Consider the following 56,329-nt stretch of genomic DNA (forward strand, 5'->3'; position numbering starts at 1 on the left):
GGGCTGGAGCACAATCTACGTCACAGGCATAAAGCCTAAGGAGCTGCACGGCTTCCAGAACCCTCCCTCGATGATCAGTCGAGAACTATCGCTCCTGATGGAGCGATAGTCGAGATACAAGGAGCTGCCGAAGGCTGCGATCTTGGCGATTTCGTTTTTGTTTAACGGTTATATAAATAATCTTATCAATGCTATTTGGAGATAAGAGAGCCCATTTATGGCTTGCCATTACGCTCGTATCCAATGCATTCGAAGAATATTTTTAATGCCGGTTACGCATACCTGGTCGAGAGGCCCGGAAGCATTGATATAGATCGTAATGATCTAAAAATGTGAATTATTAGTATTTTAGTGTGTGGTTCATATCAGCCTAGTTTCAGCTCCTCAACGCCCGTTGCCCCAAGGAGCTGCACCCATGAACCTTCCTTTCAAACGCGTTATCAGCCTTTTCGCCGCACCGGCCCTGGCGGGTTTACTGGCCTTCACGGCCAATGCCGGCGAACTCAAGGAAATCCGCATCGCCGTGCCGGACCTCAGCGCCGGTACCCAGCACAGCGGGGGTGGAGTCGTGGACGTTTTGCGAGATCAACAGATCTTCGAAAAGGCCTTCGCCGAACAGGGCATCAAGATTCAATGGAGCTTCTTCAAAGGCGCGGGACCGGTGATCAACGAGGCGTTCGCCAACGGCCAGGTGGATCTGGCGTACCTCGGTGATCTGGCGGCCATCATCGGCAAGTCCAATGGTCTGGACACCCGGTTGCTCAGTGCGACCGCTCGGGACGTGAAGCACTATCTGGGCGTGGTGCCGGGGTCGGGGATCAAGACCCTGCAAGACCTCAAAGGCAAACGTGTGGCGATTTTTCGTGGCACCGCCAGCCAGCTGTCGTTTGATGCGGCGCTGGCCAGTCAGGGCTTGAGCGAGAAAGACGTGAAAGTCATCAACCTCGATTTCAATGCAGCAGTCGCGGCACTGGCGGCGAAGCAGATCGATGCGTCCTGGAGCGGTTCGGGCCTGACGGCGCTGCAAGCCAAAGGCCTGGCGGAACTGCCGCTGAACACCAAGGACCTCGGCGGTGCCGGCAGTGTGCAGGCGGTTTTGTTGGGCACCGGGAAGTTTGTCGATGCACATCCTGAGGTCGTGGCGAAACTGCTCAAGGCTCAACAGCAAGCGGTGGAGTGGCTGACCCAGGACAGCAACAAGGATGCCTACATTCAGTTGGTCTCGGGATTGGCGAGTTATCCACCGGTCATTCTTTCTCAGGACTTGAAGGATCAGAAACTGAGCGAGGTTTTCCAGTCGTCGCTCGATCCGGTGTTCCTCGGCAAATTGCAGGATTCGGTGGATTTGGCTTCGCAGCAGAAGTTGATTCGCAAGCCGTTCAAGGTCAGTGATTGGGTGGCGCCGGAGCTGGCGGCGGCCAAGCTCTGAATCTTTAGCGCCCATTCGGCCGCTTTCGCTGGCAAGCCAGCTCCCACAGGTGTTTCTGGTGTTCACAAAATTTGCGCTCACTGGAGCTCCCTGTAGGAGCTGGCTTGCCAGCGATGAGGCCCTAAACCGCAACAGCCATCTGCTGCCGATCCACCGCCACCAACGTCTCAATCATCGCCCGCGCCGCCGGCGACAACCGGAACCCGGAGCGGCTGACGATCCCGCAACGCGCATTCATGCTCTCAATGTTCTGCGGCAGATTGCGCCAGTGCAGCAACACCAGTGAACCCTGGGCAATGTCCTCGACAAACGCCTCTTCGGTGCCCACGCCAATCGCATTCGATTGCAGCACGATTTTCACCAGTGCCGGGAAATGCTCGGTCTCGATGCTCGGGGAAAAATCCACCCGCCCACTGAGGTTCGCCAGCAACTTGCGAATGCCCGGCGGGATCATCGTGGCCGCCAGCGGATAGTCGAACATGTCGTTGGTCGACAGGCTCTCCTTGGCCAGCAGCGGATGCCCCGGCCGGCAGAAAAACACCCCGCGCTTGGGCGTCAGTGCCTGGGTCTGGAAGTTCGGGTCGGACTCGAAATGGCGGATGTCGGCGATGAAGAATTCGATCTCCTCGCGGCTTAGGGCACGGCTGAGTTTTTCCCAGTTATCCACCTCAAAACAGGTGCGCACTTTCGGGTGTGCATTGATGAACTGCGCCACGGCATCCGGTACCAGTTTGACTGCCGGCGCCGGGCCGCAACCGAAGCGCAGTTCGCCGGCATCGAGCTTGGTCATCTGCGTCACTTCAGCGCTGAGCAGCGCCGCGCCTTGCACCAGGCTGCGGGCGTGTTGCAGCACCATCAAGCCTTCGGGCGTGGGTCGCAAATCCTTGTTGCCACGGTCCACCAGGACGCAGCCGAATTCGTGTTCAAGCCCTTGAATGGCGCGGCTGAAAGCGGGCTGTGTAATGCCCATGGCCTCGGCGGCCCGAACAAAACTGCGGTGTTCGTCGAGGGCGATGAAGTAACGCAACTGGCGAAGATCCATATGCTTTTCCGGCATCCTAAAAATAGCTCGAAGGCATTTGCGACGAGGGTTGACTGAGGTTTTAAATGCAACCTCTTATTCCGTCAACGAAGCATGTAGTTATCTATTAGATCTAAATAGAATATAGATAGAGCAGTGTTTCGCGGCCGGTCAACCGCAAGCAGTCCGATGAGGGTCTACCCATGAGCAATGCCGCTTTAGCTGTAAAACCCGCTGTTCACGCGCTGGAAATCCATCCGGTGGCCGGCCGCATCGGCGCCGAAATTCGTGGCGTACACCTGTCGGGCGAACTGGATGCCGCCACGGTAGAAGCCATTCAACAGGCGCTGCAGCAATACAAAGTGATCTTCTTCCGCGAGCAGACCCAGCTCGACGATCAGCGCCAGGAGGCGTTCGCCCACTTGCTCGGCGAGCCGGTGGCGCATCCGACCGTACCGGTGCGTGAAGGCACGCGTTTTCTGCTCGAGTTGGACGGCGCTGAAGGCCAGCGCGCCAGCTCCTGGCACACCGACGTGACCTTCGTCGAGGCCTACCCGAAAGCGTCGATCCTGCGCTCGGTGGTCGCCCCGGCTTTCGGCGGCGACACCCTGTGGGCCAACACCGCCACCGCCTATGACGGGTTGTCGGCGGAGCTGCGGGAGCTGGCCGACAAACTGGTCGCCGTGCACAGCAACGAATACGACTACGCGGGGGGCAAGCCAGACGTCTCGGCCGAGAAGCTGGAGCGCTATCGCAAGGTCTTCACCTCGACCGTCTACGAGACCGAGCACCCGGTGGTCCGCGTGCACCCGATCAGCGGCGAGAAAAGCCTGTTGCTGGGGCATTTCGTCAAACGCATCAAGGGTTATTCACAAGCCGATTCGGCGCACCTGTTCGGGCTGCTGCAAAGCCATGTGATCCGCCAGGAAAACATCGTGCGCTGGCGCTGGCAGGCCGGTGATGTGGCGATCTGGGACAACCGCTCCACCCAGCATTACGCGGTGGATGACTACGGGACCCAGGCGCGCATCGTGCGCCGCGTAACGCTCAAGGGTGAAGTGGCGGTGGGAGTGAATGGGCAGGTCAGCCAGACCGTGAAAGGGCCGGATATCGGCGGCGTCTGAGCTGACGCTATCGCCAGCGGGCTGGCTCCCACAGGGGATTTGTGGCGTACACAAAAACAATGTGGGAGCCAGCCTGGCAAGCAATACAGAATTTCTTTTGATCGGGAACCCCGCCTTATGAGTCCGTTGCACTTCGCCTCAACCTCGTCACCCCAACGGCTCAAACGCCTGCCACTCGCACTGTTGCTGGCTGGCAGCGCCAGTTGGACCCAAGGCTACGCAGCCGACAGCGCCACCCCTGAAACCACCCCGAAAAAATCCGCCACGGCTGACAGCGCACAACTGGAAACCGTGACGGTCACCACTCGCCGCCGTGAGGAAAGCTCGCAGGATGTACCAACGCCAATGAGCGTGGTCAGCGGCCAGAATCTGGAAGCCCAGCGGGTCTATCGCATCCAGGATTTGCAGCAACTGGTGCCCAGCGTCAACGTCGCCTACATGCATGCGCGTCAGTCCAGCGTGTCGATCCGCGGGTTGGGCAATAACCCGGCCAGCGATGGCCTGGAAGGCAGTGTCGGCCTGTACATCGACAACGTTTATCTCGGTCGGCCAGGCATGGCCGTGTTCGACCTGATGGACATCGAACAGCTCGAAGTGCTGCGCGGTCCGCAAGGCACTTTGTTCGGTAAAAACACCACGGCCGGCGTGATCAACATCAGCACCCGCGCACCGACGTTCACCCCGGAGCGCAGCATCGAAACGTCGGTGGGCGAAGACGGCTACTTCCAGACCAAGGGCACGATTTCCGGCCCGTTGAATGACGAACTGGCGGGACGTTTTTCCGCGTATCGCACCCGCAGCGACGGCGACATCAAGAACGAATACGACGGCAACGAGTTGAACGGTGGCTCGCGCGAAGGCTTCCGAGGGCAGTTGCTGTTCAAGCCCAACGAGGCGTTCAACCTGCGTTGGATCGGTGACTACAACGAGGAAGATTCCAGTGCTGGCACCCGCGTGTTGTACAACACCGGCCCGACCATCAATGGCACCAACCTTTATCAGGCGCGGGCCAACGCAGCGGGCGCGACACTGGTCGATGGCACGCACCGCAAGGTCAACCTGAACAACGAACAGCACGTCACCGTGCATCAGGGCGGCACGTCGGTCGAGGCCAACTGGGCGTTGCCAAGTGACTTCACCCTGACCTCGATCAGCTCCTATCGCTGGTGGAATTTCACCCCGCGCAATGACGACGGCCTGAACGTATCCGCCTTCTACAACGCCGGCGTTTCGGTGGAGGATAAGCAGTACTCCCAGGAGTTTCGCCTGGCATCGCCCTCGGGCGGTTTCTTCGACTACGTGGTCGGTGCCTACTACTTCGGCTCCGACCTGGACAATAAATCCTTCACCTATTACGGACCGCAAGCGGACATCTGGAGCGGCACGCCCAATGGCGCGCTCAACAACATCAACAGTGTCGGCAACGGGCACATCAAAACCGACAGCTTTGCGCTGTTCGCCCAAGGCACCTGGCATCTCACCGAACGTCTGGATTTCACCGCCGGGGTACGCGGTACCTATGAAGAGAAAAATGCCTGGGTCACCCGTGATGCACCTGTGGGGGGCGTGGCCGTCGCAGGCGCGGCGGCCGCAGCCAGACGTGGTCGTGCCGGTGTTTACGATTCCGGCGATCTGAATCAGTACAGCTCCAGCCCTTCGGGTTTGTTGAACCTCAGCTACCGACTCACCGACGACCTGCTGACCTACGCCACGCTGTCCCACGGCGAGAAATCCGGCGGGGTCAACCTGGCCGTGGGCACGGCGCCGGTGGCCGGTGCGGACTCGTTGCTGATCGGCACCGAGCGCGCCAACAACGCCGAGCTCGGTTTCAAGAGCACGCTCTGGGACCGTCGCCTGCAACTCAACGCCAACGTGTTCTGGACCCAGGTCAACGGCTACCAGACCAACGCCTACGACGACGCCAACCGCGTGCAATACCTGACCAACGCCGGTTCCGTGCGCTCGCGTGGTGTGGAATTCGAAAGCACCCTGATTCCGTTGCGCGGCCTGACGTTGAACTTCAACGGTTCGTACAACGACGTCAGCTACCTCTCGTACAAGGACGCACCGTGCCCGCCGGAAGTCAGCCTGGCGCCAGGGGCTCCAGCGTCTTGCGATCTCACCGGGCATCAAGTGGTCGGCGCTTCGAAATGGATCGGCAACGCCAACGGCGAATACAAATGGAACCTGAGCAACGGCTTCGAAGAGTACGTCACCGGCAGTTACGCCTTCCGCTCCAAAGCGGTGGGCACGGTGGAGGATTCCGACTACGGGCAGATCCCGAGTTATGCGGTGGTCAACCTGTCCACAGGCCTGCGCGGTGACTTCAAACAGGGTCAATGGGACGTGTCGCTGTGGCTGAAAAACGCCTTCGACAAAACCTACTACACGACGCTGTGGACGGCTGCCAACGGTGGTTACGAAGGCCTGCTGGGCACGCCGCGCACGTTGGGTGTGACCGGTCGATACGACTTCTGACGGCGAAACACCATGCCTTGGAGGAATACTTTTAATGCAGACAAGGCATTGGTTTTTCGCCTTCGGGCCAGAGCCCTTGAACGACGGGGGCTGGCGCTGGAACGACATTCTCAATATTCGATATCGATCTAACCATAACTTTAAAGATTACTTTAAGAGCTAAGCGATCCGGCCAATGATGGGTTCACCGAGGCGTCGTCGGGGGATGTACAGCACGACGTTTCGGTGATTCGCAAAGAGACCGCAGGGAGTCAAGCAATGGGCAATGTTCAGACCGCCGCCAGTGCACACGAAGTGTTGTGGCGCCAGGCACAGGGTGGCGAGTTGGTCGACCTCGGTCGGCCGCACCGTGTGCCCCTGGGTCAGTTGCGTTTGCAACGTGCACCGAAGGGAATCCTGAGTCGTCGGGAAACGATCCTGCTGGGCGTGCTGGCGTTGCTGGTGCATGGCGCGGTGATCTATTGGGTCAATCAGCAGCCGACCCCGGCATTGCCGATCGTGCCGCCGGAAATTCCGCCGATGACCATTGAGTTCTCGCGTCCGGCGCCGCCCGTGGTCGAGCCACCGCCGCCGCAACCGGTTCAGCCAGTGGTCGAACCGCCGCCACCCGTGCAGGACGAACTGGCCGTAAAACCGCCACCGCCCAAACCGGTGCCCAAACCGAAACCTGTTGCCAAACCGATCGCAAAACCGGCCCCGAAAGCCGCAGAGCAACCTCCGGCGCCGCCGCAACCGGCAGCACCCGTTGCGGCCCCGGCGCCACCGGCTCCGCCCGCACCGGCGCCCGTGACACCGGCCTCCGCGAGCGCGGGCTACCTGAAAAATCCGGCGCCGGAATATCCGTCGCTGGCCCAGCGTCGCGGTTGGGAAGGCACGGTGTTGCTGCGGGTGCATGTACTGGCCAGCGGTAAACCTGGCGAGATCCAGATTCAGAAAAGCAGCGGCCGCGATGCCCTCGACGAAGCGGCCTTGAGCGCGGTGAAACGCTGGAGTTTTGTGCCGGCCAAGCAGGGTGATGTTGCTCAGGACGGCTGGGTCAGCGTGCCCATCGATTTCAAGATTCATTAAACCGAAACCAAATTCGCGCGAAACGTTTACACGAGGACTTCACCATGACGTTACTGGCATCTCCACTTGAATCCATCGAAAGCGCGGTGATCTGGCTGCTGGTGGTTTTTTCCGTCGCGACCTGGGGCTTGGCATTGCTCAAGGGTGTGCAGTTCGGTCGCCTCAAGGCGCAGGATCGCAGGTTTCATAAACAGTTCTGGGCGGCGTCGAGTCTCGATTCGGCCGCCGAGTTGAGCGAGACCCATCCCGGCGCTGCGGCGCGGGTGGCTCAGGCCGGTTATGCCGCGATCCAGGTCGGCGAGGCGCCGCAAGCAGCGGATCTGAGCCAGGCGATCAATCACCAGGACCGTCTGGAGCGAGCGTTGCGTCAGCAGATCGTGCGTGAGCGCCGGTCACTGGAAACCGGGCTGGCGGTGGTCGCGAGTATTGGCAGTACCTCGCCGTTCATTGGTTTGTTCGGCACGGTGTGGGGAATCATGGAGGCGTTGAAAGGCATCAGTGCAGCGGGTTCGGCGAGCCTGGAAACGGTGGCCGGACCGATTGGTGCGGCGCTGGTTGCTACGGGCGTAGGGATCGCCGTCGCAGTGCCCGCAGTGCTGGTTTACAACTACTTTTTACGGCGTCTGAAACTGACGGCGGCGGACCTGGATGACTTTGCCCATGACTTCTACAGCCTGGCGCAGAAGAGTTCGTTCCGCGTGTTGATTCACCCGACGGCGCACAAGGTTGTGGCCCAGGGCGGCGCGCAGAAAGTGAAGGAGGCGTCCTGATATGGCCTTCTCCACGCAAGACAGTGATGAGGTGCTGAGTGAGATCAACGTAACGCCGTTGGTGGATGTGATGCTGGTGCTGCTGGTGGTGTTCATCGTCACCGCGCCGCTGCTGACCAACGCGATACCGATCAACCTGCCCAAGACCGAGGCGGTGGCACCGGTCGAACAGAAGGATCCGTTGGTGGTGAGCATCGACGGCGCCGGCAAGCTGTTTATCAACAAGGATGAAATCCAGCCCGACTTGCTGGAGTTCAACCTCCAGGCGGCCAAGGCCAAAGACCCGGACGTGCGCGTGCAATTGCAGGCCGATGATGGGGTGAATTACGGCGAAGTGGCGCGGGCCATGGCGTCGATCGAGCGGGCAGGGATTACCAAGCTGTCGGTGATTACCGCGCGTTAACAGAATTTTGCTTTCCGGGGCCGTCTCCTTGGCAGGGTGCGGCCCCTTTTTTATGTCCGGCAAACTCTGTAGGCGCTGGCTTGCCGGCGCTGGCGTCCTTCCAGCCGGTAAATTGCTGCCTGACCTACCGCATTCGCTAGCAAGCCAGCTCCTACAAATCATTAATCTAATATTCCTTTAAGATCTTAATAAATAGCTTCTTATTCCTTAACGAATATAACTCTCCTCCCTATACTCGACCGGGAACAGACACGCAGCAGGAGAGCTCCCCCATGCGCAACGAATCCATTCGCTACCTGATTGTGCCGGGCTGGCAAGGATCGCCAGACGATCATTGGCAAAGCCACTGGCAAAACAGCCTGCCGAACAGTGCGCGGGTGGAGCAGGCCGACTGGCTGACGCCGCGTCGTGAAGACTGGGTGGCGGCTTTGGCCGAGGCGATTGCTGCCGACAGCACGCCGGTGATTCTGATCGCCCACAGCCTGGGTTGCATCACCGTCGCGCACTGGGCGGCGACAGCGCCAGTGCAATTTCTGCGTCAGGTACGTGGGGCGTTACTGGTTGCACCGGCGGACGTCGAACGCCCGGCCTGCGCACCGGCCTTGCGCAATTTCGCGCCGATTCCAACCGATCTGCTGCCCTTCCCGAGCCAGGTCGTCAGCTCCGACAACGACAGCGCCGTCAGCGCGCCGCGCGCGCTGGAACTGGCACGCAACTGGGGCGCCGAGGCGGGGATTCTGGCAGGGGCGGGGCACATCAACGTCAAGTCCGGCCACCAGCGTTGGGAGCAGGGGTTTGCCTATCTGTATCGCCTGCAAAACCGCATGGAACATCACGCTCTGCGCCGCGCTTGAGTCTTTCTTTTCATTGAATCGCCCCCGTCTCCCGGCGGTTTTGGGCGGGAGTCTGCCATGAGTTTTGAAACGTTCGGTCAGCCCTTGCTGACCTTTCCCGATGCAGAAAAAAGTCCCCTGAGCATTCGCGCCAAGGCGCTGGTGTTCGTCGATCCACGTTCCCGCCAACTGCGCGAGGACCTGGAGCAATTGGCACCACGCTCGATCTCGGTACTTATCCGTGGCGAAACCGGTACCGGCAAAGAGTTGCTCGCACGGCATATCCATCGCGCCAGCGATCGCGGCGGTTTGTTCGTGTCGGTCAATTGCGGCGCCATCAGCCCGACGTACGCCGACGCCGAACTGTTTGGCTACGCCGGGGGCAGCTTCAGCGGTTCGGCGAGCAGCCGCGCCGGGTGGTTTGGCTCGGCCAATGGCGGCACGCTGTACCTGGACGAAATCGGTGACTTGCCGCTGCCGATCCAGATCAAGTTGCTCGCAGCCCTGGAAAACCACGAGGTCACCCGCGTCGGCGCCCATCAGCCGAGCCCGGTGGACGTGCGCCTGGTCGCGGCCACCAGCATCGATCTGGCCCAGGCCGTCGCTGCCGGAAAATTCCACGAGCGGCTTTTTCACTACCTCGGCGAAGGCCAACTCGAACTGCCGGCGCTGCGCGAACGCACCGGCGATATCCTGTCGCTGGCCGAGTATTTCCTCGGCATCTACAGCCAGCGCCTCGACTTGCCGGTGCCGCTGATCAGCGAGGCGGCGCAACGGGTGCTGGAGCGCCACAGTTGGCCGGGCAACACCCGGGAACTGGAAAACATCATTCACTTTGCGCTGCTGGTAAGCACCGGGGATGAGATTTTGCCGGAGCATTTGAATTTGCCGGAGCTCTCGATTTCTCTGGAGCAGATCGAGAGTCAGATCCGGCAGATTCTCGACAATGGCTCTGTCGCTGACCAGGCAGCCTTGAAACAGTCACTCAAAAACATCGGGCTTTCGTAGGAGCAAGCTTGCTCGCGATCGCGGCGACGCGGTTTTTCTGAACTGACGCCATCGCCAGCAAGCCGGCTCCTACAAAGGAAGATGTGCGAGTTAGAGTTGCATGAACAAAATGGAATAAGAAGCTGAATAAACGTTATTGTTCGGGAATAAAAAATCCCGGTATTGTCCGCATCACGCCAGCGATAGCACTTCACTGGCACTCTCATCTTCAAGCCGTCGCCACAAGCGACTGTGATTTTCGATAAGGACACTGCATGAAAAAGGTTCTGTTGTTCACCGCACTGGCGGCCGCCCTGACCTCGGGCCTGGCACAGGCCGGCGAGAAACTGGTGGTTGCCGCGACCCCGGTGCCACACGCCGAGATCCTCGAGCTGATCAAGCCAGCCCTCGCCAAAGAAGGCGTGGACCTGGAAATCAAAGTCTTCACCGACTACGTCCAACCGAACGTGCAAGTCGATCAGAAGCGTCTGGACGCCAACTACTTCCAGACCCTGCCGTACCTGAAAAGCTTCAACGAAGGCAAAGGCACTCACTTGGAAACCGTGATCGGTGTTCACGTGGAACCATTCGGTGGCTACTCGAAGAAAGTCAAAAGCCTGGCTGAGCTGAAGGACGGCGCCACCATCGCCATCCCGAACGAAGGCAGCAACAGCGGCCGCGCCCTGATCCTGCTGCAGAAGGCTGGCCTGATCGAGTTGAAAGACCCGAAAAATGCCCTGGCCACGCCGAAAGACATCGCCAAGAACCCGCACAACTTCAAGTTCAAGGAACTCGAATCGGCCATGCTGCCGCGCGTGCTGGATCAGGTCGACCTGGACATGATCAACACCAACTACGCGCTGGAAGCGGGTCTGAACCCGGCTAAAGACGCTCTGGTGATCGAAGGTGCCGATTCGCCTTACGTGAACTTCCTGGTGGCCCGTCCGGACAACAAGGACAGCGTTGCCATCCAGAAACTGGCCAAGGCCCTGACCAGCCCGGAAGTGAAAGCCTTCATCGAGAAGAAGTACAGCGGCGCGGTTCTGCCGGCGTTCTGATTCGCGAAGCAAACCCCTTCAAGGTTTCAAACGCCGACGGCTGATTTAGCGTCGGCGTTTTTTATGGGTGTTTGATTTAATGGTGGCGTGAAGCTTTTGTGGCAAGGGAGCAAGCTCCCTTGCCACAAAAAACAAACATCAGATACTGCGACAAATCCTTCAGGTCACCCTGACCTTCAACGCCCTGCGCAACGCCATCAATAATTTAACAACGTCCTGCGGATCCAGCCGTTGCGGCACGGTTGCCTCTGCCATTTCTCTCATCCTTGTGATTGCCCGGCCGGGGAGTCTGGCCAAAAGCGGTCCGTCCTTGGAGTGGGATCTCGAAAAAAAGATCCTTCCTACGGTGCCAGGGAAAATAGTCGTCTTCCATCGTTCCGGCAAATCGCTCAGGCCGGCGACACCTAGCAGTTCTGCTAGGTGTCGACATGGCTGTGAGGGTGCAACCTCTGCTCAAAGACAGGAGGACTCATCCGATGAACGCTACGGAAAAGACCACATACCGCTACGACGCTCTGGATCGTCTGGTTGAACTGGCACCGTTTGGGCTGGATAACGTGACCCGTTTCTACCGCGGTGAACATTTGGCAACGCAACTGCAAGGGAACGGCGGGCATAGTGTTTTTCAACACGGCACGCAGTTGCTGGCAGTGCAATCGCGTGAGGGGCCCAGCATCAACAGCCAGTTGTTGGCCACGGATCAGCAGCGTTCCGTACTGCGGGCAGGTCCCGAGTCTCAAACCTTTGCGCCTTACGGTCATCGTCGGGTCGAGGGTGGTCCAGGCAGTCTTCTGGGCTTTACTGGCGAAGTGATCGACCCGATCACTGGCGATTACTTGCTGGGCAACGGGCTCCGAGCGTTCAACCCGGTACTGATGAGGTTCAACAGCCCGGACAGCTTGAGCCCGTTTGGGCGGGGCGGGTTGAATCCGTATGCGTATTGCTTGGGGGATCCGGTGAATTTCAGTGATCCGACGGGGCGGTTTGCCGATATTTTTCGCTTGCTCACAAGCTTCATCGGTTTCTCGAACACAAGGTTGGGTATGTCCCGCACAATCCCCGCCTTTAACTTGGCCAAGGATGCCTTGAGATTGGGGGCCGCCAAGAAGCTACCCTTCAGGCAGGCCTTTGCGGCAGGAAGCACGGTCTCGGCCAGTAGATTGCTACTTGCTGCAAGTCTGGTTGGGGTTGCCGGTGGCGTTGCGAAACTCGCCGGTGAACCTGAGGTTGCCGATGTACTGTGGTATGTAGGTGGAGGGCTCTCAGGGTTGGCGTTTATGTCGAGAGTAGGTACTTTCTGGGCGGCGAGTAAGCCCGGGACTGAGGCTGCCTTGGTGAGTTTTGTGAAGAACAAGGGGCGGGTAGTATCCGCGACACCGCTTGCTATACCCCGTCCTTCTCTGGTGCCTCCGCACCGTTCGATCCAAAGTCGAACCCCTTCTGCGTCGGACATATCACAGCTCACACCAAGTACTACTGCACCGTCATCGGGGGACTTTGATGGCGTACGTTACAGCTGGATGACACCAGAAATCGACGCTGCGTTGAACAAACGAGGAAGTGCGTCCCCTCGTAGCTCCATAAGCAGTATTCGTAGCACCTAACCCTGTTGAGCGCCCCGCAGGATTGCCTGACTTCAATCCGGCCAATTCCACGCCGGCTCATCCAACATCCGTTGCCCCACAATCCCGGTCTGCCCAAGGTTCTTCTCCAGCACGATGCAGTTGCAGTCCGGGTCTTCCTGCAACGCCGAAATCAACCGTCGGGCATGGGACACCACCCACACCTGGCACTGCTCGGACGCGCGAATGATCAAGCGCGCCAACGCCGGCAGCAGGTCCGGATGCAGGCTGGTTTCCGGTTCGTTCAGCACCATCAGCGTCGGCGGGCGTGGCGTCAGCAAAGCTGCGACCAGCAGCAGATAACGCAACGTCCCGTCCGACAATTCTGCCGCCGACAACGGGCGCAACAACCCCTCCTGATAAAACTCGATAGCGAAGCGCCCGCCCGGCAGAGGTTCGATGGCCAGCCGTGCACCGGGAAACGCATCACTGATCGCCACCCACAACGCCTCCGGATCGCCGATTTCAATAATGGTCTGCAAGGCCGCCGCCAGATCACGCCCGTCGTGGTGCAGCACCGGTGTGCGCGTGCCCAACTGAGGTTGTCGCGCGGGCGCATCGGCATCGCTGCGAAAGTGATCGTAAAAGCGCCAGCGGCGGATGAACTCGCGCATCTCCAGCACTTCCGGCGAAGTCCGCAGGCTGCCGACCTGATCGAACAGGCTGTCGAACGCCGGCGTGTGTTGCGCCAGCACGTCCCAACTGCGATTGGCGCGGGCGCGGATCATCGGGCCGTCGCGATCCACCAGCAGGCTCGCAGGGCGATAGAACGCTCCGGCCCACAGGCATTCGCGCTTGATTTGCGGGTCGAGGCTGAAGCGTGACGGGATGGGTAACGTGTGGTTGGGCAGCATGAAATGCCCATTGGAATCGGGTAGGCCCAGGCTGATCGAATAGCCAAAGTCTTCACCGGCAAAACCCAGGCGCAGGCGTTTCACACCTTGGCGCACCGAGGCTTCGATCGGTACTTCGCCATTGCGCATGCGTCGGGTGATGGTTTCCGGCCCGGCCCAGAACGTCGAATCCAGGCCACCTTCGCGGGCCAGCGCATTGACCACGCCGCCCTGAGCGGTTTCCGCCAGCAGTCGCAAGGCGCGGTAAAGGTTGGACTTGCCGCTGCCGTTGGGGCCGGTGATCAGATTCAGCCGGCCCAACGGGATCACCAGTTTGTTGATCGAGCGGTAATTGGCCACGGCGAGCGTCTGGAGCATGTGGATTCCTGAAACGGTATCAAACGAGGCGTTCATTGTCGGGTAGGCGCAGGCGTCTATGGCAAGTGTTTTCGGCAGAACCTGCTTCGAACTTTTTCTTAATAAGACGCTCGTGCAAGGTCCATAGTCTGTTCTAAGCTCTGTGTCGTGTTGTATCTGAAAAGGCCAAGGAGTGTGCATGGTGGTTCCCGGATTGAAAGTGGTAATGGCCTTGAGTGTCGTCATGCTGCTGACGGCTTGCGAAGAGAAAAAACCGGTGCAGGAGTACCTGCCACGGGTGTTCGTGCAAGTCGTCAAGCCGGAAGATTTTGCGGCCTCGGTCACCCTCACCGGTGACATTCAGGCGCGTGTCCAGACTGAGCTGTCGTTTCGCGTGGGTGGCAAGATCATCCAGCGCTCGGTCGATGTGGGTGACCGGGTGACCGCCAAGCAAGTGCTGGCACGGCTCGACCCCAAGGATTTGCAGACCAGTGTCGATTCGGCCCAGGCGCAAGTCGTCGCCGAACAGGCGCGGGTGACGCAAAGCGCGGCGGCGTTCGTGCGTCAGCAAAAGCTCCTGCCCAAGGGCTACACCAGCCAAAGCGAATACGACTCGGCCCAGGCCGCCTTGCGCAGCAGTCAGAGCGCATTGAGCGCAGCGCAGGCGCAACTGGCCAATGCCAAGGATCAGTTGAGCTACACGGCGCTGATCGCCGATGCGCCGGGTGTGATTACCGAGCGCCAGGCCGAAGTCGGCCAAGTCGTCCAAGCGACCATGCCGATCTTCAGCCTGGCCACTGACGGCGACCGCGATGCGGTGTTCAATGTCTATGAATCACTGCTGGCCGAGAAGCCGAAGGACCAGACCATTGTCCTCAGCCTGCTCGACAACCCGGCCATCAAAACCACCGGTACCGTGCGTGAAATCACGCCGGCGGTGTCGGCGCAGTCCGGTACCGTGCAGGTGAAAGTCGGCCTCGATAAATTGCCCGAGGGTATGCAATTGGGTTCGGTGGTCAGCGCCACGGCCCGGGGATCAGGCAAGTCGGTCGTGGAATTGCCGTGGTCTGCATTGACCAAGAACATCAGTGAACCGGCCGTCTGGATTGTCGACGACAAGGGTCAGGCACAGTTGCACTCGGTCACCGTCAGCCGCTATCTGACCGGCAAGGTCATCATCGGTGATGGTTTGAAGGGCGGTGAAAAAGTCATTGTGGCGGGTGGGCAATTGTTGCACCCAGGCATGGAAGTCGAGATTGCCGAAAACACTTACAAGGATTTGAGCTGGGAGGCCAAGCCATGAAGCCTTTATGGGCGTTGTCCATCGGGCTGCTGCTGAGCGCCTGTTCCGAAAGCAAGCCGCCACCGGAGCCTGTGCGCCCGGTGCTGTCGATCAAGATCAAGGCGTTGAACGAAGAGGATCTGGGGCGCTTCGCCGGCAGCATTCAGGCGCGCTACGAAAGCAACACCGGGTTCCGCGTGGGCGGTCGGATCGCCAGTCGTAATGTCGATGTGGGAGCCGAGGTCGAGAAGGGCACGCTGCTCGCCACCCTCGATCCATCCGACCAGCAGAATCAGTTGCGTTCGGCCCAGGGCGACCTGGCGAAAATCCAGGCGCAACTGATCAATGCCAAGGCCAGTGCCATGCGCCAGCAAGCCCTGTTTGATCGTGGCGTTGGCGCACAGGCGCAGCTGGATGACGCCATGACCAACCTGAAAACCACCCAGGCGTCGCTCGATCAGGCCCGCGCGGCCGTCAATCAAAGCAAGGACCAATTGAGCTACACCGAGCTGCGTGCCGACCATAAAGCCGTGGTCACGGCGTGGAGCGCCGAGGCCGGGCAAGTCGTCTCAGCCGGGCAACAAGTGGTCACCCTGGCACAACCGGATATCAAAGAGGCGGTGATCGACCTGCCGGATACGCTGGTCGATCAGCTGCCCAGTGATGTGGTGTTTCTGGTCGCGGCACAACTCAATCCAGGCATCAACACCACCGCGACCATTCGCGAAATCGAACCCCAGGCGCAAAGCGCCACGCGCACCCGGCGTGCCCGTCTGACCCTGGCCGAAACGCCAGAAGGCTTTCGCCTGGGCACGGCGATCAGCGTCACCTTGAGCACGGCGATCAAGCCGCGCATCGAACTGCCCGCTTCCGCGTTGCAGGAGGTCGATGGCAAACAGCGCATCTGGGTGATCGATGCACAGAACAAAACCGTCTCCCCCCGGGATGTCAGCGTGATCAGCCGCACCGCCAGCACTGTAGTGCTGGCCGGCGGGGTGAAGAACGGTGAACGGGTGGTGAGTGCCGGTGTACACAGCCTCAAACCAGGGCAGGCAGTTAAAATCGACGAGGACAGTCAATGAAAGGGCCTTTCAACCTCTCCGAATGGGCTCTCAAGCATCAGTCGTTCATCTGGTATCTGATGTTCGTCGCATTGCTGATGGGTGTGTTCTCTTACTTCAACCTGGGGCGTGAGGAAGATCCTTCATTCACCATCAAGACCATGGTGATCCAGAGCAAATGGCCGGGGGCGACACAGGAGGAAACCCTCAAGCAGGTCACCGACCGAATCGAGAAAAAGCTCGAAGAGCTCGACTCGCTCGATTACGTGAAAAGCTACACGCGCCCCGGCGAATCGACGGTGTATGTGTACCTGCGCGACACCACCAGTTCCAAGGACATTCCGGAGATCTGGTACCAGGTACGCAAGAAGATCAACGACATCAAGTACCAGTTCCCGCAAGGCATACAGGGGCCGTCGTTCAACGACGAGTTCGGTGATGTCTTCGGTTCGATCTACGCCTTTACCGCCGACGGCCTGACCCAGCGTCAGTTGCGCGACTACGTCGAACAGGCGCGCATGGAAATTCGCGGCGTGCCGGGGCTGGGCAAGATCGAAATGGTCGGCCAACAGGACGAAGTGCTGTACCTGAACTTCTCCACGCGCAAACTTGCAGCGCTGGGCATCGATCAGCTTCAAGTCGTGCAGAGCCTGCAAACCCAGAACGCCGTAACGCCGGCGGGGGTCATCGAGGCCGGGCCGGAGCGGATCTCGGTGCGCACTACAGGGAAGTTCGCTTCGGAGAAAGACCTGGCCGAGGTCAACCTCAAGCTCAACGACCGCTACTATCGACTGGCGGACATTGCTGAAATCAAACGCGGCTACGTTGATCCCGCCGCGCCGGAATTCCGCTTCAACGGCAAACCGGCCATCGGGCTGGCCATTGCCATGCAGAAGGGCGGCAACGTCCAGGCGTTCGGCAAGGCCTTGCACGCCCGTATCGACCAGCTGACCGCCGACCTGCCTGTGGGTGTCGGCATCCACAACGTTTCCGATCAGGCCGTGGTGGTGGAAGAAGCCGTCGGCGGCTTTACCAGCGCGTTGTTCGAAGCGGTGGTGATCGTGCTGTTGGTCAGCTTCGTCAGCCTTGGCGTGCGCGCCGGGCTGGTGGTGGCGTGCTCGATCCCGCTGGTGTTGGCGATGGTGTTTGTGTTCATGGAATACAGCGGCATCACCATGCAGCGGATCTCCCTCGGTGCACTGATCATCGCCCTCGGCCTGCTGGTGGACGATGCGATGATCACCGTGGAAATGATGGTCACGCGCCTGGAAATGGGCGAGACCAAGGAGCAGGCTGCGACGTTCGCCTACACCTCCACGGCGTTCCCGATGCTCACCGGTACGCTGGTGACGGTGGCGGGTTTCGTGCCGATCGGCTTGAACGCCAGCTCGGCGGGCGAGTACACCTACACGCTGTTTGCGGTGATTGCCTGCGCGATGCTGGTGTCGTGGGTGGTGGCGGTCTTGTTTGCGCCGGTCATCGGCGTGCACATCCTCAGCACCAAGGTCAAATCCCACGAAGGCGAACCGGGACGCATCGGCAAGGCCTTCAACGGCGGGCTGCTGTGGTGCATGCGCAATCGCTGGTGGGCCATCGGCTTTACCTTGCTGTTGTTCGCGTTGTCGGTGTTCAGCATGCGTTTTGTGCAGAACCAGTTCTTCCCGTCCTCGGACCGCCCGGAAATCCTGGTGGACCTGAACCTGCCGCAAAACGCCTCGATCGACGAAACCCGCCGGGCTGTCGATCGCCTCGAAGCCACGCTCAAGGACGATCCGGACATCGTGCGCTGGAGCACCTACATCGGTCAGGGCGCGATCCGTTTCTACCTGCCACTGGACCAACAACTGCAAAACCCGTTCTACGCGCAGTTGGTGATCGTCAGCAAAGGCGAGAGCCGCGAGGCCATGATGCAGAAGCTGCGTGAGCGTCTGCGCAACGACTTCGTCGGCATCGGCGGTTACGTGCAGGCACTGGAAATGGGCCCGCCGGTCGGGCGTCCGATCCAGTACCGAGTCAGCGGCAAGGACATCGACCAGGTGCGTCGACATGCCATCGACCTCGCCACTGAGCTGGACAAGAACCCGCACGTTGGCGAGATCATCTACGACTGGAACGAACCGGGCAAAGTCCTGCGCATCGACATCGCACAGGACAAGGCGCGGCAGTTGGGGTTGTCTTCCGAAGACGTGGCCAACCTGATGAACGGCATCGTCAGCGGCCATGCGGTGACTCAGGTCGACGACGACATCTACCTGATCAACGTGGTCGGTCGTGCGGTGGATTCCGAACGCGGTACGCCGGAAACCCTGCAGAACCTGCAAATCGTCACGCCGAGCGGCACGTCGATTCCATTGCTGGCGTTTGCCACTGTGCGTTACGAGCTGGAGCAGCCGTTGGTATGGCGACGTGATCGCTTGCCGACCATCACCATCAAGGCGGCGATACGCGACGAGATCCAGCCGACGGACCTGGTGAAAATCCTCAAGCCGTCGATCGATGCCTTCGCCGAAAAACTGCCGGCGGGCTACAAAGTCGCCACGGGCGGTACGGTGGAGGAAAGCGGCAAGGCCCAGGGCCCGATTGCCAAGGTCGTGCCGTTGATGCTGTTCATGATGGCGACCTTCCTGATGATCCAGTTGCACAGCGTGCAGAAGCTGTTCCTGGTGGCCAGCGTCGCGCCGCTGGGGCTGATCGGCGTGGTGATTGCGCTGGTGCCGACCGGTACGCCGATGGGCTTCGTGGCGATCCTCGGGATCCTGGCGCTGATCGGTATCATCATCCGTAACTCGGTGATTCTGGTGACCCAGATCGATGAGTACGAGAAGAAGGGCTATGCACCGTGGGATGCGGTGGTGCAGGCCACCGAGCACCGACGTCGGCCGATTTTGCTGACCGCTGCGGCGGCGAGCCTGGGGATGATCCCGATTGCCCGGGAAGTGTTCTGGGGGCCGATGGCCTACGCGATGATCGGCGGGATCGTCATCGCCACCTTGCTGACGCTGCTGTTTTTGCCGGCGCTGTATGTGGCCTGGTACAAGATTCGCGAGCCGAAGAAAGAGGTGCAGTAAAGGCGAGCGCTTCGCGCTCATCGCGAGCAGGCTCGCTCCCACAGGTTGACCGCGTCGCTACAGACAACGCGATCCACTGTGGGAGCGAGCCTGCTCGCGATGGCGTCCGAACTGACTACACAGCTTTACGCCAGACACTCGCCAACCAAGGCTGCTGCTCCCGCGGCAGCCCCGCTGGCCGGTAGTAATGTTCCAACTCCACAAACCCCGCCTCGGTCAGCAACTGTTGCCACGCCGCCAGGTCGTGATACGACCCATAACGCGGCCCGTTCCAGCCTTCCTGATTCTCGCCACGAGGATTGGAGCTGAACAACACCCCACCCGTTTTCAGCGCCCCGCGCAATTGCTTCAACACCCGCGGTAATTCCTGACGCGGAATGTGAAACAACACCGCATTGGCAAAAATTCCGTCGAAGCGTTCGGCCGGCAGATCAAGCTTCAGGAAGTCCTGCTGCCAGACTTCGCAACCGCTGTCCTCACGGGCCATCTGTGCAAATTTTTGCGAACCGTCGAGGCCGACGGCCCGATGGCCCATGCGGGTAAAGGTCTGCAAATCGCGTCCCGGCCCGCAGCCAAAATCGAGAACGTCGAAAGGCGCCTCGCCCTGAAGGTGTCGCAACAGGGCAGCGATGTTCTGGCTGACGTCGTGATCGCGGGTGCCTGCACGGAAGTCTTCGGCGACTGCGTTGTAATGACCCAGAGTGGTGGAGGTGATCTGTTCGAGGTCGTCGGGTGTTTGCTTCATGGTCGGCTGCGCAGGCAATTTGGATTCACCAAATATACGCCATGGCGCCGGGGGCTGCTGCGCAGCCCATCGCGGGCAAGCCCGCTCCCACAGGTACCGCGGCGTTAGAACCGGCTCGCTATCCTGAGGGAGCAACTGTCTTCACCATGCCATTCGTCAGCGCCATTCAGTACCGTTCCGTAGCATGGCATTCAGTCTGATCAGCAGTATCCGCATGCAGGCAATGAGCGCGACTTTTGCGCTCTTGCCTCGTTCCCGAAGCGCGTCATAGCGTGCTTTAAAGCCAACCGATATCGCGACTAAACGAACAGGGGTGGCGGCTGCACACAGGTTAGTCGACCGGCCTCCAGGCATACCGGCGCACCCGAGGGTGCCCTGCGCACAGCCACCATAGTTCAGGCAATGAAAAACACCTGAGATGAGGTGACGCCGTGCGCCTAGAGAAATCCGGGCGACTAAACCCGATCACTGATAAGCAGTGACGGACCGAGACTAGCCACCGGATTTGGCAGGCGCAAGCGAGCGAAATGATCTAGGAAATGTCCTGCAAAGGAAAGGGAACAGGCCTTCGGAATCGCTGATTTTCCTGTACGAAAACTTCCCGCTGGAAGTATGTGATCACCTGTGGCGAGGGGGCTTGCCCCCGTTGGGACGCGAAGCGGCCCCAAAACCATTCAATGAGGTGTGTCTGCAAAAGCGGAGTAACTGTTCTTGCGACTGCTGCGCAGTCGAACGGGGGCAAGCCCCCTCGCCACAAAGGGTGTTCGCAACGTGCTTAGCGCTTGTTCAACCCCCGCGCCAACCGATCCCCACCCAACTGAATCGCCGCCACCAACACCACCAGCAACACAATCACCGTCAACATGATCTGGCTATCAAAGCGCTGATACCCATACCGATAGGCAATGTCGCCCAACCCGCCCGCACCAATCGCCCCGGCCATGGCTGAGGAGTTGATCATCGTCACCAGCGTGATGGTGAACCCACCAACAATCCCCGGCAGCGCTTCAGGCAACAACACATGCCAAACGATGTGCCAACGCCGGCATCCCATCGCCTGCGCTGCTTCGACCAAACCGTGATCGACCTCGCGCAAGCTGACTTCGGCAATGCGCGCAAAGAACGGTGTCGCCGCAATGGTCAGCGGCACTACCGCCGCCCACACGCCGTAAGTGGTGCCGACGATCAACCGCGTGAACGGAATCAGCGCCACCATCAAAATCAGGAACGGAATCGAGCGAAACAGGTTCACGAACGCGCCCAAGGCCCGGTTCAGCGCTGGCGCTTCATAGATGCCACCCTTGGAACTGGTGACGAGGATCACCGCCAGCGGAATACCCGCCAACAGCGCGATCAACGACGACACGCCGACCATCAAAAACGTGTCGATGAAACCCTGCAACAAGCGATCAAACCACATAACCCAGCACCTCCACCTGTTGCGCCCACTGGCCGGCGCGCTGACGCAATGCCTCGGCACCCAGCGGCGAGCCGCTCACCGCCAACAACAACTGCCCGAGGGCATGCCCCTGAATCCGTTCCACTCCCCCTTGCAGCAGTCGCACGCGACCACCGAGTGCGCTGAACAACGCGGCCAGGTCCGGCTCGTCGCGTTGGCTGCCGGTGAACTGCAAGCGCAGGACCACGGCGGCATCGGCGGTTTTTGGCTGCGGGTGCAAACGACTTTGCAGCTCCTCTGGCAACGCGTGTTGTAACGGCGCGAGTAGCGTCTTGCTGACGTCATGTTGCGGATTGCCGAACACTTCCCACACCGGCCCTTGCTCGACAATGCGCCCGTGTTCCAGCACCACGACGCGATCACAGATATCGCGGATGACCGCCATCTCGTGGGTGATCAACACAATGGTCAGGCCCAGGCGCTGGTTGATCTCGCGCAGCAGGCCGAGGATCGACTGTGTGGTCTCCGGGTCCAGCGCCGAGGTGGCTTCGTCGCACAGTAAAATGTCCGGATCATGCACCAGCGCGCGGGCGATGCCGACACGCTGTTTCTGTCCGCCGGAAAGTTGCGCCGGGTAGGCCTTGTGCTTGGATTGCAGACCCACCAGTTCCAGCAGCTCGCGGACTTTCCGGTCGCGTTTTTCCTTGGGTACGCCCGCGACTTTCAACGGCAATTCGACGTTCTGCCAAACCGTCTTGGCCGACATCAGATTGAAGTGCTGGAAGATCATGCCGATGCGCCGACGCAGCGCCACCAAGCGGTTTTCGTCGAACTCGCCGATGTCGACCTGATCGATCAGCACCCGACCACTGCTCGGTTGTTCCAGGCGGTTGATGGTGCGGATCAGTGACGACTTGCCGGCGCCGCTGCGACCGATGATGCCGAACACTTCGCCGCGCTGGATCGCCAGGTCGATGCCATGCAACGCGGCCACCGGGCCTTGCTGGCCGCTGTAGGTTTTGCCCAGATTGATGAAGCGCACATGGGCGCGATTGAGCTCGGGATGCAGCTCCGTTTGTGCAGCGCTTGCAGGCTCTGGAATTTCCAGTCGCCGTTGGATCGCGGCGGTCATGCTCAGCTTTCCCAACCGGCTTGATAGAGTTTGCCGTGGGCCTTATCCAATGCTGCGCGAACGGCTGGGGAATGTTGGTAGATGTCGACGAACTTGATCAGGCGCGGGTCGGTTTTGCTTTTCGGCTGGATCACGAACTGGATCACGTATTCCTTGTGATCGAGACCGTCGAACAGCAGCGCGGAACCGGCATCGAAGGTCTTCGAAAGGCGAATGTAGGCCGGGTAACCCTGGACCAGATCGGCGTCGTCGTAAGCACGCACCAGTTGCACGGCTTCGACCTGGAGGATTTTGATTTTCTTCGGGTTGGCGATGATGTCTTCTTCGGTGGCTTTGTAGCCGACGCCGGGTTTAAGCGTGATCAGCCCCGCCTTGGCCAGCAACTGCAAACCGCGACCGCTGTTGATCGGATCGTTGGCGATGGCCACGCTCGCGCCTTCTGGCAGCTCGTCGAAGCTTTTGTATTTCTTCGAGTAGAGACCGACGTTGTTGATGATCCCGGGCGCGAACGGCACCAGGTCAAAACCGGCGGCAGCCTTGGCGTTTTCCAGGAACGGGATGTGCTGGAAGTAGTTCACGTCGATATCGCCTGAGGCCAGGCTGACGTTCGGTGCGATCCAGTCGCTGAACTCCACCAGTTCGACTTTCAGGCCTTGTTTGTTGGCTTCTTCGACGGCGGCTTCCAGAGGAATGGCGAAAGCCGCGGTGGTGCCGATTTTCAATGGCGCGTCGGCGGCGAAGGTCACGGAGCTGAAGAGGCCGAGGGCCAGGGCCAGTGCTTTGACTGGGTGAGAGAAGTAGTTCTTTTTCATGATGAGTTATCCAGTCAGTGCATAAGGTTTGTGTTGTTTGGTCGGGCCTCATCGCTGGCAAGCCAGCTCCTACAGTGGATTTATGGCGTTCACAAAACCCTGTAGGCGCTGGCTTGTCGGCGATTCTTTTAACGGCGAAACGCCGAGCCGGTGTGTTGCTCAGGCAAATGCGCCCCTTCGTGAAACAGCTTTTGCCGCAAAGTGCCATTGTCATAAGCGGTCTTGTACGACCCGCGCCGTTGCAGCTCAGGAATCACCCGCTCAATGAAATCCACATAGCTTTCCGGCGTGACAATCCGTGTCAGGTTGAAGCCATCCAACCCCGTCTCGGCGATCCAGGATTCCAGTTCATCTGCCACCTGCTCGGGCGAACCCACCACGGTGATGTAGCGACCACCGAGGGCGTGTTGTTCGAGCAATTTGCGTCGGGTCCAGTCGTTGTTTTGCAGGTGTTTGGTTGCGGACTGGATCGCGTTGCTCTTCACGTACTGGATCGGCTCGTCGATGGCGTACTCGGAAAAATCGATGCCGGTGGAGGCCGAAAAATGCGCCACGCCGGCCTCGGCACTGGCGTAGCTCAAGTACTCGGCGTGCTTGGCCCAGGCCAGCTCTTCGGTTTCGCCAACGATGACGTTCAGGCCCATGAACACCTTGATGTCGTCAGGGGTGCGCCCCGCGGCGATGGCGCTGGCGCGGACCTTGTCCACTTGGAGCTTGGTCGACGCCTTGGTCTGGCCGCTGATGAACACGCACTCGGCATGTCGCCCGGCGAACTGCAAACCGCGATCCGAACTGCCCGCCTGAAACAGCACCGGCGTGCGTTGCGGCGACGGCTCGCAGAGGTGATAACCCTCGACCTGGTAGAACTCGCCTGTGTGCTCAACCTTGTGCACTTTGTCCGGCTGCGCATAGATCCGCTGCTGCGGATCGTTGAGCACCGCGCCGTTCTCCCAACTGCCTTCCCAGAGTTTGTAGAGCACTTGCAGGTACTCGTCGGCCTGGTCATATCGGCGGTCGTGCTCGACCTGTTCGCTCAGGCCCATGGCCTTGGCGGCGCTGTCGAGGTAGCCGGTGACGATGTTCCAGCCCACGCGGCCGCGACTCAGATGATCGAGCGTCGACAGGCGCCGGGCGAACAGGTAGGGCGGTTCGTAAGTGAGGTTGGCGGTCAGGCCGAAACCGAGGTTTTTCGTCACTGCCGCCATCGCTGAAACCAGCAACAACGGGTCGTTGACCGGCAACTGGATCGACTCTTTGAGCGGTACATCCACCGAGTTTTGGTAAACGTCGTAGACCCCGACGATGTCGGCAATGAACAGGCCGTCGAACAAGCCACGCTCGAGCAATTGCGCCAGTTCGGTCCAGTATTCGAGGGTGTTGTACCGGGTCGACGTGTCCCGTGGATGCGTCCACAAACCGTGGTTGATGTGCCCGATGCAGTTCATGTTGAACGCGTTGAGCAGGATCTTCTTTTTGGCCATCAGATGGTCCCCCGCAGTGGCGGGTTTTCATCGTTGAGGTAGTAGTTGCCGATGGCGTGATACTTCCAGCGCACCGGGTCGTGCAGGGTATGCACGCGGGCGTTACGCCAGTGCCGGTCCAGTCCGTGTTCGCGCAGCGTCGCCTGGCTGCCGGCCAATTCGAACAGCGTGCTGCCGGCAGCGAGCGAGATTTCGGTGCTGATGGCGCGGGCTTCGGCAACGGCAATCGACGCGGCGGCGACAGTGTCGGCGTTGGTGTCCGCCTGGGCCTTGTCGAGGAATTCGCCCGCACGTTCCAGCAGCGCTTCGGCGGCGTGCAGGCGAATGCTCAGGTGGCCGAAGCTCTTGAGGGTCAGCGGATCGTCCGTGGCGTTTTCGTGGGTGGCGTCGATCCACGGCCGGGTTTTCGTGCGCACGAAATGCAACGCATCTTCATACGCGGCGCGGGCGATGCCAGTGTCGATGGCGGCATGGAGAATCTGCGCCAACGGGCCGACCGGCGTCGGGCGCTCGAAAGCGCTTTGAAACGGGATGACGTCTTCGGCAGCGACATGGACGTCTTCGAACACCACCGAACCGCTGCCGGTGGTGCGTTGACCGAAGCCGCTCCAGTCATCAATCACGGTCAGGCCTTTGCTGTTACGCGGCACGAACGCCAGTTGCTGCACGCCGTTTTCATCCACCACTGAAGTCGGAATTCGCTGGGCGTAAATCGCTCCCGTGGCGTAGAACTTGCGACCGTTGATGCGAAAACGGTTGCCGTCACGCGTCAGGCTGGTTGTGCGGTCGTGGGCGGTTTTGGTGCCGAGTTCGGCCAAGGCATTGCCAAAGCGCTGGCCGGCCAGGACTTCTGCATAAAGACGTTTTTTTTGCTCGTGACTGCCGTTTACGCGCAGCACTTCCAGTGCATAGAAATGGTTCTGCGGGATCTGCCCGAGCGAACCATCGGCCTGTGCGATCAGGGCGATGACCTTGGCCAGGGTGACGTTGGAAACCCCTGCACCACCGTATTCTTTCGGTACGCTGATGCCCCACAGGCCGGAGCGCGAAAACACTTCCAGTTCCGGGTGTGGCAAACGACGCTCGCGGTCGCGCAGGGCGCTGTCACGCTTGAAATCGTCGGCCAGGTCGCTGGCGACGATCAGGGCTTGCTCATCGCTGGTGATGACCGCGACGTGGTGAGAACTTGTCATGTGTTTCTCCAGATGTCTGGTCGTCAGATCCAGGAATGACGGGCCGGCAACGTGCCGTTCAGGCGATAGGCGCCCACCGCGTAATACTTCCAGCGCACCGGATCGTGCAGCGTGTGCACCCGGGCGTTGCGCCAGTGACGGTCGAGGTTGAATTCGGCGAGGGTCGCGCGGCTGCCGGCCAGTTCGAAAAGCTTTTCGCTGGCCTGCAACGAGATCTCGGTGGTCAGCACTTTGGCTTCGGCCACGGCAATCGAGGCGCGGGCGGCGGACTCGGCGGTGAAGGGCGCGGCGCTGACCTGATCAAGCACCTGCCCGGCCTTGCGCAACAGGGCTTCGGCGGCGTGCAGTTCGATTTTCAGTTTGCCGATGTCGGCGATCACATACAGGTCATCGCTGGCCCGTTCGACCTTGGCGTCGATCCACGGCCGGGCGCGTTTTTTCACGAAGTCGATGGCATCGTCGATGGCGCCCCGGGCGATGCCAGCGTCGATGGCAGCCTGGATCAACTGCGAGACGGCGCCCTGGATATTCGGCGTGTCATTGATGCGCCAGTTATCCACCACCAATTCGGGATCGGCCTGCACGTTGTTGAGCAAAATCGTGCCGCTGGCGGTGGTGCGCTGACCGAAGCCCGACCAGTCATCAACGATGCGCAATCCCGGTGTGCCGCGACGGATGAACGCCAGCACTTGTCTGCCGTCCTCGTTCAATGCTTTGACCGCGACCCAATGGGCGAACAGTGCACCCGTGGAGTAGAACTTCTGGCCGTTGAGGACGCCGTCGGCGGAGATGCGCGCTTTCAGTTCCAAGGTGTTTTTGGTGCCGCGTTCCGGCCCGGCATTGCCGATGCGCCAGCCGTCGAGCACGCTTTTGAACAGCTGTTGTTTCTGCGCTTCGGTGGCGCTGCCAAGCACCAGGTTAAGAATGCCGAATTGGTTTTGCGGGATCTGCCCAAGCGCCGGGTCTGCCGCGGAAATGATCGCGAACACCTCGGCCAGGGTGACGAACGAAACCTGGGGGCCGCCATACTCACGGGGAATGGAAATACTGCCCAGGCCGCTGCGGGTGAACTGTTCGATTTCAGACCATGGCAGCTTGCGCTGCTGGTCACGTTTGGCCGCTTGCAGGCGGGCGACCTGCGCCAGCTCGTGGGCAGCCTTGATGGCTTGGGCATCGTTGCGCAGGACTTGTGCGGGCAACAACAACGGGATGATGTCCAGGTCACTCTGGACGATTGCATCTGCCAGACTGGACATCAGCGCCACTCCTTGGCAACACGCAATGCCCTGGCGATCTGCACTGGGGTGATTGTGTTACGGACCATACCTACCTCACATCTTATGAAAGCGCCGCTTGTGGCCGCGCATGAAAACAAGGATGTCCGGTGGTCCGGTTCATATACCCTAAACGTGTATAAATATTTTATGAACTAACTTTTAGGAATATAGATAGAAGGGTGTTCTCGGGGAGAGGGAGGCAATCCCTGTGGCGAGGGGGCTTGCCCCCGTTCGGCTGCGCAGCAGTCGCAAAATCTTTCTCCGCGATTTATTTGAATGGACTCAATTGCAGGGGGCAGGGGCGCTACGCACCCCAACGGGGGCAAGCCCCCTCGCCACAGGGGTTGTGATCATTTTTCGCGGGATTCGGCAGCCTTGAGGGGCTGTTTCTTCGGGACTTTCAGATAAGGATTGGCACAACCAATCTTCAGCACACGTGCCGGCGCCCAGCGAGAGTTATTGCCCACCCGGTCGAGGATGCAATACGTCACCTCCAGCCGCAGGTCTTCGCCGGCTTCGAGAATGATGGCCGGCGGCACCCAGACCTGAATGGGCTGGCCCACATCACTCGCCTTGAGCCTTGGCAGATCCATGCGCGCATCACCCCAGCGCAAGGTGATTTCGTCATCGATGGCCATGTTCAGGTACGGCTCAATGGTCAGTGGAACACCGCGTTTGATCTGATTGGCGTTGACCCCCTGACGGCGAATCGCCTCGGGAATGCTGACCGGCGCGAGGCTTTGATTTTCATCGCCGCACAATGGGGAGGGCTGGCCGCCAGGGCAGTCGAGTTTGATCTGCACTTGCCTGCTGGCTGATACCGCCGGCGCTTGGCCGACCTGCATGATCCGGTAGTGAATGCGCGAAGTCCCGTTGGTGACGAAGCTTTCAGGGACCCGTAGCTGCACCGATTGCCCGATATCGCTGGGTGTCAGGGCTCTGGAGGCCACATAGCAGTTATCCCAGAACAGTTCGATCAGATCCCCTTCGTCCATGCCGGGGTAGGGTGCCACGTCGATCAACAGATGTGCTGCGCAGGTGATGTTGATACCGGTCCTGTGAGATTGCGCCAGGGTCGGGGCCACGGGCCCGGGTTTGTTCGAGGTGCTTTTCATGGAGTCTCCTTGAAGTCTTGCAACGAAGTCCGTTTCTGGAAAAACAAAAAAAACGTAAGTATCGAACAGCAAAACATTTCATTACTTTGAGTTGGAATAATGATTAAGCGTTGTGAGTGTCGCGGCAGGAGACTAGATAAGAGTGTGCTGGAATAAGTGTCAATAAGAATTATGGGTTAAGGCGGGAGAGGGTAGTTATTCAGAAAGTTCCTACGTAGGAAGGTTAATAAGCCTTGGGTCTGTGTCGAATATGCCTGCTAAAACCCGCTGGAATCGGGTTTTTCATAGCAAAGCCTAAGCCCCTGTAGGGGCTCGTCATACAGCGATCAATAGCGTGATTGAATGGTTGTTTGAATATAAATATGTACCGCTTGCGCTGACAAAGAGTTGTCTGGCATTCGCGTACATTTATTTGGGTTTGAAAAGGTTTGTTGGCGGTGGGTGTAACTTCCATCCGTGGAAGTTATCCGGTGTTGCGCAGGTTTGTTAGTTGTGGGCGTTGTTCAAGAACTTGCTGAGGAACTGTTTTGTCCGTTCTTCTTTCGGGTTGGCAAACAGCGCCTTGGCTTCGCCTTGTTCGACGATGACGCCTTTATCGAAAAACACCACGCGATTGGCCACGTCCCGGGCAAAGCCCATTTCGTGGGTGACGATCACCATGGTGCGATTTTCTTCGGCCAGGCCACGAATGGTCGCGAGCACCTCGCCCACCAGCTCCGGGTCGAGCGCCGAGGTCGGTTCATCGAACAGGATCACTTCCGGTTCCATCGCCAGCGCCCGGGCAATCGCCACGCGCTGTTGCTGACCACCGGAGAGACGACGCGGGTAAGCGTCTTCCTTGCCGGCCAGGCCAACCTTGGCCAACAGCTTTTTACCCAGGGCAACGGCATCGGCGTGCGCGATCTTCTTGACGATGATCGGGCCTTCGATAACGTTTTCCAGGGCAGTGCGATGGGGGAACAGGTTGAAGTTCTGGAACACGAAGCCCACATGCTGGCGCAAACGACGCACCAGGCTCTGCTGCTGGTTCAGGGGGCGGCTGGTATCGATTTCGATATCGCCGACCTTGATCCGGCCGCTGGAAGGCTCCTCCAGAAAATTCAGGCAGCGCAGGAAGGTGGTCTTGCCCGAACCGCTAGGGCCGATGATCGCGACCACCTCGCCTTCCTTGACCTCAAGATCGATGCCGTTGAGCACCACTTGACCCTTGAACTGTTTTGTCAGTTTTTCCACGACAATCATCGGGTCAGGACTCCTGGTCGTGCCGATTGACCCGCGCTTCCAGCTGGTTCTGCAGGTGCGATAGCACGGTTGCGAGAACCCAGTAGATCAGTGCGGCGGCAAGATACATGGTGAAGATTTCGAAGGTGCGGGCGGTGATCAGTTGCGCCTGGCGGAACAGTTCCGGCACCTGGATGGTGGCGGCCAGCGCGGTGTCCTTGACCAGCGAAATGAAGCTGTTGCCCAGCGGTGGCAATGCCGTGCGCATGGCTTGCGGCAGGATGGCCCGACGCAACGTCTGTGCACGGGTCATGCCGATGCTGGCAGCTGCTTCCCATTGGCCGCGTTCGATGGAGCTGATCGCGGCACGCAGGATTTCACAGGCGTACGCGGCCATGTTCAGCGAGAAGCCGATCAGGGCCGCCGGCAGCGGATCCAGTTCCACACCCAACTGCGGCAAGCCGTAATAGATCACGAACAATTGCACCAGCAACGGCGTGCCACGAAAGAACGACACGTAGATGCGGGCAATCCAGCTCACCAGCTTGAAACGCGACAGGCGCATCAGCGCCAGGCCAAACCCCATCACCAGGCCGAAGAACATCCCGCCCAGGCTCAGGATCACCGTGTAGTACGCGCCCTTGAGCAGAAAGGGCGCGGAGTCCAGTGCGAGTTGAAAAGCTTCTTCCATTATTGAGTGACGTCAGCGTTGAAGTATTTTTCCGAGAGCTTTTTCAGGGTGCCATCGGCACGCAGCTTTTCGATTGCCTTGTTCACCGCGGCCAACAGTTCTGGCTCGCCTTTGCGCAGGGCGATACCGGCTTCCTGACGGGAGAACGCTTCACCGGCGGCGGTGGTGTCCTTGGCTTTCTTGGCGTATTCGAGCGCGGCGAGGCGGTCGATCAGAATGGCGTCGATGCGGCCGACACGCAGGTCCTGGAACTTGGTCGGATCATCTTCGTAGGTGCGGATGTCAGCCGTCGGCACGTTTTCTTTTACCCACTGTTCGTAGTTGGTGCCCAGGCCGACGCCGACTTTTTTGCCACCCAGGTCGGCGGCAGTCTTGATGTTCAGCTCGGCGGCCTTCTTCGTCAGCACCAGCGCCTGAATACCGGACACGGTGTAAGGCACGGAGAAGTCGTACTTCTTCTTGCGCTCTTCGGAGATGGTCACCTGGTTGATCACTGCGTCCAGACGTTTGGATTCCAGCGCCGCGAGGATGCCGTCCCATTTGGTCGGTTGCAGTTTGACTTTAACGCCCAGCTCTTTGGCCAGGGCTTCGGAGAACTCGACTTCGAAGCCGGCCAGTTTGCCGTCGGCATCGACGAAACTGAACGGTGGATAAGTGCCTTCAAGGCCGACGTTGATCACGCCTTTGTCCTTGATTTGTTGCAGCTGCTCACCGGCAACCGCCTGGCCAATCAGGCCGGCGCTCAGTGCCAGGCCGAGTGAACCCACCAGCAGATTTCGACGTAGTGCGGAAAAATTCATGACAAGCCCCTGTGTTTTCTTATGGAAGACGCATTAGGAAAGTTGGCAAATTCGGGATTTGGACGACTGCGATATCGTGCCCTAAAGCAGCTTATGCGTCTCGCTGCAAATTCGCCTGCGGCGTGACTATAAGATGACGTGGTTAGATTGGAAAATAATAAATATTCTATTTGTTATGCGTTAAATGAATATATGGGTAGTCCATTGTGGCGAGGGGGCTTGCCCCCGTTCGGCTGCGCAGCAGTCGCAAATAACCTACAACCGAGACTTAACTGAAACACCGCATCGCAGGTTTCAGGGGGGCTTTGCACCCCAACGGGGGCAAGCCCCCTCGCCACAAAAGCCCCACTCCACAAATGTGCGTCAACCCGTCAGAAAATCCTTATAGGCAAACAACGCCGGTGCGCCACCGGTGTGCAGGAAGATAATCGGACCTTCATCGAAACGCTGACGTCCGATCCCGTCGAGCAACCCGGCCATCGCCTTGCCAGTGTAGACCGGGTCGAGCAACAGGCCTTCCTGGCTTGCCAAAAGCTTCAACGCCGCCAGTGTCCCGGCATTCGGCTCGCCATAGCGCGGGCCGAAGTACTCGTCCCACAACTCGACGTTGAATGCAGCCGGCAGGCTCACGCCCAGCAGTTCGGCGGTGCGCTCAGCCAGGCCCTGGACCTTCGGCCGCTGGTCTTCTTCGCTGCGCGAAACCGTGACGCCAATCACTGGCAAGTCCGGCAGCGCTTCGCTCAAGGCCAGCGCCAGACCGCTGTGGGTCCCGGCGCTGCCCGACGCCAGGACCACGGCGGCGAAGGTCAGGCCGGTGTCCTTGATCTGTTCGGCCAGTTCCAGCCCCGCACGCACGTAACCCAGCGCACCCAAGGCATTGGAGCCCCCGATCGGCACCAGATACGGCTTCTTGCCGTTGCTGCGCAGCCGATTGGCGAGGGCCTGAAGTTGCTCGTCAGCGTTGTCGAGATTTTCCACCAGCTCGACCTTGGCGGCGAACAGGTCGAGCAGCAGGCGGTTACCGTTGCCGGTGTAGTTGCTGTCGTCGGTGCCGAGCGGGTTTTCCAGCAGGGCCACGCAGCCGAGGCCAAGTTTTGCGGCAATCGCGGCCGTCTGGCGCACGTGATTGGATTGCAGTGCGCCGGCGGTAATCAAGGTGTCGGCGCCTTGGGCGAGGGCGTCGGCGGCCAGGTATTCGAGTTTGCGCAGCTTGTTGCCACCCATGGCCAGCGGCGTCAGGTCATCGCGTTTGACGTACACATCGCGGCCCAGCCACGTCGACAGGCGTTCGAGTTTTTCCAGGGCGGTGGGCTGACCGAGCAGGTCGAGACGATTAAAACGGGCGAGCTGTTGTTTGATCATGGGTCCGTACTGGCGGTGAAAGATCTCAGGACTATAGGCACGCCGATTTGTCGCGGCAACCGTCAATCACTTATAGCCAAACGAACTGACCACAGCACAATTGGTTCTTAATTTGCCTTGCGACCCTTGCCGTAAAGTAGGCGCCGTCAGTGCGGCCAGACAGTCCGGCCGCCCGTAAGGAGTCTTTTACCGTGAGTGAGCGATCCAGCCATTGGCAATTGCAGACCATCGTCAGCCAGCTGCGCACGGCACGTGAACAGTGGCGAGCACAAAACGGCCGGGCCAGCGGCGAGCAGGGTGGTCGCGAGTTGCCCTCCCGGGCGGCCATGGCGGAGATTCTCGAAGCCTTGTGTGGTGCATTGTTCCCGATGCGTTTGGGGCCGGTGGACTTGCGTGAGGAAAGTGAAGACTTCTATGTCGGCCACACACTGGATGTGGCGCTGAATGCCTTGTTGGCCCAGGCGCGACTCGAACTGCGTTATGCCGCGCGCCACAGTGCCCAGGCCGAGACGGAAGTCGAAGCCAGGACCATTCAGATCATTCAGGATTTCGCTCTCGCGTTGCCGGGGTTGCGCAGCCTGTTGGATACCGACGTGCTGGCGGCCTATCACGGTGACCCGGCGGCGCGCAGCGTCGATGAAGTGCTGTTGTGCTACCCGGGCATCCTGGCGGTGATTCACCATCGTCTGGCTCACCATTTGTATCGCGCCGGGTTGCCGTTGCTGGCACGGATCAGCGCGGAAATCGCCCACTCAGCCACTGGCATCGACATTCACCCTGGTGCGCAGATCGGTCGCAGTTTCTTCATCGATCACGGGACCGGCGTGGTGATCGGCGAGACCGCGATCATCGGCGAACGCGTGCGGATTTATCAGGCGGTGACGTTGGGCGCCAAGCGTTTCCCGGCGGATGAGGACGGCCAATTGCAGAAGGGGCAGGCGCGACATCCGATTGTCGAGGATGACGTGGTGATTTATGCCGGCGCGACGATTCTGGGGCGGATCACCATCGGCCAGGGTTCGACCATCGGCGGCAATGTCTGGTTGACCCGCAGCGTGCCGGCGGGCAGCAACCTGACCCAAGCGAATCTGCAGCTCGATGATGGGGCGCAGAAGTAAGGATGTAACAGCTGTAGGAGCTGTCGAGTGCAACGAGGCTGCGATCTTTTCCAAGCACGCCGCGAACCAAAATCAAAAGATCGCAGCCTGCGGCAGCTCCTGCAGAACACCTCTAAATTCCGCGTAATGCCCTTCTTTGAGCTAGCGTTCAACCAGTACCGCCGAGCCCTGCGATTAGTCCTTAGCCCCCTATGTATGTTTAACTTGAACGTTCATTCAAGTTAAACCGGTGGTTCGCCGCCCGCTCACAACAGGAGGCTTGCCTTTGCTGAGTCCGATTTCTACAGCCACGTTTTATCCCCCCGAGGTGCACCGCTCATGAGTGCATCGTCCCTCCCACCAAGCGGCCTGGTCCGCATGAATCCGCCGGTTTTCTACTTCTCGGCGAGCTTCATTCTGTTGTTTGGCGTTGTTGTCATCGCCATGCCCGAGCAAGCCGGGGCCTGGTTACTGGCGGCGCAAAACTGGGCGGCCAACACGGTCGGCTGGTATTACATGTTGGCGATGACCCTGTATCTGGTCTTCGTGGTGGTCACCGCGTTATCGGGCTACGGCAAGATCAAACTCGGTGCCGACCACGACGAGCCCGAATTCAGTTACCTGTCCTGGGCCGGCATGTTGTTCGCCGCCGGGATCAGCATCACGCTGTTTTTCTTCTGCGTGTCCGAACCGCTGACCCACATGCTCCAACCGCCCCAAGGCGAGGCGGGCACGGCGGATGCGGCGCGACAGGCGATGCAGATCCTGTTTCTGCACTGGGGCCTGCATGGCTGGGGAGTGTTCGCCTTTGTCGGCATGGCGCTGGCGTATTTTGCCTATCGACATAACCTGCCGCTGGCCCTGCGTTCGGCGCTGTACCCGCTGATCGGTAAACGCATCAACGGCCCCATCGGTTACGCCGTGGACGGTTTCGGCATCATCGCCACGGTGTTCGGTCTTGGTGCCGATATGGGCTTTGGCGTACTCCATCTCAACTCGGGTCTGGACTACCTGTTCGGCATCGCTCACACGCAGTGGATTCAAGTCGGGCTGATCACGCTGATGATGGGCGCAGCGATCATCGTTGCCGTATCAGGCGTCGATAAGGGCGTGAGGGTCATGTCCGACATCAACATGCTGCTGGCCTGCGCACTGCTGCTGTTCGTGTTGTTCGCCGGGCCGACGCAGCATTTGCTCAACACGTTGATCCAGAACCTCGGTGACTACCTCGGTGCGTTGCCGATGAAGAGTTTCGATCTCTACGCCTACGACAAACCCAGCGACTGGCTGGGTGGCTGGACAGTGTTCTACTGGGCCTGGTGGATTGCATGGTCGCCGTTCGTGGGCCTGTTCATCGCACGGATTTCCCGTGGCCGCACCATCCGTGAATTCGTCTTCGGCGTGCTGCTGATCCCGCTCGGCTTCACCCTGGCGTGGATGTCGATCTTCGGCAACAGCGCCATCGATCAGGTGCTCAACCACGGCATGAGCGCGCTGGGCATGTCGGCCATCGATAACCCGTCGATGACCCTTTACCTGCTGCTGGAAACCTACCCGTGGAGCAAAACGGTCATCGCCATTACGGTGTTCATCAGTTTCGTGTTCTTCGTGACCTCTGCCGATTCCGGCACTGTGGTGCTGTCGACGCTGTCTGCCAAGGGCGGTAATCCGGACGAAGACGGGCCGAAATGGTTGCGGGTGTTCTGGGGCGCAATGACTGCGCTGGTGACCAGTGCGCTGCTGTTCTCCGGCAGTATCGATGCGCTGAAGTCGGCGGTGGTTCTGACGTCGCTGCCGTTCTCGCTGATCTTGCTGCTGATGATGTGGGGACTGCACAAGGCGTTTTATCTGGAGTCGCAAAAGCAGATTGCGCAGATGCACTCGCTGGCGCCGGTGTCCGGCTCACGGCGTGGCAAGGGCGGTTGGCGTCAGCGCCTGAGCCAGGCGGTGCATTTTCCGTCGCGTGATGAGGTTTATCGTTTCCTCGATACGACGGTGCGTCCGGCCATTGAAGAAGTGTCTGCCGTGTTCATCGAAAAAGGTTTGCACGTAGCGACACACCCGGACCCGGCCAACGACAGCGTCAGCCTGGAAATCGGCCATGGCGATCAGCATCCGTTCGTCTATCAAGTGCAGATGCGCGGCTACTTCACGCCGTCGTTTGCCCGTGGCGGCATGGGTTCCAAGCAGCTCAACAATCGCCGTTACTACCGCGCCGAAGTGCATTTGAGCGAAGGCAGTCAGGACTACGATCTGGTCGGCTACACCAAGGAGCAGATCATCAACGACATCCTCGACCAGTACGAACGGCACATGCAGTTCCTGCATCTGGTGCGCTGATCGGGGGGCAGGGCGTCGAGGCCAGTCAGGTCTCGGCGCTCAGCACCATGAACAACACCAGCGCCGCCACCGGAATGCTGAACACCATTGTGCCGATCCCCAATTCCGTGCTCAGCGACTGGCCGGCCGTCACCATGCCAATGGCACCATTGATGACCGTCAACGCCAGCCACAGGACGACGAAACTGTAGGTCAGGGTCTGCCGGCTGAAGCCGAGTTTCTCGCCGATGAACAGCATCATCGCGAGCAGGGCCAGGCCGAAGGTGATGATGATCGTCGTGTGCATGCTTGCTCCATCCTTGCGATAGGTATCGCCGGTTTGATGCCATGGCAACTTTGTGCCTGCCGAGTGCGATTGTGCAAGTGCGCCGTCGGTCTGGGGTGAAGGTCAGGCTCGGCTTGTTCGGCCAATATTTTACTGAGTGTGTATGGTGTGTATTGTTGTCAAGCCTTGGCGCTTAAAGTAGACAGCCGTTGATGTCGAAAAAGGCGAAGGACATGCGAAGTCGGGAAATGATCAGGATGATCGAAGAAGATGGTTGGTATCTGGTGGCGGTGAAAGGTAGTCATCATCAGTACAAACATCCTGATTCGGAGCTGCCAAAAGGAACGATCAACAGCATATTGAAACAGGCGGGGCTGAAATGACACCCGTCAACGGATATGAAAGTCCCGACAGGGACACATCACAGGAAGGAATCATCGAGATGAAATTTCCGGTTGTTCTGCACAAGGATGCCGACTCTGATTACGGAGTAATCGTCCCGGACGTGCCGGGTTGTTTCTCGGCGGGTGGCACGGTGGCGCAGGCGCTCGAAAACGTGAAGGAAGCGCTGTCTCTACATTACGAGGGTTTGGTTGCCGACGGTGATCCGTTGCCGCAGGTGCAGGAAATCGACGCGCACCTTGATAATCCCGATTTTGCTGGTGGGGTTTGGGCAGTGGTCGATTTTGACATCACGCCCTATTTCGGCAAGTCGGTGCGCTTCAATGCCACGCTGCCAGAGCAACTGCTCGAGCGTATCGATCAGACCGTCAGACGGGATCAACGGTACAGTTCAAGATCTGGCTTTTTAGCCGCAGCGGCCCTGCGGGAATTGTCGGCATAGCGGTTGGGTAAAGCCGGTTTACCCAGGAAGCCGGCTCAATATTCACCTGAAAAACGGCACATCCCCCAACACCGTCGCCCGCTGCATCACCCGCCGCGCCGGGCGGTAGTCGTCTACCGCGTAATGCTGGGTTACGCGATTGTCCCAAAACGCGATGTCGTCCTGCTGCCAACGCCAACGAATGGTGAATTCCGGGCGAGTTGTATGGGCGAACAGGAACTTCAGAATCGCTTCGCTCTCGGTTTCCGACAGCTCGTTGAGCTTCGAGGTGAAGCCTTCGTTGACGAACAACGAGCGGCGTCCGCTGACCGGATGCGTGCGGATCACCGGGTGCGACAGTGGCGGGTTCTTGCGCCGGGCTTCTTCCCATTGGGCCAGCGCCTCTGGCGTGTTGCCGTAGCGCTCCAGCGGAAATGAACGGGTGAAGTCGTGGGTGGCGGTGAGTCCTTCGAGCAGGTTTTTCAACGGTGCCGACAAGGCTTCATACGCTGCGATACCGCTGGCCCATAACGTGTCGCCACCGAACTCCGGCAGCAGTTTGGCGCTGAGTACCGCGCCCATGGCCGGGGTCGGCAGGAAGGTTACGTCGGTGTGCCAGATGGCGTTATCGCGCACGTCGGTGACGGCGGTGTCGAGGATCAGCACTTCGGGTTGCTCAGGCACGTTCGGGTAGATCGGGTGAATGTGCAGGTCGCCGAAATTGGCGGCGAATCGTGCCTGTTGCTGTGGGGTGATTGGCTGATTGCGGAAGAACAAAACCTGATGTTTGAGCAGTGCCTGTTCGATGGCATCGCGCTGTTCCACATTCAGCGGCTGACTGATGTCGATGCCACTGATCTGGGCGCCGAGGGCGGAGCTTAAAGGGGTGATGGACAACTGACTCATGATGATTCTCTTCAATCCGGTTTACCAACTGTAGGAGCGAGCTTGCTCGCGATCGCGGTGCATCAGTCAAAGCATCGTCGTCTGATGATTAGCAATCGCGAGCAAGCTCGCTCCTACAGGGTTGTTCAATTTTCAGTGAGCCTGGCCGTGCCACGGCACCAGTTTGCGTTGCAAGGCGCGCAGGCCCATTTCCATGGCGAAGGCAATCAGTGCGATCACCAGAATGCCCAGCACCACCACATCGGTGACCAGAAACTGCGCGGCCGACTGCACCATGAAGCCCAAGCCGCTGGTGGCGGCAATCAGTTCAGCGGCGACCAGCGTCGACCAGCCCACACCCAGGCCAATGCGCACACCGGTCAGAATGTCCGGCAAGGCACTTGGCAAAATGACGTGGCGAATCAACTGCGCCCGAGTCGCTCCCAAGGACTGCGCGGCGCGCAACTTGGCCGGGTCGACGGTGCGCACACCAGTGGAGGTAGCGATGGCAATCGGGGCGAAAATCGCCAGGTAGATCAGCAAGACTTTTGACAACTCACCGATGCCGCACCAGATCACGATCAGCGGCAGATAGGCCAGTGGCGGAATCGGGCGGTAGAACTCGATCAACGGATCGAGCACGCCACGAGCAACACGGTTGGCACCGATGGCAATGCCCACCGGCACGGCGGTCAGCACTGCGAAACCGAGGCCCAGGCCAATGCGGCCGAGACTCGCGCCCAAGTGCTGCCACAACGTCGAATCCATGTAGCCGCTGGTCACCAACAGCCAGCCTTTTTGCAGCACGGCGGACGGTGGCGGCAGGAACAGCGGTTCGATCAAACCGCTCGCGGTGACGGCCCACCAAATGAAAACGAGGGCGGCCAGCGTCAACAGGCTGATCCAGCGAGTGCTCAGGCTGCGACGGACCGGACTTGTCGTAGCGCCGGGTTTGATCGCCGTCGCTGCGGGGATTTCGTAGCTGCTCATGCGCGCTCCTGCCGCTGGGCGGCGCTGCGTTGGGAGAACACTTTGGCGAGTACGTGTTCGCGGGTTTCGATAAAGCGTGGGTCGGATTTGATCGAGCGAGCCGACTCACCGGCGGCGTAGCGCTGACCGAAGTCGAGGCTCAAACGCTCGACGATTTGCCCAGGATTGGGTGCCAGCAGAATCAGGTCGGTGGCGAGGAAAACCGCTTCTTCAATGTCGTGGGTGATCAGGAACACGGGTTTGGCCGTGCGCCGCCAGACTTGCAGCAGCAGCTCTTGCATCTGTTCACGGGTGAAGGCATCGAGGGCGCCGAAGGGCTCATCCATCAGCAACACACGCGGGTCGGCGGCGAGGGCGCGGGCCAGGCCGACACGTTGTTTCTGGCCACCCGAGAGTTGCCAGATCCGGCGGTTCTCAAACCCGGAGAGGTCCACCAGCGCGAGCATTTCCCGGGCGCGGATTTCGCGTTTGTCCCGGGCGATGCCGGCCAGTTCCAGGCCGAAGCCGACGTTGGCCAGCACGTCCTGCCAAGGCAGCAGGGCATCGTCCTGGAACACTACACCGCGTTCGGCGCTCGGGCCTTTGACCGGTACGCCATCCAGGGTGATGCGCCCGGCGCTGGGCTCGACGAAACCGGCAATCAGGTTCAACAACGACGTCTTGCCACTGCCGGACGGGCCGAGGGCGACCAGCAATTGCTGGGGCCCAAGACTCAGGGAAATATCCGCCAGCACCGGTTCCGGGCTACCGGGGTACTGTGCGCTGATGCGCTCCAGCTGTAGCAAGGCCATCGCAAGTCTCCCGATCAGTTGGTAATGAACTTGGCGCTGACGTACGGCGCGTAGTCCGGCAGCACGGCCTCGACCTTGCCTTGTTCCTTGAGGAACGCGGCGGTGTCGGTGATGGCCTTGGTGGTCGGCGCGCCGAGGGTGATCACCTGATCAGCCGCCAGCGGGTAGACGTTGCCTTGCAACAGCAGCGGAATGTCGCTGGCCTTGGCGCCGGACAGTTTCACCAACTTGTCGACGTTGCTTTGATTGGCGAGCCAGGCTTGCGGGTCTTTGCGGTAGTCGGCGTAGGCATCGAGGGTCACTTTGGCGAACGCGGTGACGATTTCCGGGTGCTTCTCGGCGAAGTCCTTGCGCACGATCCAGGCATCGAACGTCGGTGCGCCGAACTTGGCCAGTTCACCGGAGGTGATCAGCACTTTGCCGTTCTCCTTGGCGACACCCAACGCTGGGTCCCACACGTAAGTGGCGTCGATGTCGCCGCGTTTCCAGGCGGCAATGATCGCGGGCGGCGCGAGGTTGAGGACGGTCACTTTCGAGGGATCGATGTTCCAGTGCTTCAGTGCGGCCAGCAGGCTGTAATGCCCGGTGGACACGAACGGCACGGCGATTTTCTTGCCGATCAGGTCTTGCGGGGTCTTGATCCCGGAACCGTCGCGGGCGACCAGGGCTTCGGCGGCGCCGATCTGGGTGGCGATGAGGAACGTTTCTACCGGCACTTTGCGGGTGATGGCGGCAGTCAGGGGGCTGGAACCGAGGTAGCCGATTTGCACGTCGCCGGAGGCGATGGCGGCAATGATGTCGGCGCCGTTATCGAATTTTCGCCAGCTGATATCGGCCTTGGTGGCTTTTTCGTAACTGCCGTCGGCCTGGGCGACTTTCGCCGGATCAACGGTGGTCTGGTAGGCGACAGTGAAGTCGGTCGCCTGGGCAAAAAAGCTCGCGGTAGCCAAGGAAGCGGCCGCCAGCAAGCGAAGGGGGAAAGTCAGTTTCATCAGAAAGCTCCTTGTCAGGCGACCGAATGTCGGCGTGAGAAAGAGACTAAATGATCTAAGAATTCGAAAATAAATAACTTTTTCGAATTAGCTTATGAGAGGAAAATTGAGGAGCGACCGCTTCGCGGTCAATCGCTAGCAGGCTAGCTCCCACAGGGTTCAAGGGTGTTCACACAATTGCGCGAACACTGAAAGTCCTCTGTGGGAGCTAGCCTGCTGGCGATAAGGTCCGCAGGACCTTCCGAGGTTAGTTACTGATCGCCAGAATGCTCGCCTGGTACGCCCCGACAAACACATCGAAATCGCCGACTTCGTTCTGTTCCAGCTCAACCTGATCAGCCAGCGACGAACGCGCCCGCGCTTCAAATTTCGCCTGTTGCTCAGCTGGCAATGGTTCGCTGCGGAAGAACTCCGCATGGGCCTGGCTCTGGCGCAGGGAGAACTGGGCAAAGCTCTCCTTGTGCTCGGCCATCGACGCGAGCACCTGGGCCGATGGCGTCAGGGACGGGTCCTGGACCTTGGCCATCTGAGCGTCCAGCGCCTTGCTGTGGGCATCGCCGCCATGGCTCTGATCAAGCAGGGCGGCCAGTGGTGCAATGTTTTCCAACAACTGGCCAGCCCACTCTTTCAGGTCGACCGGTTGCCCGTCGCGTTGCAGTTGCAGGCCCGGACGGCGCCCTTCCTTGACCACGCTGAGGAAGTTTGACGTCGCGTTGCCGCAATTGGTGTTGGTCAGCAGCGGGCTGTCGTTCAGCGCGCAGTACAGCAGGAACGCATCGAGGAAGCGCGACTCGGTAAGGTCGATACCCATTGGCAGGAACGGGTTGATGTCCAGGCAGCGCACTTCGACGTACTGGATGCCACGGGCCATCAGCGCCTGAATCGGTCGCTCACCGGTGTAGGTCACGCGTTTCGGGCGGATGTTGGAGTAGTACTCGTTTTCGATCTGCAGGATGTTGGTGTTGAGCTGAACCCACTCACCGTCCTTGTGCGTACCGACTTCGACGTATGGCGCATACGGCGTGGCGACTGCTTTGCGCAGGCTGTCGGTGTAGCTGTTCAGATCGTTGTAGCACGGCGTCAGGCCGGCCTGGGCGTTGCTCTGGTAACCCAGATCGCTCATGCGCAGGCTGGTGGCGTACGGCAGGTACAAGGTGTGCGGGTCCAGTTGCTCCAACTGATGCGAGCGACCGCGCAGGAAACCGGCGTCCAGCGCTGGCGATGCGCCGAACAGGTACATCAGCAGCCAGCTGTAACGGCGGAAGTTGCGGATCAGCGCGATGTAGGACGACGACTGGAAATCGCGATCCGTGCCGACAAAACCTTCGGCCTGCTTGAGCAGCGGCCAGAGCTTCTCCGGCAGGGAAAAGTTGTAGTGGATACCGGCAATGCATTGCATGGTCTTGCCGTAACGCAGGGCCAGGCCCTTGCGGTACACGTACTTGAGCTGCCCGATATTGGACGTGCCGTAATAGGCGATCGGGATGTCTTCCTCGGCCGGCAACGGGCACGGCATCGAGGGGCTCCACAGGTACTCGTTGCCGAGCTTGCTGTAGGCAAAGCGGTGAATGCTGTCCAGGCTCGCCAGCGTATCGGCCGGGTCGGGCAGGGCCGGGGTGATGAACTCCAGCAGCGACTCGGAATAGTCGGTGGTGATCAGTTCATTGGTCAGCGCGGAACCCAATTCTTCCGGGTGCGGCGTTTGCGCCAGGCGACCTTCGCCAGTCACGCGCAGGCATTCACGTTCGATGCCGTGAAGGCACTGTTCGAGCAGAGAGAGGTTAGCGCGCTCGCCAAGCAGGGCCAGGCGGCGGTTGAGAAGTTCGCTCAAGTTGGATTCCTTCACGCGTCAGTCGCCCCAATATGGGGGTGGGCAAGACGGTCTACAAGGGTGAAGTTAAAACTGGCGTTTTCGCCTGGTTTTGGAACTCGCCGCAATCGATGTGGGAGCGGACTTGTGGCGAGGGGGCTTGCCCCCGTTAGGCTGCGATGCAGCCCCAAAATCTCTGATGTTCCAGGATATTGTGAGTGCTACGCACTCAAACGGGGGCAAGCCCCCTCGCCACACGCGCTTCCACAGAAAAACTCGACGCTGCGATCACAGCGCCGAAATTAACTCAAATCGATGACATCTAGCTACAGGACAGCGAACGTGCCTTGTGCTTTTGCGACCAGTTTGTCGCCTTGCATCACATCGGCTTCGACCACCAACGTGCGGCGGCCCGGGTGGATCACCCGCGCCGTGCACATCACCTCACCGTCCGAGACGGCGCGGATGTAGTTGATCTTGCACTCGATGGTTGCGCTCTGCTGGTCAAAGCCGTGGGTGCTGGAACAGGCCAGCCCCATGGCAATGTCCACCAGGCTGAACAAGGCCCCGCCGTGCAGCTTGCCACCGCGATTGCGCAGCTTCGGTTCCAGGCCCAGGGCAACTTGCGCGACCCCGGTTTCCAGGCTGTGCAAACGACAGCCCAGCAGCTTGAAAAAGGCGCTTTCGGTGTAACCGGCGGGGATATCCATCAACGTTTCTTCAACTGCTTGGCGTTGGCGAACAGCGAAGCCATGGCGTTGTTGCTCGGTGCTGCCGCCGTGGTTTCCTTGCGTGGTGCAGTGTTCTGGGATTGGCGAGGCGCCGAACCCGGACGTGCGCCACGAGCACCGTCGATTTTCTCGCCCGGGGTGTCGCTCATGCGCATCGACAGGCCCACGCGTTTACGCGGTATGTCGATTTCCATGACCTTCACTTTCACCACGTCACCGGCCTTCACCGCTTCGCGCGGATCCTTGATGAACTTCTCCGAAAGTGCAGAGATGTGCACCAAACCGTCCTGATGCACGCCGATATCGACGAACGCGCCGAAGTTGGTCACGTTGGTCACCACACCTTCGAGAATCATGCCCAGTTGCAGGTCCTTGAGGTCTTCGACACCTTCCTGGAACTCGGCGGTCTTGAACTCGGGACGCGGGTCGCGGCCGGGCTTTTCCAGTTCTTGCAGGATGTCGGTGACCGTCGGCAGACCGAAGGTTTCGTCGGTGTACTTCTTCGGATCGAGACGCTTGAGGAACGCGGCATCGCCGATCAGCGAACGGATATCACGGTCGGTTTCGGCGGCAATGCGCTGAACCAGCGGGTAGGCTTCCGGGTGAACCGCCGACGAATCCAGCGGGTTTTCGCCGTTCATGACACGCAGGAATCCAGCAGCCTGTTCGAAGGTTTTCTCGCCCAGACGTGCGACTTTCTTCAGCGCGGCGCGAGTCTTGAATGCGCCGTGCTCGTCACGGTGGCTGACGATGTTTTGCGCCAGGGTCGCATTGAGGCCGGAGATCCGTGCCAGCAGGGCCACGGACGCGGTATTCACGTCCACGCCGACGGCGTTCACGCAGTCCTCGACCACGGCGTCCAGGCCGCGTGCCAGTTTCAGCTGCGATACGTCGTGCTGGTACTGGCCGACACCGATGGATTTCGGATCGATCTTCACCAGCTCAGCCAGCGGGTCTTGCAGGCGACGGGCAATCGACACCGCGCCACGGATCGACACGTCCAGGTCCGGGAATTCCTTGGAGGCCAGTTCCGATGCCGAGTAAACCGATGCACCGGCTTCAGAGACCATGACCTTGGTCATCTTCATCGCCGGGTATTTTTTGATCAGCTCGGCGGCGAGCTTATCGGTCTCACGGCTGGCGGTGCCGTTGCCGATGGCGATCAGGTCCACCGCGTGTTTGGCGCACAGGGCGGCAAGAATCGCGAGGGTCTGGTCCCACTTGTTGTGCGGCACGTGCGGGTAAACCGTGGCGTGATCCAGCAGCTTGCCGGTGGAATCGACCACCGCGACCTTGCAGCCGGTACGCAGGCCCGGGTCGAGGCCCAACGTGGCGCGCGGGCCGGCCGGGGCCGACAGCAGCAGGTCGTGCAGGTTGTGCGCGAACACGTTGATCGCTTCGGTTTCCGCGCCATCGCGCAGTTCGCCCAGCAAGTCAGTCTCCAGATGGGTGTAGAGCTTGACCTTCCAGGTCCAGCGCACCACTTCGCCCAGCCATTTGTCGGCGGCGCGGTTCTGGTTCTGAATGCCGAATTGCTGGCCGATCATGCCTTCGCACGGGTGCATGGCGCCCGGCAGCTCATCGCCGACTTTCAGCGCGGAGCTGAGAATGCCTTCGTTGCGGCCACGGAAAATCGCCAGGGCGCGGTGCGACGGCATGCTTTTGAGGGGTTCGTCGTGTTCGAAGTAGTCGCGGAACTTGGCGCCTTCCTCTTCCTTGCCGGCAATCACGCGGGCACTGAGGGTGGCTTCCTGCTTGAGGTAGTTGCGCAGCTTCTCCAGCAGGCTGGCGTTTTCGGCGAAGCGTTCCATCAGGATGTACTTGGCGCCTTCGAGGGCGGCCTTCACATCGGCCACGCCTTTTTCGGCGTCGATGAAGCGTGCGGCTTCGGTTTCCGGGCTCAGGGACGGATCGTTGAACAGGCCGTCCGCCAAGTCGCCGAGGCCGGCTTCCAGGGCGATCTGGCCCTTGGTGCGGCGCTTTTGCTTGTAAGGCAGGTACAAGTCTTCGAGGCGGGTCTTGGTGTCGGCAAGCTTGATGTCGCGCTCGAGTTGCGGGGTCAGCTTGCCTTGCTCTTCGATGCTGGCAAGGATGCTGATACGCCGTTCGTCGAGTTCTCGCAGGTAGCGCAGGCGCTCTTCCAGATGACGCAGCTGCGTATCGTCGAGGCTGCCGGTCACTTCTTTCCGGTAACGGGCGATGAAGGGAACGGTAGAGCCTTCATCGAGTAGCGCGACGGCCGCTTCGACCTGTTGTGGGCGTACACCGAGTTCCTCGGCAATGCGGCTGTTGATGCTGTCCATAAAACCACCTGACAAATTGTGAAAGCAGGCTCGCAGGCGCAGAGATAGGGCCTCGGCGAGTCTGGTTGAGCGGCCTGGCCTGCGCCGCTACCTGGATCAAAAGGTAACCCGTTGACCCGTGAAATCGAATAATTACTGCCGGTGCGATGAAAATAAAAAGCGGCTGCCCGGTGTAACGATCAGACGTTGCCTGACACAAAAGGCCGCGCATTATAACCAGCGTTAAGGCATTCGGGGCCATCGTGGTGTGCAGGCGCAAAGGCCGGTTTTCTGGCGCTGGAGGAAAAATCTGCTAACAATGCACACGGTGCGCACAACGGCAGCTACGCCATAATGCGCGCCGAGATCAAAGGAGCATCCAATGAGCAGCACTGCAAACATTGCTGAAGGCGAAAAAATTCTTATTGTTGACGACGATCCGGGCCTCAGCAGCCTGCTGGAACGTTTTTTCGTCAGCAAGGGCTATCGCGCCCGCGCCGTACCGAACACTGAGCAAATGGACCGCCTTCTGGCACGCGAAGTGTTCAACCTGGTCGTCCTCGACCTGATGCTGCCCGGCGAAGACGGCCTGACCGCCTGCCGCCGCCTGCGCAACGCGAACAATCAGATTCCGATCATCATGCTCACCGCCAAGGGCGATGAGCTGAGCCGCATCAAGGGCCTCGAACTGGGCGCCGACGATTACCTGGCCAAGCCGTTCAACCCCGATGAGCTGATGGCACGTGTCAAAGCCGTCCTGCGTCGTCAGTCGGCACCGGTGCCAGGCGCGCCGGGCAGCGAAGACGAAAGCGTGACCTTCGGTGACTATGAGCTGTCCCTGGCCACCCGCGAACTCAAGCGCGGTGAAGAAGTGCACATGCTCACCACCGGTGAGTTCGCGGTACTCAAGGCACTGGTAATGAACGCCCGTCAGCCGCTGACCCGCGACAAGTTGATGAACCTGGCCCGTGGCCGCGAATGGGATGCCCTGGAGCGTTCCATCGACGTGCAGATCTCCCGTCTGCGCCGGATGATCGAACCCGATCCATCCAAACCGCGTTACATCCAGACCGTCTGGGGTGTGGGTTACGTGTTCGTTCCGGATGGCGCCGCCACCAAGTGATCGGCGATTTGTAGGGGCGGGTTGTGCGGGCAAGTCAGTCAAATGACATTGCCCGCAGACTCGCGATCTGCAATGTGCGAGCATCCCTCGCTCCTGCAAGTGTGTAACGGTTATCCATGAAAACCCCCATTTGGTTCCCCCAGAGCTTCTTCTCCCGCACCCTTTGGCTGGTGCTCATCGTCGTGCTGTTTTCCAAGGCGTTGACCCTGGTTTATCTGCTGATGAACGAAGACGTGCTGGTGGATCGTCAATACAGCCACGGCGTCGCCCTGACGCTGCGCGCCTATTGGGCCGCCGATGAAAACAACCGTGACAAGATTGCCGAAGCCGCGACCCTGATCCGGGTGGTGGGCGCGGGTGTTCCGGAAGGCGAACAGCACTGGCCTTACAGCGAGATCTATCAGCGGCAGATGCAGGCAGAGCTGGGGGCCGACACCGAAGTGCGATTACGCATGCATTCGCCACCGGCGCTGTGGGTCCGGGCACCGAGCCTGGGCGACGGTTGGTTGAAAGTGCCGTTGTACCCGCATCCGTTGCGCGGCCAGAAAATCTGGAACGTGCTTGGCTGGTTCCTGGCTATCGGTTTGCTGTCCACGGCGTCGGCGTGGATCTTCGTCAGCCAGCTCAATCAACCCCTGAAACGTCTGGTGTATGCCGCACGGCAACTCGGCCAGGGGCGCAGCGTGCGCCTGCCGATCAGTGACACGCCGAGTGAAATGACGGAGGTGTATCGCGCCTTCAACCAGATGGCAGAAGACGTCGAGCAGGCGGGTCGCGAGCGAGAGCTGATGTTGGCCGGGGTCTCCCACGATTTACGCACGCCGTTGACCCGATTGCGCCTGTCGCTGGAGTTGATGGGCGACCGCACCGACCTGACGGACGACATGGTGCGTGACATCGAAGACATGGATGCGATTCTTGACCAGTTCCTGGCGTTCATTCGTGACGGACGCGACGAGACGGTGGAAGAGGTTGACCTGAGCGATCTGGTCCGCGAAGTCGCCGCGCCGTACAACCAGAACGAAGAAAAAGTGCGCTTGCGCCTGGAGCCGATCCAGCCGTTTCCGCTGCGGCGTGTATCGATGAAACGTCTACTCAACAACCTGATCGGCAACGCCCTTCATCATGCCGGTAGCGGTGTGGAAGTGGCGGCGTATGTCTCCGGTGACACCGCCGCACCGTACGTGGTGCTGAGCGTCATGGACCGAGGCGCCGGGATCGATCCGTCGGAGCTGGAGGCGATTTTCAACCCGTTCACTCGGGGCGACCGTGCCCGGGGTGGCAAGGGCACCGGATTGGGGTTGGCAATTGTGAAGCGGATTGCTTCGATGCATGGCGGCAACGTTGAACTGCGCAACCGTTCGGGCGGCGGGCTGGAAGCGCGGGTGCGGTTGCCGCTGGGGTTGATGTTGCCGCGGGATGCGGTTTAACGGCTGAAAAGATCGCAGCCTGCGGCAGCTCCTACAGAGCAACGTGTACCCCTGTAGGAGCTGCCGCAGGCTGCGATTTTTTGCTTTATCCCTTGCCTTTGGTCCGGGTCATATTCGGCCCGCCATTCTTCTCCAGATGCTCAATGATGATCCCTGCCACGTTTTTCCCGGTGGTGGTCTCAATCCCCTCAAGCCCAGGCGACGAGTTCACTTCCATCACCAGCGGTCCGTGATTGGAGCGCAGGATATCCACGCCCGCCACCGCCAGGCCCATGACCTTCGCCGCACGCAATGCGGTCATGCGTTCTTCCGGCGTGATCTTGATCAGGCTCGCACTGCCACCACGGTGCAGGTTGGAGCGGAACTCGCCGGGCTTGGCCTGACGCTTCATCGCGGCAATGACTTTGTCACCGACCACGAAGCAGCGAATGTCGGCGCCACCCGCCTCCTTGATGTACTCCTGAACCATGATGTTCTGCTTGAGGCCCATGAACGCCTCGATCACTGATTCCGCCGCCGTGGCGGTTTCACACAGCACCACGCCGATGCCTTGGGTGCCTTCCAGCACCTTGATCACCAGCGGTGCACCGTTGACCATTTCGATCAGATCGGGAATGTCGTCCGGCGAGTGGGCGAACCCGGTCACCGGCAAGCCGATGCCCCGGCGTGACAGCAATTGCAACGAACGCAGTTTGTCCCGCGAGCGGGCGATGGCCACCGATTCGTTGAGTGGAAACACCCCCATCATTTCGAACTGGCGCAACACCGCACAGCCATAAAACGTGACCGACGCACCAATCCGCGGGATGACCGCATCAAAACCTTCAAGCGGTTTGCCACGGTAGTGAATCTGCGGCTTGTGACTGGCGATGTTCATGTAGGCGCGCAGGGTGTCGACCACCACCATTTCATGGCCGCGTTCAGTACCGGCTTCAACCAGGCGGCGGGTGGAATACAGACGCGGGTTCCGCGACAGCACAGCGATCTTCATGCAACACCTGTGGAGGAGGTAGATACCGGGAACACCGGCTTGTCTTGTACATATTTAATGCCCGGATTGACCACCAACTGGCCGTCGATCAGGGCTTTGGAACCGAGCAGCAGGCGATAGCGCATGGACTTGCGGCAAGCCAGTGTGAACTGGACTCGCCAGACCCGGTCACCCAGCGCCAGGGTGGTGCTGATCACGTATCGCACCTGCGCATGACCGTTGGAGCTTTTAATGGTTTTCATCGTCACCAGCGGCGCTTCGCAGCGGCGGTGGCGCAGTTGCACCACGGTGCCCAGATGCGCCGTGAAGCGCACCCATTGCTCACCGTCACGCTCGAACGTCTCGATATCGGTGGCATGCAGGCTGGAGGTGCTGGCGCCGGTGTCGATTTTTGCCCGAAGACCGGCAACCCCCAAATCAGGGAGCGCCACCCACTCGCGCAGACCGACAACGGTCAAATGGTCAAATGTCTTCAAAATGGCTCAGTCGGTGGAAACCGCGGTGGCCTCAGGCGGCCGAGTTCGCGGTATTCACGCAGAATAATGGGTAAAAGGCGACAGATATTCGCTGCCCGGTTTTCCAGCCTCGCGGGGGAGGTTATGGAATGTCAGCATTGTAGTCCGGGACGACGAAATTCTTGGCACGAGAGAAACGGTAGTACAGTTCACCAATATTTCAGAGTGAGGACATTCCATGGCACAAAAAAGCGAAGAGGATGACAAAGTCCGCCTCGACAAATGGCTGTGGGCTGCACGTTTTTACAAGACCCGTGCCTTGGCCAAGGCGGCGATTGAAGGCGGCAAGGTGCATTGTCGAGGCGAGCGTTGCAAACCGGGCAAGGAGCCGCGCATCGGCGACGAATTTGTGATTCGTTCCGGTTTCGAGGAGCGTACGGTGGTGGTCCAGGCGTTGTCGATCGTGCGCCGTGGCGCACCGCAGGCACAAACCTTGTATGCCGAAACCCTGGCCAGCATCGCCAAGCGCGAAGAGGCCGCGGCGCAACGCAAAGCAGGCGCCTTGGGCGTGAGCACCGACGGCAAGCCGAGCAAGAAGCAGCGCCGGGATCTGTTCAAGTTTCGTGGCAGTAGCAACGACGACTGAAGTTCGCAGCCTGCGATCTTTTCAAGAGCTTTCATTCTTGCAATCAGGCGATTGCGCATCCATATCAGGTGAGTTGCGCAGATCGCCGCTCGTCGAAAATTACCCACGACGCCGAACCTGTAGGCCATAAACAGATTGGCCGCAATCCGTTGGTGCATGTTCCACCTCCCTTGGATCAGCTCCGGATTGTTCATAAAATGTCTTCATTGGCGGAACATTGCGCGCCCAAAGGGGTGGCGCAGGTAAACTTCCTTGCTCCCGTCATCTTTTTCATCACTTCAGATACCCAGACCTATGACCGACCAAGCGGATAACGACTTCACCCAACGCTTCATCTTCGATGACAGCGACACCCGTGGCGAGCTGGTCTCGTTGGAGCTCAGCTACGCCGAAGTCCTGGCCAAACACGCCTACCCGCAGCCTGTCGCGCAATTGCTCGGAGAGCTGATGGCGGCCGCATCGTTGCTGGTCGGCACATTGAAGTTCGATGGCTTGCTGATTCTGCAGGCACGCTCCGAAGGCCCGATTCCGCTGTTGATGATCGAGTGCTCCAGCGAGCGCGACATCCGCGGCCTGGCCCGTTACGAGGCGGACCGCATCGCACCTGACGCAACCCTGGCTGACTTGATGCCGGATGGTTCGCTGACATTGACCGTCGACCCGAAACGGGGCCAGCGCTACCAGGGCGTCGTCGATCTGGATGGCGAAACGTTGTCCGATTGCTTCACCAACTACTTCGTCATGTCCCAGCAGATTGGCACCCGCATCAAGCTCTGCGCCGATGGCCGTCGTGCCCGTGGCCTGTTGCTGCAACAACTGCCGGCCGACCGTTTGAAAGACGACGACGAACGCGCCGCCAGCTGGCAGCACATCACCACCCTGGGCGGTACGCTGACCGCCGATGAGCTGCTGAGCCTGGACAACGAAACCGTGCTCCACCGCCTCTATCACGACGAGCAGGTGCGTCTGTTCGACGTGCAGAAGTTGCGTTTCCGCTGCAGCTGCTCGCGCGAACGTTCGGCCAATGCACTGGTCAGTCTGGGTATGGAAGACGCGCAGCAATTGGTCGTCGAACACGGTGGCAACATCGAGATCGATTGCCAGTTCTGCAACCAGCGCTACCTGTTTGATGCCACCGATGTCACTCAATTGTTCGCCGGCGCGGGCATCGAGACGCCGTCGGATACCCGTCACTAAAACGGTTCAGCGCAGGTAAATTCACTGGCAAGTGCCGGATTAACGCCGTTACGACAGGAGGGGCCTACTTTTTTTGGCCTTTTCTGGCATAATCCGGCCCACTTTTTTCGCGGTAGTAGTGCACGACTTTCTACTACAAAAACGTTTGGAGCACTCGGCCACTGGCCGACGGGGAACCTCATGACGCAAGCCAATAACGCCGTGTACACCGATCTGAGTGTTGATGATCTGGTTAAAGAAGCCCTCAACCGCGGTGAAGGCGAGCTTGCCGATACCGGCGCACTGGTTGTTCGTACCGGTCACCGTACCGGCCGTTCGCCAGTCGACCGTTTCATCGTTGAAGAGCCATCCACTTCGGCCGCCATTGCCTGGGGCCCGATCAACCGCAAGTTCCCGGCCGACAAGTTCGATGCCCTGTGGGACCGCGTTGAGGCATTCAACAACGCGCAAGAACACTTCGTTTCCCACGTGCATGTAGGTGCCGCTTCCGAGCACTACCTGGCCGTGAAGATGACCACCCAGACTGCCTGGCAGAACCTGTTCGGTCGTTGCCTGTTCATCAACCCTGCCCAGTACAACCCGGCTGGCCGTGATGAATGGCAAGTGCTCAACGTTGCCAACTTCGAATGCGTGCCAGAGCGTGACGGCACCAACTCCGACGGTTGCGTGATCCTCAACTTCGCACAGAAGAAAGTGCTGATCGCCGGCATGCGTTACGCCGGTGAGATGAAGAAAGCGATGTTCTCGGTGCAGAACTTCCTGCTGCCGGCCGCTGACGTACTGCCTATGCACTGCGCCGCCAACATCGGCGAAGAAGGCGACGTGACCCTGTTTTTCGGTCTGTCCGGCACCGGCAAAACCACCCTGTCCGCCGACGAAAGCCGTTACCTGATCGGTGACGACGAACACGGCTGGGGCGAAGGCGTGGTGTTCAACATCGAAGGCGGTTGCTATGCCAAGTGCATCGACCTGTCCGAGAAGAACGAGCCGGTTATCTGGAAAGCCATCAAGCACGGCGCAGTCCTGGAAAACGTCGTTATCGACGATGCCAAGCACGCCGACTACGCCGATGTCAGCCTGACCCAGAACAGCCGCGCCGCCTACCCGCTGGAGCACGTTGCCAAGCGTTCCGAGCAGAACCTCGGTGGCGAGCCGAACGCTGTGATCTTCCTGACCTGCGACCTGACCGGCGTACTGCCGCCAGTGTCGATCCTCAACGAAGAACAAGCGGCTTACCACTTCCTGTCCGGCTACACCGCACTGGTGGGCTCGACTGAAATGGGTTCGGGCAGCGGCATCAAGTCGACCTTCTCCACCTGCTTCGGCGCACCGTTCTTCCCGCGTCCGGCTGGCGAATACGCAGAACTGCTGATCAAGCGCATCCGCGGCTTCGGCTCCAAGGTCTACCTGGTCAACACCGGCTGGACCGGCGGTGGCTACGGCGTCGGCAAGCGCTTCAACATCCCGACCACCCGTGCCGTGATCGCAGCGATCCAGAGCGGCGCGCTGATCGGTACCGAGACCGAGCACCTGGACACCATCAACCTCGACGTGCCAGTGGCCGTACCGGGCGTTGAGACTGGCCTGCTGAACCCACGCAACACCTGGGAAGACAAAGCCTCCTACGACGAAGCCGCCAAAGCACTGGCCGGCCTGTTCATCGAGAACTTCAAGAAGTTCGAAGTGAGCGACGCGATCAAGGCTGCGGGTCCTAAGCTGTAAGTGTTGGTTTGAGCTAACGAAAAAGCCGCCCTTCGGGGCGGCTTTTTTGTGCGCAAAATTCGGTTTTTAGCGGGCAAGCCAGAATGCCTCGGGCCGTTACAGGCCTTCGAGCTCATCCGTGTCCCAGCGTTGGGCCTTGATGGCCTGGTAGAGCATGCCGATGGTCAATGACACCTTCTCACCGCGACCTTTGGCTTTGCGCTTTAGATTCACATCAGGGCCGGCAGGCTGGAAATAGCGGTAACTGTCGAAATCCACGAAGTCGATTGCGAAATGGTTTTCCAGGGTTTCGATCAGGTGCTGGGCGTCTGTTCCGTTGCACCCCAAGTCGAAGTTGATCGAGGTGCTGAGGCTTATGGTTTTGCGCTCGGGGAAGCCGAGTTCTTCGTGCAGCAGTTGCAGGAGTTGCTGCATCACGTGGTCGTCGGGGAGGTCGGGGGCGAGGTTCATGTAGGAATTTCCAAAAGGGTTCTCGCTGGATGAGGTTGGTCGGATTTGGCAACCAGTTTAGTGCGATGCCTTGCGATCTGCGGGAACAAGAAAGATCTCACGTTAAGTTCAGATCCTCCCTACAACAGTATCCAGGACTCCTCGGTAAGTTCTAGCGTCCCGACTTCGAACCGGGAGTTTTCGAGCTAAACGAGGGAGAGGGATGACTGGTCGAAAAGACATACCGCAGGTTTGGCATCATTACGATGCGGATGGTGGTGGTTACCGCTGTTTGAGGGACATGACCCACAGCGAGTTGGCCGCGAGAGAGGCCATGCAGAAATCCTACGAAGCGATGCTAGCTCGCCAAGCTGCGTACGAAAAAAGTCGAGAGATAGTGCTTCAACAAAAGCGCCAAACCCCTGGGGGATGCGTATTTGCCAAGTCCTGCAAGTTGCCTGATTCGATCATCGACTACAGCAATCCAGCCGGATTTGTACCGACAGACAGTATCGAAGAGTATGGCAAGCTCACTGTGCTAGGCGGCCGGAAGGTCGACGGATCCGGTTGCTTACCTCTGGAGAGGATCAGTGGAGTAGTGCCAGCAGGTATCGGTACTTTGGCATTGGGCGGCGTCGCCATTGTTCCGGCTGCAACCAGTGCGGCAAGTGCTACTGCTGGCGTCGTGACTGCCGGTGTTGCCGCTAGCGCATTGGTGGGGCTGGTGGCTTTGCTGGCGCCATCAAGTCTTGGCGATGGTGCACTGTATTCTGATGAACAACTCAGAGCACTTAAGCAAGCGCGGACGCGTGTTCGGTTGCGCATTGAAGAGCAATCTGACGGCACGCTTAAAGGTTACGGGTACAACACTCAGAGCCGGCGCGACTGGGAAATGATTCCGGTTGTGACGTTTGCAGTTCGCGGTACCCAACAAGTGGCTGACTTTGGCGGCGGGTTTGAATTGATTTGGACCCCCGCAGAAAACCCAACAGAAACGCTGGGTATCCCAGCGTTGGAGGCAGCACCACAAACGCCTCATGTATGGATTTTTCCTCCAACAGAAGCGGCTGACAGAATTATCGTTAGCCCAGTTTATCCGCCGAAGTATCAGGATTTTATTCTGGTATTCCCGGCGGATTCCGGGATTAAACCGCTTTACATAGTGTTAAACGTGCCGAGGGATTTTGGTTACCGGCCAGCCCCAGGCGAGTTGCTGGCATTTCCGGATACCTATCCAGTTCCCTCAAAAACATCCGTTAAGGGTGGTGGAAAACGGAGAGCGCGTTGGTTGGACTCGAAAGGAAGGATCTACGAATGGGATTACATGCACGGAACAGTTGAGCAATACACCAAACAAGGAAAACACCTGGGCGAATTCAATGCAGAAACGGGTGAGAGACTTTCGGAAGCTGATCCAGAAAGGAGAACACAGAAATGAAACACTCAATTCGGGCGTTTTATAAAACAACGGAGCGATTGGCCTTTCAGGTAGAGATCCTCGCTGAACATTTCGAGGCACTCTCAGCCTTGATGGAGTGGGCAGAGCCAGATGATCCGATTTATGAATATGAATTGTCGGGTGAACAAATTCGAAGGCTTGAAACGCTCACCGGAAAGACTTTTTGCAGTCCGGACTTTCTTTTTTTTCTTTCCTGTAGAGCATGATTCGGTGGTAGCGAACGGGATCAGTTCGCTCATCACGATTATCTCAGGTGGCTAATGCGTTCAACACATGGACGGGGTCATTATGAATGGATTTGAGCAGGGCTTTAGCCGGCCCTGTCGGCTCACGGCGGCCCTACTCCCAATTGCGCAAAGTGCCGAGTTGGACGTCGATCAATGCTGCAAACTTGGCTTGAGTCAAACCGGTAGCCTTACGAATTTCTTTGACTTGCAGCGCATCGACGCGGAATTCGCGGGAAGGCCGGCGTTTGCCCCGTACGATCTCGTCCATCTGTTGCACGCTTTCCATCAGCTCATCAAAATACTTGCTCATGGCTATCTCCAGTGTCTGATGACTGCTGTAACTGACGTTTGATCGTTCTCATGTAGAACGTGGGAACGATATGTTCACTCGAGCTCAGGCCGGGGCTTTCCAGTTGAGCATGCGTTGTTGGGCGACTTTGAGCAGGTCGCAGCCGTCCTGGGTCAGGAGGTAGAGCGCATGGGTGATGTGCGGGATGTCTTTGATGTCGCCGTATTTGAAGCATTGGCAGTGCAGGGTTTGCAGCAAGTCGCTGGAGGCCCGGATGCGCTGGAGGGCGGCTTCGAGGATGTCTTGGGGGTTGGCCTCTGTGTCGATGATCAGGGGCGGGGTGTCGGTTAAGTTCGTTTTGAGTGGACGATATCGATTTTGAAATGGATTTAGTGTGGCCACTGAAGAAAACCTCTAGTAAGTGGAAATGTGCGTTCTCTCTTATTCGAGTGACCAAGCCCGAGTCGCTGATTTGGCAGCGACAGTCCGGACTATAGGTTTGAGTCACTGGTTGGCGATAGCCGACAAGGTGTCTTCTTTTGTAGGACCTTGCCGAAGCTTTGATAGGGCATTGCTGACGGACTTATCCACAGTGCACCGCGTTATCGTTCATCGCGAGCAGGCTCGCTCCTACAGGGGGTGTGGTGTTCTTCAGACGGTGAGTTTCGGCAGGCGTTGCCGGGCGATGTCGAGCAGGTCGTTGCCGTCCTGAGTCAGCAGATACAGGGCACTG

General features: G+C 59.5%; 51 protein-coding genes and 2 pseudogenes (1 of these 53 cut by a window edge). 24 read left to right on the forward strand and 29 right to left on the reverse strand.

Annotation, left to right across the window (positions count from 1 at the left end):
- Positions 1–415: 415 nt before the first annotated feature.
- Positions 416–1,429, forward strand: a complete 1,014-nt coding sequence (locus CKW19_RS12910; RefSeq protein WP_095058189.1) for an ABC transporter substrate-binding protein — start codon at positions 416–418, stop codon at positions 1,427–1,429.
- 121 nt (positions 1,430–1,550) lie between these two features.
- On the opposite strand, the gene CKW19_RS12915 is transcribed toward CKW19_RS12910, so the two are convergent.
- The gene (locus CKW19_RS12915) at positions 1,551–2,471 is read right to left on the reverse strand and encodes a LysR family transcriptional regulator (RefSeq protein WP_095058190.1); all 921 of its coding nucleotides are present in this window, start codon (positions 2,469–2,471) and stop codon (positions 1,551–1,553) included.
- A gap of 182 nt (positions 2,472–2,653) precedes the next feature.
- On the opposite strand from CKW19_RS12915, the gene CKW19_RS12920 reads away from it, so the two are divergent.
- The 9 genes from CKW19_RS12920 (at position 2,654) to CKW19_RS12960 (ending at position 12,775) form a co-directional block, all read left to right on the forward strand.
- A complete protein-coding gene (locus CKW19_RS12920) occupies positions 2,654–3,574 on the forward strand; it encodes a TauD/TfdA family dioxygenase (RefSeq protein WP_095058191.1) in 921 nt (306 codons plus the stop codon).
- A 117-nt stretch (positions 3,575–3,691) separates the two neighbouring features.
- Positions 3,692–6,052, forward strand: coding sequence for a TonB-dependent receptor (locus CKW19_RS12925; protein WP_095058192.1), 2,361 nt, complete (start codon positions 3,692–3,694; stop codon positions 6,050–6,052).
- 258 nt (positions 6,053–6,310) lie between these two features.
- Complete coding sequence (locus CKW19_RS12930) at positions 6,311–7,120, forward strand: energy transducer TonB (RefSeq protein WP_095058193.1); 810 nt, start codon at positions 6,311–6,313, stop codon at positions 7,118–7,120.
- A gap of 44 nt (positions 7,121–7,164) precedes the next feature.
- Complete coding sequence (locus CKW19_RS12935; protein ID WP_095058194.1) at positions 7,165–7,890, forward strand: MotA/TolQ/ExbB proton channel family protein; 726 nt, start codon at positions 7,165–7,167, stop codon at positions 7,888–7,890.
- Position 7,891: 1 nt separating this feature from the next.
- Positions 7,892–8,293: a biopolymer transporter ExbD gene (locus tag CKW19_RS12940; RefSeq protein ID WP_010565408.1), complete on the forward strand. Its 402-nt coding sequence runs from the start codon at positions 7,892–7,894 to the stop codon at positions 8,291–8,293.
- 272 nt (positions 8,294–8,565) lie between these two features.
- Complete coding sequence (locus CKW19_RS12945; RefSeq protein ID WP_095058195.1) at positions 8,566–9,147, forward strand: alpha/beta hydrolase; 582 nt, start codon at positions 8,566–8,568, stop codon at positions 9,145–9,147.
- Between the two features lie 57 nt (positions 9,148–9,204).
- Entirely contained in the window at positions 9,205–10,134 is a 930-nt protein-coding gene (locus tag CKW19_RS12950) for a sigma 54-interacting transcriptional regulator (RefSeq protein WP_095058196.1), read from the forward strand.
- A 254-nt stretch (positions 10,135–10,388) separates the two neighbouring features.
- Positions 10,389–11,171 carry a MetQ/NlpA family ABC transporter substrate-binding protein gene (locus tag CKW19_RS12955; RefSeq protein WP_095058197.1) on the forward strand — a complete coding sequence of 261 codons (783 nt, stop codon included), beginning with the start codon at positions 10,389–10,391 and terminating at the stop codon, positions 11,169–11,171.
- Between the two features lie 476 nt (positions 11,172–11,647).
- Positions 11,648–12,775, forward strand: a complete 1,128-nt coding sequence (locus tag CKW19_RS12960; RefSeq protein WP_095058198.1) for an RHS repeat-associated core domain-containing protein — start codon at positions 11,648–11,650, stop codon at positions 12,773–12,775.
- Between the two features lie 32 nt (positions 12,776–12,807).
- Here the strand turns inward: CKW19_RS12960 and CKW19_RS12965 are convergent, their stop codons facing one another.
- On the reverse strand, positions 12,808–14,004 hold the full coding sequence (locus tag CKW19_RS12965) for an AAA family ATPase (protein WP_095058199.1): 1,197 nt from the start codon (positions 14,002–14,004) through the stop codon (positions 12,808–12,810).
- A 178-nt stretch (positions 14,005–14,182) separates the two neighbouring features.
- On the opposite strand from CKW19_RS12965, the gene CKW19_RS12970 reads away from it, so the two are divergent.
- Genes CKW19_RS12970 through CKW19_RS12980 form a run of 3 tightly spaced genes read left to right on the forward strand, consistent with a single transcriptional unit; the run spans position 14,183 to position 19,394 of the window.
- Positions 14,183–15,286 (forward strand): efflux RND transporter periplasmic adaptor subunit, encoded by a 1,104-nt coding sequence (locus CKW19_RS12970; protein WP_095058200.1) that lies wholly within the window; start codon positions 14,183–14,185, stop codon positions 15,284–15,286.
- Positions 15,283–16,347 (forward strand): efflux RND transporter periplasmic adaptor subunit, encoded by a 1,065-nt coding sequence (locus CKW19_RS12975; RefSeq protein WP_095058201.1) that lies wholly within the window; start codon positions 15,283–15,285, stop codon positions 16,345–16,347. The genes CKW19_RS12970 and CKW19_RS12975 overlap by 4 nt, the downstream gene beginning before the upstream one ends.
- A complete protein-coding gene (locus CKW19_RS12980) occupies positions 16,344–19,394 on the forward strand; it encodes an efflux RND transporter permease subunit (protein WP_095058202.1) in 3,051 nt (1,016 codons plus the stop codon). Before CKW19_RS12975 ends, CKW19_RS12980 begins: the two co-directional genes overlap by 4 nt.
- 115 nt (positions 19,395–19,509) lie before the next feature.
- Here the strand turns inward: CKW19_RS12980 and CKW19_RS12985 are convergent, their stop codons facing one another.
- The 13 genes and pseudogenes from CKW19_RS12985 to CKW19_RS13055 all read right to left on the reverse strand — a co-directional run bounded on the left by CKW19_RS12985 (position 19,510) and on the right by CKW19_RS13055 (position 32,622).
- On the reverse strand, positions 19,510–20,139 hold the full coding sequence (locus CKW19_RS12985) for a bifunctional 2-polyprenyl-6-hydroxyphenol methylase/3-demethylubiquinol 3-O-methyltransferase UbiG (protein ID WP_095058203.1): 630 nt from the start codon (positions 20,137–20,139) through the stop codon (positions 19,510–19,512).
- A 156-nt stretch (positions 20,140–20,295) separates the two neighbouring features.
- Positions 20,296–20,421: pseudogene (locus CKW19_RS29080) on the reverse strand (IS110 family transposase); the annotation flags it as partial.
- Between the two features lie 493 nt (positions 20,422–20,914).
- Positions 20,915–21,559, reverse strand: a complete 645-nt coding sequence (locus tag CKW19_RS13000) for a methionine ABC transporter permease (protein ID WP_095058205.1) — start codon at positions 21,557–21,559, stop codon at positions 20,915–20,917.
- The gene (locus tag CKW19_RS13005) at positions 21,549–22,670 is read right to left on the reverse strand and encodes a methionine ABC transporter ATP-binding protein (protein ID WP_095058206.1); all 1,122 of its coding nucleotides are present in this window, start codon (positions 22,668–22,670) and stop codon (positions 21,549–21,551) included. Before CKW19_RS13005 ends, CKW19_RS13000 begins: the two co-directional genes overlap by 11 nt.
- 2 nt (positions 22,671–22,672) lie before the next feature.
- Complete coding sequence (locus tag CKW19_RS13010) at positions 22,673–23,482, reverse strand: MetQ/NlpA family ABC transporter substrate-binding protein (RefSeq protein WP_053160708.1); 810 nt, start codon at positions 23,480–23,482, stop codon at positions 22,673–22,675.
- A 128-nt stretch (positions 23,483–23,610) separates the two neighbouring features.
- Positions 23,611–24,963: an LLM class flavin-dependent oxidoreductase gene (locus CKW19_RS13015; RefSeq protein ID WP_095058207.1), complete on the reverse strand. Its 1,353-nt coding sequence runs from the start codon at positions 24,961–24,963 to the stop codon at positions 23,611–23,613.
- A complete protein-coding gene (locus CKW19_RS13020) occupies positions 24,963–26,156 on the reverse strand; it encodes an SfnB family sulfur acquisition oxidoreductase (RefSeq protein ID WP_095058208.1) in 1,194 nt (397 codons plus the stop codon). The genes CKW19_RS13015 and CKW19_RS13020 overlap by 1 nt, the downstream gene beginning before the upstream one ends.
- A 23-nt stretch (positions 26,157–26,179) precedes the next feature.
- Entirely contained in the window at positions 26,180–27,412 is a 1,233-nt protein-coding gene (locus CKW19_RS13025; RefSeq protein ID WP_095058209.1) for an SfnB family sulfur acquisition oxidoreductase, read from the reverse strand.
- Positions 27,413–27,783: 371 nt separating this feature from the next.
- On the reverse strand, positions 27,784–28,548 hold the full coding sequence (locus tag CKW19_RS13035) for a hypothetical protein (RefSeq protein ID WP_095058210.1): 765 nt from the start codon (positions 28,546–28,548) through the stop codon (positions 27,784–27,786).
- Positions 28,549–29,034: 486 nt separating this feature from the next.
- On the reverse strand, positions 29,035–29,790 hold the full coding sequence (gene tcyN / locus CKW19_RS13040) for an L-cystine ABC transporter ATP-binding protein TcyN (protein WP_095058211.1): 756 nt from the start codon (positions 29,788–29,790) through the stop codon (positions 29,035–29,037).
- 4 nt (positions 29,791–29,794) lie between these two features.
- Positions 29,795–30,460 (reverse strand): cystine ABC transporter permease, encoded by a 666-nt coding sequence (tcyL, locus tag CKW19_RS13045; protein WP_095058212.1) that lies wholly within the window; start codon positions 30,458–30,460, stop codon positions 29,795–29,797.
- On the reverse strand, positions 30,460–31,260 hold the full coding sequence (gene tcyJ, locus CKW19_RS13050; RefSeq protein ID WP_095058213.1) for a cystine ABC transporter substrate-binding protein: 801 nt from the start codon (positions 31,258–31,260) through the stop codon (positions 30,460–30,462). The genes tcyL and tcyJ overlap by 1 nt, the downstream gene beginning before the upstream one ends.
- A gap of 363 nt (positions 31,261–31,623) precedes the next feature.
- Positions 31,624–32,622 (reverse strand): D-cysteine desulfhydrase, encoded by a 999-nt coding sequence (locus CKW19_RS13055; RefSeq protein ID WP_095058214.1) that lies wholly within the window; start codon positions 32,620–32,622, stop codon positions 31,624–31,626.
- A 191-nt stretch (positions 32,623–32,813) separates the two neighbouring features.
- Here CKW19_RS13055 and epsC point away from each other — a divergent pair, with 191 nt between their 5' ends.
- Together epsC and betT are read left to right on the forward strand one after the other, a co-directional pair.
- Entirely contained in the window at positions 32,814–33,740 is a 927-nt protein-coding gene (epsC, locus tag CKW19_RS13060) for a serine O-acetyltransferase EpsC (protein WP_095058215.1), read from the forward strand.
- Positions 33,741–34,097: 357 nt separating this feature from the next.
- Positions 34,098–36,059, forward strand: a complete 1,962-nt coding sequence (gene betT, locus CKW19_RS13065) for a choline transporter BetT (RefSeq protein ID WP_177408810.1) — start codon at positions 34,098–34,100, stop codon at positions 36,057–36,059.
- A 25-nt stretch (positions 36,060–36,084) separates the two neighbouring features.
- Here the strand turns inward: betT and CKW19_RS13070 are convergent, their stop codons facing one another.
- Positions 36,085–36,345, reverse strand: coding sequence for a hypothetical protein (locus CKW19_RS13070; protein WP_095058217.1), 261 nt, complete (start codon positions 36,343–36,345; stop codon positions 36,085–36,087).
- Between the two features lie 212 nt (positions 36,346–36,557).
- On the opposite strand from CKW19_RS13070, the gene CKW19_RS13075 reads away from it, so the two are divergent.
- Together CKW19_RS13075 and CKW19_RS13080 are read left to right on the forward strand one after the other, a co-directional pair.
- Positions 36,558–36,707: a type II toxin-antitoxin system HicA family toxin gene (locus CKW19_RS13075; RefSeq protein WP_095058218.1), complete on the forward strand. Its 150-nt coding sequence runs from the start codon at positions 36,558–36,560 to the stop codon at positions 36,705–36,707.
- Positions 36,704–37,168, forward strand: a complete 465-nt coding sequence (locus CKW19_RS13080; protein WP_371856282.1) for a type II toxin-antitoxin system HicB family antitoxin — start codon at positions 36,704–36,706, stop codon at positions 37,166–37,168. Before CKW19_RS13075 ends, CKW19_RS13080 begins: the two co-directional genes overlap by 4 nt.
- Before the next feature lie 42 nt (positions 37,169–37,210).
- Here the strand turns inward: CKW19_RS13080 and tauD are convergent, their stop codons facing one another.
- The 7 genes from tauD to CKW19_RS13120 form a co-directional block, all read right to left on the reverse strand.
- Positions 37,211–38,053, reverse strand: a complete 843-nt coding sequence (gene tauD, locus CKW19_RS13085) for a taurine dioxygenase (protein WP_095058220.1) — start codon at positions 38,051–38,053, stop codon at positions 37,211–37,213.
- 132 nt (positions 38,054–38,185) lie between these two features.
- Positions 38,186–39,022: a taurine ABC transporter permease TauC gene (gene tauC / locus CKW19_RS13090; RefSeq protein WP_095058221.1), complete on the reverse strand. Its 837-nt coding sequence runs from the start codon at positions 39,020–39,022 to the stop codon at positions 38,186–38,188.
- Positions 39,019–39,813: a taurine ABC transporter ATP-binding subunit gene (gene tauB / locus CKW19_RS13095; protein WP_095058222.1), complete on the reverse strand. Its 795-nt coding sequence runs from the start codon at positions 39,811–39,813 to the stop codon at positions 39,019–39,021. The genes tauC and tauB overlap by 4 nt, the downstream gene beginning before the upstream one ends.
- A gap of 14 nt (positions 39,814–39,827) precedes the next feature.
- A complete protein-coding gene (tauA, locus tag CKW19_RS13100; protein ID WP_095058223.1) occupies positions 39,828–40,805 on the reverse strand; it encodes a taurine ABC transporter substrate-binding protein in 978 nt (325 codons plus the stop codon).
- Positions 40,806–41,052: 247 nt separating this feature from the next.
- Entirely contained in the window at positions 41,053–42,636 is a 1,584-nt protein-coding gene (gene gshA / locus CKW19_RS13105) for a glutamate--cysteine ligase (RefSeq protein WP_095058224.1), read from the reverse strand.
- Positions 42,637–42,941: 305 nt separating this feature from the next.
- Positions 42,942–43,325: a PaaI family thioesterase gene (locus CKW19_RS13115; RefSeq protein ID WP_095058225.1), complete on the reverse strand. Its 384-nt coding sequence runs from the start codon at positions 43,323–43,325 to the stop codon at positions 42,942–42,944.
- On the reverse strand, positions 43,325–45,649 hold the full coding sequence (locus CKW19_RS13120) for a Tex family protein (protein WP_095058226.1): 2,325 nt from the start codon (positions 45,647–45,649) through the stop codon (positions 43,325–43,327). The genes CKW19_RS13115 and CKW19_RS13120 overlap by 1 nt, the downstream gene beginning before the upstream one ends.
- Positions 45,650–46,010: 361 nt before the next feature.
- Here CKW19_RS13120 and ompR point away from each other — a divergent pair, with 361 nt between their 5' ends.
- Positions 46,011–46,751, forward strand: coding sequence for a two-component system response regulator OmpR (gene ompR, locus CKW19_RS13125; RefSeq protein WP_095058227.1), 741 nt, complete (start codon positions 46,011–46,013; stop codon positions 46,749–46,751).
- Positions 46,752–46,867: 116 nt separating this feature from the next.
- Positions 46,868–48,181 carry an ATP-binding protein gene (locus tag CKW19_RS13130; protein WP_095058228.1) on the forward strand — a complete coding sequence of 438 codons (1,314 nt, stop codon included), beginning with the start codon at positions 46,868–46,870 and terminating at the stop codon, positions 48,179–48,181.
- Between the two features lie 85 nt (positions 48,182–48,266).
- Here CKW19_RS13130 and rimK read toward each other — a convergent pair whose 3' ends face one another.
- Both rimK and CKW19_RS13140 read right to left on the reverse strand, forming a co-directional pair.
- Positions 48,267–49,172: a 30S ribosomal protein S6--L-glutamate ligase gene (rimK, locus tag CKW19_RS13135; RefSeq protein WP_007972871.1), complete on the reverse strand. Its 906-nt coding sequence runs from the start codon at positions 49,170–49,172 to the stop codon at positions 48,267–48,269.
- Positions 49,169–49,588: an ATP-dependent zinc protease gene (locus CKW19_RS13140; RefSeq protein WP_236693160.1), complete on the reverse strand. Its 420-nt coding sequence runs from the start codon at positions 49,586–49,588 to the stop codon at positions 49,169–49,171. Before CKW19_RS13140 ends, rimK begins: the two co-directional genes overlap by 4 nt.
- A 277-nt stretch (positions 49,589–49,865) precedes the next feature.
- On the opposite strand from CKW19_RS13140, the gene CKW19_RS13145 reads away from it, so the two are divergent.
- From CKW19_RS13145 to CKW19_RS13155, 3 genes are all read left to right on the forward strand, one after another.
- Positions 49,866–50,273, forward strand: a complete 408-nt coding sequence (locus CKW19_RS13145) for an RNA-binding S4 domain-containing protein (RefSeq protein WP_095058229.1) — start codon at positions 49,866–49,868, stop codon at positions 50,271–50,273.
- Between the two features lie 294 nt (positions 50,274–50,567).
- Positions 50,568–51,470: an Hsp33 family molecular chaperone HslO gene (hslO, locus tag CKW19_RS13150; RefSeq protein ID WP_095058230.1), complete on the forward strand. Its 903-nt coding sequence runs from the start codon at positions 50,568–50,570 to the stop codon at positions 51,468–51,470.
- 180 nt (positions 51,471–51,650) lie between these two features.
- A complete protein-coding gene (locus CKW19_RS13155; RefSeq protein ID WP_095058231.1) occupies positions 51,651–53,192 on the forward strand; it encodes a phosphoenolpyruvate carboxykinase in 1,542 nt (513 codons plus the stop codon).
- Positions 53,193–53,288: 96 nt separating this feature from the next.
- On the opposite strand, the gene CKW19_RS13160 is transcribed toward CKW19_RS13155, so the two are convergent.
- Positions 53,289–53,642 carry a DUF1493 family protein gene (locus tag CKW19_RS13160; RefSeq protein ID WP_095058232.1) on the reverse strand — a complete coding sequence of 118 codons (354 nt, stop codon included), beginning with the start codon at positions 53,640–53,642 and terminating at the stop codon, positions 53,289–53,291.
- A gap of 202 nt (positions 53,643–53,844) precedes the next feature.
- On the opposite strand from CKW19_RS13160, the gene CKW19_RS13165 reads away from it, so the two are divergent.
- Together CKW19_RS13165 and CKW19_RS13170 are read left to right on the forward strand one after the other, a co-directional pair.
- Entirely contained in the window at positions 53,845–55,059 is a 1,215-nt protein-coding gene (locus CKW19_RS13165) for an S-type pyocin domain-containing protein (RefSeq protein WP_095058233.1), read from the forward strand.
- The gene (locus tag CKW19_RS13170; RefSeq protein ID WP_095058234.1) at positions 55,056–55,286 is read left to right on the forward strand and encodes a hypothetical protein; all 231 of its coding nucleotides are present in this window, start codon (positions 55,056–55,058) and stop codon (positions 55,284–55,286) included. Before CKW19_RS13165 ends, CKW19_RS13170 begins: the two co-directional genes overlap by 4 nt.
- Before the next feature lie 43 nt (positions 55,287–55,329).
- Here CKW19_RS13170 and CKW19_RS13175 read toward each other — a convergent pair.
- The 3 genes and pseudogenes from CKW19_RS13175 to CKW19_RS13185 all read right to left on the reverse strand — a co-directional run.
- A pseudogene (locus tag CKW19_RS13175) lies at positions 55,330–55,617 on the reverse strand (helix-turn-helix domain-containing protein).
- 84 nt (positions 55,618–55,701) lie between these two features.
- Positions 55,702–55,998: a hypothetical protein gene (locus tag CKW19_RS13180; protein ID WP_095058235.1), complete on the reverse strand. Its 297-nt coding sequence runs from the start codon at positions 55,996–55,998 to the stop codon at positions 55,702–55,704.
- A 249-nt stretch (positions 55,999–56,247) separates the two neighbouring features.
- Positions 56,248–56,329, reverse strand: the 3' portion of a protein-coding gene (locus CKW19_RS13185) for a hypothetical protein (protein WP_095058236.1). 209 nt of this gene lie beyond the right edge of the window; only the last 82 of its 291 coding nucleotides appear in the window; its start codon lies beyond the right edge, outside the window; it ends in the stop codon at positions 56,248–56,250.

The sequence above is a fragment of the Pseudomonas sp. Irchel s3f7 genome (assembly GCF_900187615.1).
In the GTDB taxonomy this organism is placed as follows: Bacteria; Pseudomonadota; Gammaproteobacteria; order Pseudomonadales; family Pseudomonadaceae; genus Aquipseudomonas.

Excerpts from the sequence above, each read along its gene's own strand:
- tauA (WP_095058223.1), bottom strand. The coding sequence starts at position 40,805 with ATGAAACTGACTTTCCCCCTTCGCTTGCTGGCGGCCGCTTCCTTGGCT.
- CKW19_RS13120 (WP_095058226.1), bottom strand. The coding sequence starts at position 45,649 with ATGGACAGCATCAACAGCCGCATTGCCGAGGAACTCGGTGTACGCCCA.
- CKW19_RS13055 (WP_095058214.1), bottom strand. The coding sequence starts at position 32,622 with ATGATCAAACAACAGCTCGCCCGTTTTAATCGTCTCGACCTGCTCGGT.
- tauB (WP_095058222.1), bottom strand. The coding sequence starts at position 39,813 with ATGGCCTTGCTACAGCTGGAGCGCATCAGCGCACAGTACCCCGGTAGC.
- CKW19_RS12970 (WP_095058200.1), top strand. The coding sequence starts at position 14,183 with ATGGTGGTTCCCGGATTGAAAGTGGTAATGGCCTTGAGTGTCGTCATG.
- CKW19_RS12985 (WP_095058203.1), bottom strand. The coding sequence starts at position 20,139 with ATGAAGCAAACACCCGACGACCTCGAACAGATCACCTCCACCACTCTG.
- CKW19_RS13080 (WP_371856282.1), top strand. The coding sequence starts at position 36,704 with ATGACACCCGTCAACGGATATGAAAGTCCCGACAGGGACACATCACAG.
- rimK (WP_007972871.1), bottom strand. The coding sequence starts at position 49,172 with ATGAAGATCGCTGTGCTGTCGCGGAACCCGCGTCTGTATTCCACCCGC.
- tcyN (WP_095058211.1), bottom strand. The coding sequence starts at position 29,790 with ATGATTGTCGTGGAAAAACTGACAAAACAGTTCAAGGGTCAAGTGGTG.
- CKW19_RS13165 (WP_095058233.1), top strand. The coding sequence starts at position 53,845 with ATGACTGGTCGAAAAGACATACCGCAGGTTTGGCATCATTACGATGCG.
- CKW19_RS13075 (WP_095058218.1), top strand. The coding sequence starts at position 36,558 with ATGCGAAGTCGGGAAATGATCAGGATGATCGAAGAAGATGGTTGGTAT.
- CKW19_RS13145 (WP_095058229.1), top strand. The coding sequence starts at position 49,866 with ATGGCACAAAAAAGCGAAGAGGATGACAAAGTCCGCCTCGACAAATGG.
- CKW19_RS13005 (WP_095058206.1), bottom strand. The coding sequence starts at position 22,670 with ATGACCGCCGCGATCCAACGGCGACTGGAAATTCCAGAGCCTGCAAGC.
- CKW19_RS12935 (WP_095058194.1), top strand. The coding sequence starts at position 7,165 with ATGACGTTACTGGCATCTCCACTTGAATCCATCGAAAGCGCGGTGATC.
- betT (WP_177408810.1), top strand. The coding sequence starts at position 34,098 with ATGAATCCGCCGGTTTTCTACTTCTCGGCGAGCTTCATTCTGTTGTTT.
- CKW19_RS12910 (WP_095058189.1), top strand. The coding sequence starts at position 416 with ATGAACCTTCCTTTCAAACGCGTTATCAGCCTTTTCGCCGCACCGGCC.
- CKW19_RS12975 (WP_095058201.1), top strand. The coding sequence starts at position 15,283 with ATGAAGCCTTTATGGGCGTTGTCCATCGGGCTGCTGCTGAGCGCCTGT.
- CKW19_RS13010 (WP_053160708.1), bottom strand. The coding sequence starts at position 23,482 with ATGAAAAAGAACTACTTCTCTCACCCAGTCAAAGCACTGGCCCTGGCC.
- CKW19_RS12955 (WP_095058197.1), top strand. The coding sequence starts at position 10,389 with ATGAAAAAGGTTCTGTTGTTCACCGCACTGGCGGCCGCCCTGACCTCG.
- CKW19_RS13130 (WP_095058228.1), top strand. The coding sequence starts at position 46,868 with ATGAAAACCCCCATTTGGTTCCCCCAGAGCTTCTTCTCCCGCACCCTT.
- CKW19_RS13115 (WP_095058225.1), bottom strand. The coding sequence starts at position 43,325 with ATGGATATCCCCGCCGGTTACACCGAAAGCGCCTTTTTCAAGCTGCTG.
- CKW19_RS12940 (WP_010565408.1), top strand. The coding sequence starts at position 7,892 with ATGGCCTTCTCCACGCAAGACAGTGATGAGGTGCTGAGTGAGATCAAC.
- CKW19_RS13070 (WP_095058217.1), bottom strand. The coding sequence starts at position 36,345 with ATGCACACGACGATCATCATCACCTTCGGCCTGGCCCTGCTCGCGATG.
- CKW19_RS12950 (WP_095058196.1), top strand. The coding sequence starts at position 9,205 with ATGAGTTTTGAAACGTTCGGTCAGCCCTTGCTGACCTTTCCCGATGCA.
- CKW19_RS13155 (WP_095058231.1), top strand. The coding sequence starts at position 51,651 with ATGACGCAAGCCAATAACGCCGTGTACACCGATCTGAGTGTTGATGAT.
- CKW19_RS12980 (WP_095058202.1), top strand. The coding sequence starts at position 16,344 with ATGAAAGGGCCTTTCAACCTCTCCGAATGGGCTCTCAAGCATCAGTCG.
- CKW19_RS12945 (WP_095058195.1), top strand. The coding sequence starts at position 8,566 with ATGCGCAACGAATCCATTCGCTACCTGATTGTGCCGGGCTGGCAAGGA.
- CKW19_RS13015 (WP_095058207.1), bottom strand. The coding sequence starts at position 24,963 with ATGGCCAAAAAGAAGATCCTGCTCAACGCGTTCAACATGAACTGCATC.
- CKW19_RS13020 (WP_095058208.1), bottom strand. The coding sequence starts at position 26,156 with ATGACAAGTTCTCACCACGTCGCGGTCATCACCAGCGATGAGCAAGCC.
- CKW19_RS12920 (WP_095058191.1), top strand. The coding sequence starts at position 2,654 with ATGAGCAATGCCGCTTTAGCTGTAAAACCCGCTGTTCACGCGCTGGAA.
- CKW19_RS13170 (WP_095058234.1), top strand. The coding sequence starts at position 55,056 with ATGAAACACTCAATTCGGGCGTTTTATAAAACAACGGAGCGATTGGCC.
- CKW19_RS12930 (WP_095058193.1), top strand. The coding sequence starts at position 6,311 with ATGGGCAATGTTCAGACCGCCGCCAGTGCACACGAAGTGTTGTGGCGC.
- CKW19_RS12960 (WP_095058198.1), top strand. The coding sequence starts at position 11,648 with ATGAACGCTACGGAAAAGACCACATACCGCTACGACGCTCTGGATCGT.
- tauD (WP_095058220.1), bottom strand. The coding sequence starts at position 38,053 with ATGAGTCAGTTGTCCATCACCCCTTTAAGCTCCGCCCTCGGCGCCCAG.
- CKW19_RS13025 (WP_095058209.1), bottom strand. The coding sequence starts at position 27,412 with ATGTCCAGTCTGGCAGATGCAATCGTCCAGAGTGACCTGGACATCATC.
- CKW19_RS12925 (WP_095058192.1), top strand. The coding sequence starts at position 3,692 with ATGAGTCCGTTGCACTTCGCCTCAACCTCGTCACCCCAACGGCTCAAA.
- hslO (WP_095058230.1), top strand. The coding sequence starts at position 50,568 with ATGACCGACCAAGCGGATAACGACTTCACCCAACGCTTCATCTTCGAT.
- CKW19_RS13035 (WP_095058210.1), bottom strand. The coding sequence starts at position 28,548 with ATGAAAAGCACCTCGAACAAACCCGGGCCCGTGGCCCCGACCCTGGCG.
- ompR (WP_095058227.1), top strand. The coding sequence starts at position 46,011 with ATGAGCAGCACTGCAAACATTGCTGAAGGCGAAAAAATTCTTATTGTT.
- CKW19_RS13160 (WP_095058232.1), bottom strand. The coding sequence starts at position 53,642 with ATGAACCTCGCCCCCGACCTCCCCGACGACCACGTGATGCAGCAACTC.
- tcyL (WP_095058212.1), bottom strand. The coding sequence starts at position 30,460 with ATGGAAGAAGCTTTTCAACTCGCACTGGACTCCGCGCCCTTTCTGCTC.
- tauC (WP_095058221.1), bottom strand. The coding sequence starts at position 39,022 with ATGAGCAGCTACGAAATCCCCGCAGCGACGGCGATCAAACCCGGCGCT.
- tcyJ (WP_095058213.1), bottom strand. The coding sequence starts at position 31,260 with ATGAATTTTTCCGCACTACGTCGAAATCTGCTGGTGGGTTCACTCGGC.
- CKW19_RS12915 (WP_095058190.1), bottom strand. The coding sequence starts at position 2,471 with ATGGATCTTCGCCAGTTGCGTTACTTCATCGCCCTCGACGAACACCGC.
- CKW19_RS12965 (WP_095058199.1), bottom strand. The coding sequence starts at position 14,004 with ATGCTCCAGACGCTCGCCGTGGCCAATTACCGCTCGATCAACAAACTG.
- CKW19_RS13000 (WP_095058205.1), bottom strand. The coding sequence starts at position 21,559 with ATGTGGTTTGATCGCTTGTTGCAGGGTTTCATCGACACGTTTTTGATG.